At 45.2% G+C, this 57,671-nt stretch carries 43 protein-coding genes, 1 pseudogene and 1 other annotated feature (1 of these 45 running past the window's edge); of the genes and pseudogenes, 29 read left to right on the top strand and 15 right to left on the bottom strand.

Features of this window, described 5'->3' with window-relative positions:
• From AB4161_RS12115 to gltB (AB4161_RS12095), 5 genes are all read right to left on the bottom strand, one after another.
• Positions 1–325 carry the 5' portion of a DUF1499 domain-containing protein gene (locus AB4161_RS12115; RefSeq protein WP_017070085.1) on the bottom strand. It extends 104 nt beyond the left edge of the window, so 325 of the gene's 429 nt are visible here — the first part of the coding sequence; its start codon is at positions 323–325; its stop codon lies beyond the left edge, outside the window.
• Between the two features lie 179 nt (positions 326–504).
• Entirely contained in the window at positions 505–1,917 is a 1,413-nt protein-coding gene (locus AB4161_RS12110; protein WP_102398270.1) for an FAD-dependent oxidoreductase, read from the bottom strand.
• Between the two features lie 16 nt (positions 1,918–1,933).
• Positions 1,934–6,397 (bottom strand): glutamate synthase large subunit, encoded by a 4,464-nt coding sequence (gene gltB / locus AB4161_RS12105; RefSeq protein ID WP_372083387.1) that lies wholly within the window; start codon positions 6,395–6,397, stop codon positions 1,934–1,936.
• Between the two features lie 428 nt (positions 6,398–6,825).
• Positions 6,826–8,295 carry a glutamate synthase subunit beta gene (locus AB4161_RS12100; protein ID WP_136981995.1) on the bottom strand — a complete coding sequence of 490 codons (1,470 nt, stop codon included), beginning with the start codon at positions 8,293–8,295 and terminating at the stop codon, positions 6,826–6,828.
• Positions 8,295–12,842 (bottom strand): glutamate synthase large subunit, encoded by a 4,548-nt coding sequence (gene gltB / locus AB4161_RS12095; protein WP_372083386.1) that lies wholly within the window; start codon positions 12,840–12,842, stop codon positions 8,295–8,297. The genes AB4161_RS12100 and gltB (AB4161_RS12095) overlap by 1 nt, the downstream gene beginning before the upstream one ends.
• Positions 12,843–13,371: 529 nt before the next feature.
• Here gltB (AB4161_RS12095) and AB4161_RS12090 point away from each other — a divergent pair.
• From AB4161_RS12090 to AB4161_RS12075, 4 genes are all read left to right on the top strand, one after another.
• The gene (locus AB4161_RS12090; protein ID WP_017059306.1) at positions 13,372–14,325 is read left to right on the top strand and encodes a TIGR01212 family radical SAM protein; all 954 of its coding nucleotides are present in this window, start codon (positions 13,372–13,374) and stop codon (positions 14,323–14,325) included.
• A gap of 91 nt (positions 14,326–14,416) precedes the next feature.
• Entirely contained in the window at positions 14,417–16,168 is a 1,752-nt protein-coding gene (locus AB4161_RS12085; RefSeq protein WP_372083385.1) for a diguanylate cyclase domain-containing protein, read from the top strand.
• A gap of 174 nt (positions 16,169–16,342) precedes the next feature.
• A complete protein-coding gene (gene arcB / locus AB4161_RS12080) occupies positions 16,343–18,712 on the top strand; it encodes an aerobic respiration two-component sensor histidine kinase ArcB (protein WP_372083384.1) in 2,370 nt (789 codons plus the stop codon).
• 7 nt (positions 18,713–18,719) lie between these two features.
• Positions 18,720–19,163, top strand: coding sequence for a hypothetical protein (locus AB4161_RS12075; RefSeq protein WP_017059309.1), 444 nt, complete (start codon positions 18,720–18,722; stop codon positions 19,161–19,163).
• Positions 19,164–19,299: 136 nt separating this feature from the next.
• Here the strand turns inward: AB4161_RS12075 and arcA are convergent, their stop codons facing one another.
• Positions 19,300–20,016 carry a two-component system response regulator ArcA gene (gene arcA, locus AB4161_RS12070; protein WP_004741534.1) on the bottom strand — a complete coding sequence of 239 codons (717 nt, stop codon included), beginning with the start codon at positions 20,014–20,016 and terminating at the stop codon, positions 19,300–19,302.
• Between the two features lie 429 nt (positions 20,017–20,445).
• Positions 20,446–20,547, bottom strand: a pseudogene (locus AB4161_RS12065) (ribonuclease activity regulator protein RraA); the annotation flags it as partial.
• Positions 20,548–20,594: 47 nt separating this feature from the next.
• Here AB4161_RS12065 and AB4161_RS12060 point away from each other — a divergent pair.
• Positions 20,595–21,080, top strand: coding sequence for a putative 4-hydroxy-4-methyl-2-oxoglutarate aldolase (locus AB4161_RS12060; RefSeq protein WP_017059310.1), 486 nt, complete (start codon positions 20,595–20,597; stop codon positions 21,078–21,080).
• A gap of 110 nt (positions 21,081–21,190) precedes the next feature.
• Here AB4161_RS12060 and AB4161_RS12055 read toward each other — a convergent pair whose 3' ends face one another.
• Positions 21,191–21,649, bottom strand: a complete 459-nt coding sequence (locus AB4161_RS12055) for a ribonuclease regulator (RefSeq protein WP_372056411.1) — start codon at positions 21,647–21,649, stop codon at positions 21,191–21,193.
• Between the two features lie 317 nt (positions 21,650–21,966).
• Positions 21,967–22,085, top strand: a sequence feature (Thr leader region).
• Positions 22,086–22,114: 29 nt separating this feature from the next.
• On the opposite strand from AB4161_RS12055, the gene thrA reads away from it, so the two are divergent.
• The 3 genes from thrA to thrC are packed head-to-tail and all read left to right on the top strand — an operon-like array spanning position 22,115 to position 26,828.
• The gene (thrA, locus tag AB4161_RS12050) at positions 22,115–24,574 is read left to right on the top strand and encodes a bifunctional aspartate kinase/homoserine dehydrogenase I (RefSeq protein WP_372083383.1); all 2,460 of its coding nucleotides are present in this window, start codon (positions 22,115–22,117) and stop codon (positions 24,572–24,574) included.
• Between the two features lie 17 nt (positions 24,575–24,591).
• Positions 24,592–25,548, top strand: a complete 957-nt coding sequence (gene thrB / locus AB4161_RS12045) for a homoserine kinase (protein ID WP_372072706.1) — start codon at positions 24,592–24,594, stop codon at positions 25,546–25,548.
• Positions 25,545–26,828, top strand: a complete 1,284-nt coding sequence (gene thrC, locus AB4161_RS12040) for a threonine synthase (protein ID WP_017059314.1) — start codon at positions 25,545–25,547, stop codon at positions 26,826–26,828. The genes thrB and thrC overlap by 4 nt, the downstream gene beginning before the upstream one ends.
• Positions 26,829–26,905: 77 nt before the next feature.
• Here thrC and grcA read toward each other — a convergent pair whose 3' ends face one another.
• Positions 26,906–27,283, bottom strand: a complete 378-nt coding sequence (gene grcA / locus AB4161_RS12035; protein WP_017059315.1) for an autonomous glycyl radical cofactor GrcA — start codon at positions 27,281–27,283, stop codon at positions 26,906–26,908.
• Positions 27,284–27,609: 326 nt separating this feature from the next.
• Between grcA and nfo the strand changes: the two genes are divergently transcribed.
• From nfo to AB4161_RS12020, 3 genes are all read left to right on the top strand, one after another.
• The gene (nfo, locus tag AB4161_RS12030; RefSeq protein ID WP_102319761.1) at positions 27,610–28,518 is read left to right on the top strand and encodes a deoxyribonuclease IV; all 909 of its coding nucleotides are present in this window, start codon (positions 27,610–27,612) and stop codon (positions 28,516–28,518) included.
• A 397-nt stretch (positions 28,519–28,915) separates the two neighbouring features.
• Positions 28,916–29,596, top strand: a complete 681-nt coding sequence (gene ung, locus AB4161_RS12025; RefSeq protein ID WP_372083382.1) for a uracil-DNA glycosylase — start codon at positions 28,916–28,918, stop codon at positions 29,594–29,596.
• A gap of 86 nt (positions 29,597–29,682) precedes the next feature.
• A complete protein-coding gene (locus AB4161_RS12020) occupies positions 29,683–30,234 on the top strand; it encodes a hemerythrin domain-containing protein (RefSeq protein ID WP_017070073.1) in 552 nt (183 codons plus the stop codon).
• Between the two features lie 152 nt (positions 30,235–30,386).
• Here AB4161_RS12020 and AB4161_RS12015 read toward each other — a convergent pair whose 3' ends face one another.
• On the bottom strand, positions 30,387–30,575 hold the full coding sequence (locus AB4161_RS12015; RefSeq protein WP_017059319.1) for a DUF3545 family protein: 189 nt from the start codon (positions 30,573–30,575) through the stop codon (positions 30,387–30,389).
• 709 nt (positions 30,576–31,284) lie between these two features.
• Between AB4161_RS12015 and AB4161_RS12010 the strand changes: the two genes are divergently transcribed.
• Positions 31,285–32,712 carry a sodium:alanine symporter family protein gene (locus AB4161_RS12010; protein ID WP_032545312.1) on the top strand — a complete coding sequence of 476 codons (1,428 nt, stop codon included), beginning with the start codon at positions 31,285–31,287 and terminating at the stop codon, positions 32,710–32,712.
• 208 nt (positions 32,713–32,920) lie between these two features.
• Positions 32,921–33,697, top strand: a complete 777-nt coding sequence (yaaA, locus tag AB4161_RS12005) for a peroxide stress protein YaaA (protein ID WP_017059322.1) — start codon at positions 32,921–32,923, stop codon at positions 33,695–33,697.
• A 115-nt stretch (positions 33,698–33,812) separates the two neighbouring features.
• Here the strand turns inward: yaaA and srmB are convergent, their stop codons facing one another.
• Together srmB and AB4161_RS11995 are read right to left on the bottom strand one after the other, a co-directional pair.
• The gene (gene srmB, locus AB4161_RS12000) at positions 33,813–35,078 is read right to left on the bottom strand and encodes an ATP-dependent RNA helicase SrmB (RefSeq protein WP_372083381.1); all 1,266 of its coding nucleotides are present in this window, start codon (positions 35,076–35,078) and stop codon (positions 33,813–33,815) included.
• 107 nt (positions 35,079–35,185) lie between these two features.
• Positions 35,186–35,914, bottom strand: a complete 729-nt coding sequence (locus AB4161_RS11995) for a tRNA1(Val) (adenine(37)-N6)-methyltransferase (RefSeq protein WP_017059324.1) — start codon at positions 35,912–35,914, stop codon at positions 35,186–35,188.
• 314 nt (positions 35,915–36,228) lie between these two features.
• Between AB4161_RS11995 and brnQ the strand changes: the two genes are divergently transcribed.
• A complete protein-coding gene (brnQ, locus tag AB4161_RS11990; RefSeq protein WP_017059325.1) occupies positions 36,229–37,542 on the top strand; it encodes a branched-chain amino acid transport system II carrier protein in 1,314 nt (437 codons plus the stop codon).
• A gap of 146 nt (positions 37,543–37,688) precedes the next feature.
• Here brnQ and fldB read toward each other — a convergent pair whose 3' ends face one another.
• The gene (gene fldB, locus AB4161_RS11985) at positions 37,689–38,210 is read right to left on the bottom strand and encodes a flavodoxin FldB (RefSeq protein WP_017062875.1); all 522 of its coding nucleotides are present in this window, start codon (positions 38,208–38,210) and stop codon (positions 37,689–37,691) included.
• Between the two features lie 150 nt (positions 38,211–38,360).
• On the opposite strand from fldB, the gene xerD reads away from it, so the two are divergent.
• From xerD to AB4161_RS11945, 8 genes are all read left to right on the top strand, one after another.
• The gene (gene xerD, locus AB4161_RS11980; protein ID WP_017059327.1) at positions 38,361–39,275 is read left to right on the top strand and encodes a site-specific tyrosine recombinase XerD; all 915 of its coding nucleotides are present in this window, start codon (positions 38,361–38,363) and stop codon (positions 39,273–39,275) included.
• A 26-nt stretch (positions 39,276–39,301) separates the two neighbouring features.
• On the top strand, positions 39,302–40,081 hold the full coding sequence (locus AB4161_RS11975) for a thioredoxin fold domain-containing protein (protein WP_017062874.1): 780 nt from the start codon (positions 39,302–39,304) through the stop codon (positions 40,079–40,081).
• Positions 40,082–40,161: 80 nt separating this feature from the next.
• On the top strand, positions 40,162–41,898 hold the full coding sequence (gene recJ / locus AB4161_RS11970) for a single-stranded-DNA-specific exonuclease RecJ (RefSeq protein WP_372083380.1): 1,737 nt from the start codon (positions 40,162–40,164) through the stop codon (positions 41,896–41,898).
• Positions 41,899–42,133: 235 nt separating this feature from the next.
• Positions 42,134–43,232, top strand: a protein-coding gene (gene prfB / locus AB4161_RS11965; protein ID WP_100208942.1) for a peptide chain release factor 2 whose coding sequence is annotated in 2 segments (ribosomal slippage) — positions 42,134–42,208 and positions 42,210–43,232 — 1,098 coding nt in all. Because the reading frame shifts where the segments join, the coding sequence is not laid out codon by codon here.
• A 98-nt stretch (positions 43,233–43,330) separates the two neighbouring features.
• Complete coding sequence (gene lysS, locus AB4161_RS11960; RefSeq protein WP_017059330.1) at positions 43,331–44,863, top strand: lysine--tRNA ligase; 1,533 nt, start codon at positions 43,331–43,333, stop codon at positions 44,861–44,863.
• Between the two features lie 271 nt (positions 44,864–45,134).
• A complete protein-coding gene (gene vpsR, locus AB4161_RS11955) occupies positions 45,135–46,469 on the top strand; it encodes a cyclic-di-GMP-binding transcriptional regulator VpsR (protein ID WP_017062873.1) in 1,335 nt (444 codons plus the stop codon).
• A 567-nt stretch (positions 46,470–47,036) separates the two neighbouring features.
• Positions 47,037–47,288, top strand: a complete 252-nt coding sequence (locus AB4161_RS11950) for a hypothetical protein (RefSeq protein WP_017059332.1) — start codon at positions 47,037–47,039, stop codon at positions 47,286–47,288.
• Positions 47,289–47,492: 204 nt separating this feature from the next.
• Positions 47,493–47,804: a DUF6482 family protein gene (locus tag AB4161_RS11945; protein ID WP_004735016.1), complete on the top strand. Its 312-nt coding sequence runs from the start codon at positions 47,493–47,495 to the stop codon at positions 47,802–47,804.
• Between the two features lie 88 nt (positions 47,805–47,892).
• Here AB4161_RS11945 and mutH read toward each other — a convergent pair whose 3' ends face one another.
• Positions 47,893–48,558: a DNA mismatch repair endonuclease MutH gene (mutH, locus tag AB4161_RS11940; RefSeq protein ID WP_048606845.1), complete on the bottom strand. Its 666-nt coding sequence runs from the start codon at positions 48,556–48,558 to the stop codon at positions 47,893–47,895.
• Positions 48,559–49,174: 616 nt separating this feature from the next.
• Between mutH and rppH the strand changes: the two genes are divergently transcribed.
• Genes rppH through AB4161_RS11915 form a run of 5 tightly spaced genes read left to right on the top strand, consistent with a single transcriptional unit; the run spans position 49,175 to position 54,485 of the window.
• A complete protein-coding gene (gene rppH, locus AB4161_RS11935) occupies positions 49,175–49,693 on the top strand; it encodes an RNA pyrophosphohydrolase (RefSeq protein ID WP_017059335.1) in 519 nt (172 codons plus the stop codon).
• A gap of 2 nt (positions 49,694–49,695) precedes the next feature.
• A complete protein-coding gene (gene ptsP, locus AB4161_RS11930) occupies positions 49,696–51,945 on the top strand; it encodes a phosphoenolpyruvate--protein phosphotransferase (protein WP_229647454.1) in 2,250 nt (749 codons plus the stop codon).
• An 8-nt stretch (positions 51,946–51,953) separates the two neighbouring features.
• The gene (locus AB4161_RS11925) at positions 51,954–52,745 is read left to right on the top strand and encodes a sulfite exporter TauE/SafE family protein (protein ID WP_017059337.1); all 792 of its coding nucleotides are present in this window, start codon (positions 51,954–51,956) and stop codon (positions 52,743–52,745) included.
• Between the two features lie 57 nt (positions 52,746–52,802).
• Positions 52,803–53,624 (top strand): prolipoprotein diacylglyceryl transferase, encoded by an 822-nt coding sequence (gene lgt, locus AB4161_RS11920; RefSeq protein WP_017059338.1) that lies wholly within the window; start codon positions 52,803–52,805, stop codon positions 53,622–53,624.
• Positions 53,625–53,633: 9 nt separating this feature from the next.
• A complete protein-coding gene (locus tag AB4161_RS11915) occupies positions 53,634–54,485 on the top strand; it encodes a thymidylate synthase (protein WP_372083379.1) in 852 nt (283 codons plus the stop codon).
• Positions 54,486–54,744: 259 nt separating this feature from the next.
• Here AB4161_RS11915 and AB4161_RS11910 read toward each other — a convergent pair whose 3' ends face one another.
• Complete coding sequence (locus AB4161_RS11910; RefSeq protein ID WP_017059340.1) at positions 54,745–55,890, bottom strand: Na/Pi symporter; 1,146 nt, start codon at positions 55,888–55,890, stop codon at positions 54,745–54,747.
• A gap of 389 nt (positions 55,891–56,279) precedes the next feature.
• Between AB4161_RS11910 and nhaR the strand changes: the two genes are divergently transcribed.
• Both nhaR and AB4161_RS11900 read left to right on the top strand, forming a co-directional pair.
• Complete coding sequence (nhaR, locus tag AB4161_RS11905; protein ID WP_017059341.1) at positions 56,280–57,170, top strand: transcriptional activator NhaR; 891 nt, start codon at positions 56,280–56,282, stop codon at positions 57,168–57,170.
• Positions 57,171–57,270: 100 nt separating this feature from the next.
• Positions 57,271–57,564: a metalloregulator ArsR/SmtB family transcription factor gene (locus tag AB4161_RS11900; RefSeq protein ID WP_004735028.1), complete on the top strand. Its 294-nt coding sequence runs from the start codon at positions 57,271–57,273 to the stop codon at positions 57,562–57,564.
• The last annotated feature ends 107 nt before the right edge of the window (positions 57,565–57,671 follow it).

Raw genomic sequence — 57,671 nt, 5'->3', positions numbered from 1 at the left:
TCAGTTTGCCATCCGTGATCTTAAGCTCTAAGTCATCGACAAAACGCATGATGCGAGAGGTACATTCAACACGCAGATAATCTTCTGTTTTACTCGCGGTTTTCGATCCCGGTAAGGTTAGTGCAACCTGCTCAATCGCATCCAAGTTCGCTGAATCTGACAACTCAAACGCGGCCAATGCGTGCTGCTCACGGTCATCTTGAGTTGATACGCAGTTTGGTTTGTCTCCACAAGGTGATGAAGTTCTGTCTTTCATGTCCGTGATTCCTTGGCTGCAAGCGGTTAAAGTCAAAAGAGATAGAGAGAGGAGAGCGGCTTTTTTCATAGTGTTTCCTATGGCGTTGTTTTAATTTTAATTGTAGTTCTCGGTATTTGTTAATTTACGATTGTTTTACGTATTCTTTGTTATGCCGTTGGTAAAACGTATCGAACTTAAAAAAGGATCCATATGCGGATCCTCTTTTTATAGTAATGGATTGATTAATAGAGGAAACTTTAGATTAGTCACACTTCTAGGTAATCTAAGATCCCTTCTGCGGCTTTACGGCCCTCATCGATAGCGGTTACTACCAAGTCAGATCCTCGAACCGCATCGCCACCTGCAAAGATCTTGCTGTTGGTGGTTTGGTATTGAAACTCTTGTTTACCGGGAGCCTTGATACGACCCCACTGATCGAGTTCCACACCGAAGGGTTCTAGCCATTCCATCGCATGAGGTTGGAAACCAAATGCCATGATCACAGCATCGGCTTCAAGAACATGCTCACTACCTTCTACAGGTTCCGGGCGACGGCGACCTGCTTCATCAGGTTCACCCAAAGCGGTTTTCACGAATTTAACGCCAACCACATGACCAGCGCTGTTAAGCTCTAAGCCAATAGGTTGGAGGTTGAACTTGAACTTCACACCCTCTTCACGCGCATTCTTCACCTCACGGCGAGAGCCCGGCATATTCGCTTCATCTCGGCGATAAGCACAAACAACATTAGCTGCATGCTGACGAATCGAAGTTCGGACACAGTCCATCGCCGTATCACCACCACCGAGCACAACCACTTTTTTGCCTTTCATGTCGATGAATGGTGTTGGGTTATCCAGTTCCATGACCTTGTAGGTATTGGAAACAAGGAATGGCAGTGCATCATAAACGCCCGGTGCGTCTTCGTTATCTAACCCAGCACGCATGTTTTTATAGGTACCGACACCTAAGAAGACAGCATCGTAGTCATCGACCAGTTGTTGTAGTTGAACGTCTTTACCGACTTCGGTATTCATCTTAAATTCGACACCCATACCACTAAAGATACGGCGACGATTTTCCATGATGCCTTTCTCAAGCTTGAACGATGGAATACCAAACGTCAGTAGGCCACCGATCTCCGGATAGCGGTCAAATACAACGGCTTTTACGCCATTACGAACTAGGATGTCAGCCGCCGCTAGACCTGCTGGCCCCGCACCGATGATCGCGACCTTTTTATCAGTCCACTCAACGTGAGACATGTCAGGCTTCCAACCCATCTCAAAGGCTTTGTCGGTAATGTACTTTTCAATATTGCCAATGGTTACGGCACCGAAATCGTCATTGAGGGTACAAGAGCCCTCACACAAGCGGTCTTGAGGGCAAACTCGACCGCAAACCTCAGGCAGGCTGTTGGTTTGGTGAGACAGTTCAGCGGCTTCGATAATGCGCCCTTCATTGGCAAGCTTAAGCCACTGAGGGATGTAGTTGTGAACAGGACATTTCCATTCACAGTATGGGTTACCACAGTCTAAACAACGGTCTGCTTGCGCTTTCGCTTGCTGTTTAGTGAAAGGTTCGTAGATCTCTACAAACTCAATCTTACGTATCTTGATTGGTTTCTTCGCTGGGTCTACGCGATTCACATCAATAAATTGGTATACATTCTGGCTCATTATTGGCTCCTTCCAATTATTGCGCTTGAACACGAAGTTCAGCTGAGCTGCGGCTTTGGTGGCCGAGCAAGGTGTTCAGATCCGCCGTCTTTGGCTTCACTAGGTAGAACTTTGGAATCCATTCATCAAAGTTCGCCAGAATAGCTTCAGCGTGTACTGAGCCAGTCTCTTCTAAGTGCTCTGCAATTAAGCCACGCAGATGTTCTTGGTGGATAAATAAGTCAGACAGAGAAAGTGCCTCGACCGACTCGTTATTTACTCGACCTTGGAAGTCTTCGTTCTTATCCATGACATAAGCGAAGCCACCTGTCATACCCGCACCGAAGTTGACGCCAGTTGCGCCAAGAATGGCAACAATACCGCCGGTCATGTATTCACAGGCGTTGTCACCAGCGCCTTCAATCACAGCAACCGTACCTGAGTTACGTACGCCAAATCGTTCGCCAGCCGTACCAGCTGCAAACAGCTTGCCTCCAGTTGCGCCATACAGACAGGTGTTGCCTATGATGGTCGCTTCGTTACAAGTAAATGCGGTGCCTTGGTGAGGCTTGATAACCACTTTGCCGCCAGCCATGCCTTTGCCAACATAGTCATTGGCATCGCCTGTTAGGTAAAGCTCAACGCCGCCTGCGTTCCAAACCGCAAAAGATTGGCCTGCTGTACCGTCGAGATATAACTTGATTGGTGAACCTGCCATCCCTTGGTTGCCGTATCGCTTAGCAATTTCACCAGAGATACGAGCACCAATCGAGCGGTCTGTGTTGATCACGTTGTAGTAAAGGCTGGTGGATTGACGTTTCTCAATTGCATCGAGTGCATCATCCAGAATCTGCTGGTTGAGCTGAGCTTTATCAAATGGTGCGTTTGGCTCGGTCCAAAACAGTGGGTGACCTTCTGGAGATACCGGAGCTTCGAGTATTGAAGAGAGATCGAGCTTGTTCTGTTTCGCGGTGAGGCCTTGAACGGCTTCAAGTAAGTCAGTACGACCAATCAGGTCCGTGAGTTTTTCTACGCCGAGTTCTGCAAGGTATTGGCGAACTTCATCGGCTAGGCCTGTAAAGTAGTTCACCACCATGTCTGGCAGGCCTTTGAAGTATTCGCGGCGTAGTGTTTCATCTTGAGTCGCAACACCCGTCGCACAGTTGTTTAGGTGACAAATTCGTAAGAACTTACAACCCATTGCGACCATTGGCGCGGTACCAAAACCAAAGCTTTCTGCACCGAGAATCGCACCTTTAATCACATCAAGGCCAGTTTTTAAACCACCATCGACTTGCAGGCGGATCTTATGACGAAGCCCGTTAGCAACCAGTGCTTGTTGAGTTTCTGCTAAGCCAAGCTCCCAAGGGCAACCTGCGTATTTTACCGAGGTTAGAGGGCTTGCCGCGGTACCGCCATCGTAGCCAGAAATGGTGATCAGATCGGCATAGGCTTTCGCTACACCAGTTGCAATCGTGCCTACACCCGGTTCCGATACTAACTTTACTGAAACCAAGGCTTTAGGGTTCACTTGTTTAAGGTCGAAAATCAGCTGCGCTAGATCCTCGATAGAATAAATATCGTGATGTGGAGGAGGGGAGATCAGTGTCACCCCTTGAACTGAATATCTCAGCTTAGCGATTTCTGCGGTAACTTTATGGCCGGGCAGTTGACCACCTTCTCCAGGCTTCGCACCTTGCGCGACCTTGATCTGCAAAACATCCGCATTGGTTAAGTAATGTGGCGTCACACCAAAACGACCGGAAGCTATCTGCTTGATACGAGAGTTACGGTCAGTACCAAAGCGTCGAGGGTCTTCACCACCTTCACCAGAGTTTGAGTAACCACCCAAGCGGTTCATCGCCATTGCTAATGCTTCATGCGCTTCTGGGCTCAAAGCACCGATCGACATTGCCGCAGAGTCGAAGCGTTTAAACAGATCGCTGTTAGGCTCGACTTGCTCTAGTGGTAGAGGCTGATCGGCTTTTTTGAGGCTCATTAAGTCGCGTAACATCGCAGCTGGACGAGCATTTACTTGCTTAGCAAAAGAGAGATAATCCGATGTCTCACCTGTTTTTACTGCAGTTTGCAGAGTGCCAACCACATCAGGGTTATAGGCGTGATATTCGCCGCCGTGTACGTATTTGAGTAAACCACCGTGCTCGATTGGCTTACGCTTAGTCCAGGCTTTACGCGATAAGTTATAGATATCTTGTTGGAAATCGCTAAAGCTTGCGCCTTGGATTCGAGTGGTAACTCCGCGGAAACAGAGCTCAACAACATCGGAATGAAGGCCAACGGCTTCGAAAAGCTGTGAACAGCGATAAGAGGCAATGGTTGAAATTCCCATCTTCGACATGATCTTGTACAGACCTTTGTTGATGCCGTTTTGGTAATTTTGCATTGCGGCACGATAATCTTTATCTAAAGAGCCATCATCCAACATTTTACCTAACGCTTCATAAGCGAGGTATGGGTAAACCGCGGTTGCACCGAAGCCAAGCAGCACAGCAAATTGGTGTGGGTCGCGCGCAGTTGCTGTCTCAACAACGATGTTGGCATCACAACGCAGGTTGGTGTCAGCAAGCCTTGTTTGCACCGCACCAACCAACATGGCTGCAGGGATCGGTAGTTTTCCTTTCTCTAAACCTTTGTCCGACAGCACAACTAAAACCGCACCTTCGCTGACTTCTTGTTCGGCGCTATCACATACTGCTTTGATTGCTTGTTCTAGATCTTGGTTATTCGGGTCGTAGTGCATGCTGAGAATGACATGACGATAATGTTTTTGACTCAACTGCAGAAGCTGCTGCATGTCTGAGTAAAGCAGTACTGGTGAATCAAACGTGACACGATAGGCGTGACCGTCTGTTTCACAGAACACGTTCATCTCTTTACCAATACTGGTCGCCAAAGACATCACGTGTTTTTCACGCAATGGATCAATCGGTGGGTTGGTGACTTGTGCAAACTTTTGACGGAAGTAATCAGTGACCAAGCGTTCTTTTGAAGAGAGCACAGCCATTGGCGTGTCGTCGCCCATTGAGCCCACTGCTTCTTGCCCCATATCACCAAGCACACGCAGCACTTGGTCGGACTCTTCGTTGCTCATCGCAAACTGTTTTTGGTAGGTCTTGAGCGTATCATCGTCAAAGCTACGCTTACCCACTTGGTCATCTTGCAGCGCAGAAAATGGCGTTAACTTGTGAACGTTCTTTTCCATCCACTCTTTATATGGGTGGCGGCCTTTGAGGTCATTGTCGATCTCATTAGATTGCCATAGCTTGCCGCGGCGAGTATCTATTACCAACAGTTCGCCCGGGCCAACACGGCCTTTCTCTGCGACTTCATCCGGTGCATAGTTCCAGATACCGACTTCTGATGCGAGCGTGATTAGATTGTCTTTGGTAATCACATAACGCGCAGGACGCAGGCCGTTTCTATCTAGGTTACACGCAGCGTAACGACCATCTGAAAGTACGATACCAGCAGGACCATCCCACGGTTCCATGTGCTTTGAGTTGAAGTCGTAGAATGCACGTAGATCTGGGTCCATATCTGGGTGGTTTTGCCAAGCGGGCGGCACAAGCATGCGCATCGCTCGGAACACATCCATACCACCGGCAAGGAACAGGTCGAGCATGTTATCTAGGCTTGATGAATCTGAGCCTGTCTCATTCACAAAGGGTGCGGCGGTTTGTAAATCTGGCAGCAACGGCGAAGAGAATTTATAGGCACGAGCCTTAGCCCATTGTCGGTTACCTTCAATGGTATTGATCTCACCATTGTGCGCTAAATAGCGGAATGGTTGAGCCAGTGGCCAACGTGGCTGAGTATTGGTTGAGAAACGCTGGTGGAACAGACATATCGCCGATTCCATGCGTAAGTCTGCAAGATCGAGGTAAAATCGCGGAAGATCGGCCGGCATACACAGACCTTTGTAAACCATGACTTGTGTCGAAAGGCTACAAATATAGAAATCTTTGTCTTCGGTGATCTGTTTTTCAATTCTGCGACGAGCAATATAAAGGCGTCGTTCAATATCGCGTTCACGCCAACCCGCGGGGGCCGAGATAAACACTTGCTGAATATTGGGAACTGAATCTTTGGCAATCGGACCTAATACGTCGGTGTTGGTCGGTACTACGCGCCAACCTGCAACCGTTAAGGTCTCTTGAGCGAGCTCTTTATTGACGATGTCTTGCGCGGATTGCGCTTTGATTGGCTCTTGGCTGAAGAAAATCATGCCGACAGCGTATTGCTTGCCGAGCTTGAAGTTATTCTCTTCAGCAATAATTCTGAGATAAGAGTCAGGCTTCTGTAGTAATAAGCCACAGCCATCCCCGGTTTTACCATCCGCAGCGATACCACCACGGTGTGTCATGCGATCGAGGGCTGAAATAGCAGTTCTTACCAACTTATGACTAGGTTGGCCTTCCATTTGCGCTATTAAACCAAATCCACAGTTGTCTTTTTCAAGACTAGGATCATATAGAGCCATTGCAATTCTCCCTTTTGCTTCTCTGTCATCCAGACAGTAAATGACTAACTATTCATATACTTGTTGTTTTTTATAAACTGATAGTTTGCTTTAGCCAGTTAAAACGTTATTGGTTGTGTTAACAAAACCGATTGATTTTATTTTCATCAGCTTTACAACGTATAGCTAATTGTGTTTAAGGTCAAGTTCATGGTTAATTATCATGCATAAACGCGATTAGCCACTTAATAATCTAAAATAGTCGATGGATATCAATGAGATATATAAGGTTAATGTTAACGAGATTTAACATATACAACAGGATGATTTTGAAAACGACAAATGCCAGATAGAAAAAAGGCTAGCATCGAGTGCTAGCCAAATATAAAAGTTAGGAAGGGTATTGCTTTTCCTCTAGGCTAACGTAATTGACGTTAGCCCGAGAAATATTATGCGGAAAGCATGAGTGAATCAGCTTTCGCTTCTAAGTTTGAGTTACCCATTAAGAAGTCATCAATGGCAATTGCACATTCACGACCTTCATTAATACAACGTACAACTAGAGATTGACCAGTACGCATATCACCAGCAGCGAAAACGCCTTTCTGGTTCGTTGCAAAACCTTCAGAAGCGACGTTACCGCGCTCGTCCAGTTTAATGTCTAGTTGAGCAAGCACGCCGGTTGGCTCCGGGTGTAAGAAGCCCATTGCTAGGAATGCCATGTCACAAGGAATAACACGTTCAGAGTTCGCGACTTCATCAAAGCCTGGACGCTCACCTGGTTTCGCATCTTGCCAAACGATGTCAGCAATACGTAGACCCGTCACTTGACCTTGCTCGTTACCGATGAACTCTTTGGTTAAGATGTTCCAGTGACGTTCACAACCTTCTTCGTGAGAAGTGGTGGTTTTCATGATCATTGGGTATTGAGGCCAAGGCATGTTTGCAGGGCGCTTCTCTGGTGGGATCGGCATGATCTCAACCTGAGTAATGCTCGCTGCCTTATGACGGTTTGATGTACCCACACAGTCAGAGCCAGTATCACCACCACCGATAACCACAACGTGCTTATCTTTAGCGTGAATCTCTTCTGTTTTAAGATCTAGGTTGTTAGCACGGCGGTTGTTTTGACCAAGGAATTCCATGGCAAAGTGAACGCCTTTCAACTCACGACCAGGGATTGGCAAGTCGCGTGGAACCGTAGAACCACCCGTTAGCAATACCACATCAAACTCTTGGCGTAACTGTTGAGCATTAACATCAACACCGATGTGTTGGTTAACTTTAAACTCAACGCCAGCTTCAGCCATTAAGTTGATCTTACGATCAATCACGTCCATACCCAGTTTGAAATCTGGGATACCGAAACGCAGTAGGCCGCCAACTTTTTCGTCACGTTCAAATACCGTCACCGAATGACCTGCGCTGTTTAGCTGCTCGGCTGCGGCCAAGCCAGCAGGGCCAGAGCCAACAATCGCCACGGTTTTACCTGTGCGAGAGCGAGGTGTTTTCGGTTTTGCGTACCCTTCACGGTACGCAGTTTCGACGATCGTTTTCTCGATATTACAGATGGTGATTGGGTCTTGGTTAATACCTAGTACACAAGCACTCTCACACGGAGAAGGGCACACACGACCGGTAAACTCAGGGAAGTTATTGGTCGAGCTTAGGATGTTCCAAGCTTCTTCCCAGCTGTCACGGTAAACCGCGTCATTGAATTCTGGGATGATGTTACCAATCGGACAACCGCTGTGACAGAAAGGTACGCCACAGTCCATACAACGAGATGCTTGAGTATTGATCTTGTCACCAAACTCTTCGTTAAGTACGAACTCTTTGTTGTCTTCAATACGAACTGACGGGTCGAGCTTCTTTGGAAGCTCGCGACCGTGTTCTAAAAATCCAGTAGGCTTACCCATTATACTGCCTCCACTTCTTCCGTTTGTGCCTGTTGTGCTTCAGCTTTACGCTTCTCAAGAACTGCTTTGTAGTCGCGTGGCATAACTTTAATCAGTGATGCAATACTTGCTTCAAAGTTGTCTAGGAAAGACTGAGCAACTTCACTTCCTGTGAATTCAACGTGCTTGGTTAGCATATCTAGTAGAAGATCTTTATCTTCTTGTTCAATTGGATCTAGGTCTACAAGTTCTGGGTTAAGCTTGGTTTCGAAGTCACCAGCTTTGTCCCAAACATAAGCGACACCGCCACTCATACCCGCAGCAAAGTTACGACCTGTTGAGCCAAGGATAACGGCAACACCGCCAGTCATGTATTCACAACCGTGGTCACCAACGCCCTCAACAACAACCTTCGCACCTGAGTTACGAACACAGAAACGTTCACCAGCCATACCGCGAATGAAAGATTCACCTGAGGTTGCACCGTAGAAACATACGTTACCAACCACGATGTTATCTTCAGCAACGATAGAAGACTTCGCATCTGGGTACAGTACCAAAGTACCGCCAGACAGACCTTTACCCCAGTAATCGTTCGCGTCGCCTTCTACTTCGAACTTAACGCCTTTCGCAAGGAACGCACCGAAAGATTGGCCAGCACTACCGTGGAACTTAACGTTCATTGGCTGTGGTAAACCTTGGTCTTTGTAAACCTTCGAGATTTCGTTCGACAGCATGGTACCCGCAGAGCGGTCTGTGTTGATGATAGGGAAGGTCGCATTCACGGTTTCACCTTTCTCAAGCGCTGGAATTGCCGCTTGAATCAACTTGCGGTCTAGAACGTCTTCTAGGTTGTGGTTTTGTTGTGTCTGGTTGTAGATACCATCTTCTTCACGAGCCTGCTCAATGTGCAGTACAGGTGTTAGATCTAGGTTCTTGTACTTCCAGTGGCCGATGTCGTCACGAACTTTAAGTTTGTGCGATTGACCTACCATCTCATCGATAGAGCGGAAGCCAAGTTCAGCCATTACTTCACGCAGACCTTCAGCCATGTATTGGAAGAAAGTGACTACGTCTTCTACGCGGCCGTCGAAACGTTCACGCAGAGTCTTGTTCTGTGTAGCGATACCAACAGGACATGTATTCTTGTGACACTTACGCATCATGATACAGCCTTCAACCACTAGAGCTGCTGTTGCTACGCCCCATTCTTCAGCGCCAAGTAACGTTGCTACTGCAAGATCACGTGGTGTTTTCATCTGACCATCAGATTGAACAACGATACGGTTACGTAGGCCGTTTTTCAGTAGTGTTTGGTGCGTTTCCGCTAGACCTAGCTCCCAAGGCAGACCGGTATGACGGATAGAAGACATCGGAGATGCACCCGTACCACCATCAAAACCTGCGATAAGTACCACGTCAGCTTTCGCTTTCGCTACACCCGATGCAATCGTACCTACGCCAGCTTCTGATACTAGCTTCACGTTGACACGACCGTTACGGTTCGCGTTTTTCAGATCGTAGATCAGCTGAGCCAAATCTTCGATTGAGTAGATATCGTGGTGTGGCGGTGGCGAGATTAGACCTACGCCCGGAGTCGAGTGACGCGTTGCGCCGATCCAGTCATCAACCTTATCACCAGGTAGTTGACCACCTTCGCCCGGTTTCGCACCTTGAGCCATCTTGATTTGTAGCTCATCAGCGTTAGATAGGTAGTAAGACGTTACACCAAAGCGACCAGAAGCCACCTGTTTGATTGCTGAACGTTCCCAGTCGCCGTTTTCTTTACGTTCGAAACGTGCTGGATCTTCACCACCTTCACCTGAGTTTGATTTCGCGCCAATGCGGTTCATCGCAACAGCCAGTGTTGAGTGAGCCTCATGCGAGATTGAACCAAAGCTCATTGCGCCGGTTGCGAAACGCTTAAGAATGTTCTCGATTGGTTCTACTTCTGCTAGAGGAATAGAGCCTGCAGGGTTCTTGATGAAGTCCAGTTGGCTACGTAGCGTTGCTGCGTTGTCGCCTTGGTCATCAACTGCTTTTGCGTACTTCTTGAACTGACCGTAATCTTTGTTACGCGTCGATTCTTGAAGTAGAGAAATCGTTTCTGGGTTGAATAAGTGTTTCTCACCACGTTGTTTCCACTGGTAAACACCACCAACATCAAGGATCTGAGCTGGAATTTCACGAGCTGGGTAACCAACACGGTGACGAACCAATACTTCTCGCGCGATATCGTCGATCGTTAGACCTTGGATACGAGAAACAGTACCTGTGAAGTATTTTTCAACCACTGATTTGCTAACACCAAGTGCTTCAAAGATTTGTGCACCGTGGTAAGACTGCAGCGTAGAGATCCCCATCTTAGAGAAGATCTTAAGTAGACCGCCGTTAACACCTTTACGGTAGTTATCGAATAACTCACGTGGGTGTACGTTTGGATCTAGCTTCTTAGTACGTTGCAGTTCAACAATCGTTTCAATAACTAGGTATGGGTTAACTGCGTTTGCACCATAACCGATAAGCGTTGCAAAGTGGTGTGTCTCACGAGCGTCGCCCGTTTCAACAACGATGTCACACTTAGCACGTAGACCTTTACGGATTAGGTGGTGGTGAACCGCGCCAACCGCCAGCATTGCTGGAATAGCGGCATGGTTAGAGTTAACCGCACGGTCTGTCAGTAGGATGATAGAGTAGCCATCAATCACTGCGTCTTCTGCGTATTGGCAGATACGCTTAAGTGCGCGCTCTAACTTACCTTGGTCGCCATTTGCTTGGAATACGATATCCAGCGTCTTCGCCTGAAGGTGCTCGTTATCGATTGCACGCAGTTTTTCTAACTCAGAGTTAGACAGTACTGGAGACTCAAGTTCTACTTTTTGACAGTGCTCAGGTGTTTCAGCAAGTAAGTTCTGGTCTTTACCTAGGTAAGTGTTCAGAGACATAACCATGCGCTCACGAATCGGGTCGATCGGCGGGTTAGTTACTTGTGCAAACAACTGTTTGAAGTAGTTTGAAAGGTGCTGCGATTGGTGAGAAAGAATCGCTAGCGGCCAGTCAGCACCCATTGCAGAAAGTGGCTCGTAGCCTGTTTTCGCAAGAGGTAGAATGATTTCGTTTACTTCTTCAGAACTCACGCCAAACGATTGTTGTTTGTGTAGTAGTTTCTCTGGAGAAGGTTGGCTAAATTCGTTGCTCGCATCCGGTAGCTTTTTCAGGCTCAGAAGGTTCTCTTCAACCCACTTTTCGTAAGGTTGTGCTTTAGCAATGCTGTCTTTCACTTCTTCATCAGAAATGATGCGGCCTTGCTCAAGGTCAGCAACGAAGATACGACCTGGTTGTAGACGACCACGGTACTCAACGTTTTCAGGTGCAATCTCAACAACACCAGACTCAGACGCCATTACTAGGAAGTCGTCTTTAGTTACTGTGTAGCGAGAAGGACGCAGACCGTTACGGTCAAGTGTTGCACCTACTTGAACACCATCGGTGAAACATACTGATGCTGGGCCATCCCATGGTTCCATTACGTTCGCGTGGTACTGGTAGAACGCACGACGAGTTGGATCCATGTTTTTGTTTTCTTGCCATGCTTCCGGGATCATCATCATCAACGCGTGTGGCAGAGTACGACCTGAAAGAACAAGTAGTTCCAGTGCCATATCGAAGTTTGATGAATCCGAACTACCTTCCTGACAGATAGGAAGCAGCATGTCGATTTCAGCTTGTGTAAACAGATCCGATTCTAGGATTGCTTCACGTGCTTTCATCCAGTTCAGGTTGCCGCGAACCGTATTGATTTCGCCATTGTGCGCGATGTAACGGAAAGGCTGAGCTAGACGCCAACGTGGGAATGTATTGGTAGAGAAGCGAGAGTGTACTAGTGCTAGAGCTGTCACCATGGTTGGGTTTTGCAGATCTAGGAAGTACTGAGGAACTTGTTCAGTTGTTAGCTGACCTTTGTACACCAATGTCTTGTAAGACATAGAGTTGATGTAGAAGTCATCACCGATATTTGAAACGCTTTCTAGGCATACACGAACCGTGTAGTTACGTAGAACATACAGTTTACGCTCAAGCTCTTCTGGTGTGATACCAGGGCCGCCAGAAATAAATACGTGTTCAAATTGAGGTTCAGTGCTTAGTGGGTCAGCACCAATCATTGAATTGTCCGTTGGAAGTTCACGGTAACCGATAACTTCTAACTCAAGGCGTTGTGCATTGCGTTCTAGAATGTCACGACACTGTGCACGTTTGTGTTCATCTTTAGGGAAAAGTACAACACCAACACCATATTTTTCAAAAGATGGCAGCTTAATTCCAAGCTTTACGGCTTCTTCTAGTAAGAATTCGTGCGGCTTCTGTAGCAGGATACCTGCACCATCACCAGAACACGGATCGCAGCCTTGGCCGCCACGGTGTTCCATACGTGCAAGCATATCGAGTGCTTGAGTTACTACATCATGAGATTTGCGATTCTTTAGATGCGCAACAAAACCGATACCACAAGCGTCATGCTCCAATTCAGGAGTATACAGACCCTGTGAGTTCTGCTCTTGATCTACCATAGATACATCCTTCCAGTTAAATCTAGGCGCAACTTATTTGTATAAAGTCAGCCTTGTCCTTTTATATTTATGGGTCTAAACCTGCCTATGCTGGCGGTTTGAATCCTTTCCGTATCTCGCAGGAAAAGTATTGCGAGAAAAACAATCCTTAGTGATACCTGTTTATTTTTAACCACAAACTAGTGGTTTATATAGGTGGGAGTTAGATATCACCGACTTATTAGCAAGTTTTCGTTGTAAGTAAATACTCAAAAATAGCCAATATGTGTAAGTATCCTACAATTTTGTCTAGGCGAATTGCAATGAAAGTTGACCCATGTAGACCATTTTTTTCGTTTTATTTTGAATTTAATGCCTAACAAATGTGCAACATTAGGCAAATAGAGCCGATTTTTTGCATGTTTATTGATATTTGTTAGGTTGCTCGCAAAAAGCCTTGAGTAAACTAATTGGTCGAATTTTGCAGGGATGTAATTTTTTTTCAAAAAAGACTGATATTCATTCTTATTTACTTGAGTGCTTTGAAAATATGCAATTACACGAGTTGGTCAATACTATCGGCCAAGACCTTCAACGCCGTTATGGCGAGAAGGTTCACAAGCTGACGCTTCATGGTGGTTTCAGCTGCCCAAACCGAGACGGGACAATTGGCCGTGGAGGTTGCACGTTTTGTAACGTGGCTTCCTTTGCCGATGAACAAACTCAAATTCAAAGTATTGCTGACCAGCTAAAAGATCGTGCGGGTGAGATTGCTCGTGCCAAGAAGTACCTGGCTTACTTTCAGGCGTACACCAGCACTTATGCTGAGGTGCAAGTGCTCAAGAATATGTATGAAGAGGCGCTAAAAGCACCCGGTGCAGAGATCGTCGGCCTTTGTGTTGGTACGCGACCAGACTGTGTGCCTGATGCGGTGTTGGATCTGTTAGCGGGCTACGTTAAACAAGGCTATGAGATTTGGCTCGAGCTTGGCCTGCAAACCGCCAATGATAAAACCCTCAAGCGAATTAACCGCGGCCACGATTTTGCGGTGTATGAAACGATCACCCAACGCGCACGCGCTTTAGGTATCAAGGTGTGTACTCACCTGATTGTTGGTCTACCAAAAGAAACCAAAGCGGATAACCTTGAAACCTTAGACAAGGTATTAGCCGTTGGCACCGATGGTATTAAGCTGCACGGCCTTCATATAGTAGAGGGCAGTACCATGGCTAAGGCGTGGAAGGCAGGAAAGCTAGAAGCCCCAAGCCTTGAAGAGTACATCGATATCGCGAGTGAGATCATTCAACGCACGCCTGCGGACGTGGTTTATCACCGTGTTTCTTCAGCGGCGAGACGCCCAACCTTACTTTCTCCTTTATGGTGTGAGAACCGCTGGTTAGCGATGACTGAAATAGGTCGTTCGTTGGATAAAACCGGTGCTCAAGGCATCAAAACGGGCTCTGCATTCGAGTACACGTTGCCTGTTTTAAACGCGGCCAATTAATAGAAATGGGTGACTGTAGGTAACAGCAGATAAAACCAATAAATAGTGGTAACATTTCCCTAACAGATTTTATGGTATAGATTGAGAGTAAATGGAACTGGTAATGACTTGGTTGTGGGACAGGGCGTATGGCTACGGTATTTATATCGTTGTTGTATTGCTGATTGCTCTCATCTGCTGGCATCTCTATTCTCGTTATCAGTCGCATATCGAAACGCTTCTACTTGCTACCCCGTCGCCACTCTACTTTGTTGATGTTCGAAGTGGCGAAATACTCTATGCCAATCGCCAAGCCATGCAGTTGCTTGGTATCCGCCAAATCGGTGTTAATTTTCGCTTTCCTACTGTGGAAAGCGAGAACAGCTTTCGTCACTACTTAACCAACCACATCAACTATCGAGCCTTCGAGCAGGTCTCCCTGTGGGCGCTTTCTGAATTTGAGTCGTTCAAGATCAACTTGATCGGTCGTAAGATCCATTTTAGAAATAAGCAGGCTTGGATGATTCACGCCTCACCTTATAAAAACACTAACGAAGAACTGTCCCAAGAAGTTCGAGAACTGAATGTTGCTCGTACCGCTTTGGATTCTTTGTCTGAGCTGATCTACGTGAAAGATCAGAAAGGTCAGTTAGTGACGAGTAATCGCTCGTTTAAAAAGTTTTGGCATGGTCGTGCTGAAGAGGGCACCCTGAGTGTTTCTGGTGGAGTATTAAAAGGTCGTGTAAGTGAACGCTCTTGGACTACAGATCAAGATGGAAAAAGCTGCTTGCTTGAAACCTACCAAAGTGTGCTGCTTTCCCAAGATGGAGAAACCATCGGCACGCTCTCTATTAGTCATGATGTGACCGATTGGCATGACATGCAGCAGAAACTGCGTGGCGAGATGGAGAAGCGAAAAGATACCGAAGTGGCACTTGCGCAGCGTGACACCATCTTGCAAAACCTCCTGGAGGCCAGCCCAGACTCGATTGGTATCTTTAATGAAAACATGGTTTATCAAGCGTGTAATAAACCATTTGTGGCTGCGCTGGGTATCTCTGAAGTCAGTGACTTGATCGGTAAACGTTTACAAGATGTGGTGCCACATAGCATCTATACGCGAATATCAGAAACCGATCATCAAGTGCTTCATCAAAGTAAATCACTGCGTTATATCGACAAAGTGGTCTCAAGTGATGGAACATTTACTTGGTATGATGTAGTCAAATCACCGTTTAGAGATCCAGCATCGAGCACTAATGGTGTGTTGATCATGGCGCGTGATATTACAGAGCGTTATCTAGCAGAACAAAAGCTTGAAGAAGCCAACCTTGAACTTGAACGCCTCAGCTTTATGGATAGCCTGACTAAAGTGTCTAACCGACGTCGTTTCGATGAACAGCTCTCTACACTGTGGCATTATCATGTGCGTGAGAAGCTGCCACTGACGATCATGCTATGTGATATCGACTTCTTTAAAGGCTACAACGACTTTTACGGACACCAACAAGGCGATGATGCTTTGATTCAGGTTTCTCAGGCATTTAAGCAGGTGTTGAATCGTTCATCTGATTGTGTGGCTCGTTATGGTGGTGAAGAGTTCGGCTTTATTCTGCCAAATACAACGACCGAAGGTGCTCAGCTGGTGGCGCAGCGTATTCATGATGAAGTCCTAAAATTGGAACTTGCGCATGAGAAGTCGACAGTCTCTGAATTCATCACGGTGAGTATTGGTATTATCTCTTACATTCCTACACCTGATGATGAAATGGAATCGGCTGTTGCCTTGGCTGATAGTGCGTTGTATCAAGCGAAATCAGACGGTCGCAACCGTTCAATGGTGCATCCATACTCAATTCGCTAACGCTATAAAATTGGCAATTTGATTATCCCCGGCTATTTTTGCTTAGTTAGTATTTGTATTGGTTAATTAACCTTCGAAATTACCGCTGAACACTTGCTGCGTGTGATGTAGCTAGCTTACCTCCCATCTTCAAACAGGGTAGAATGTTGCTAGTCTTATCGCATGGAGCGCTAAATGAAACCCATGAAAAATCTTGCCCAGTATTACGTGGATCTACTCGTAAAACTGGGGATTGTCCGCTTTTCTATCTTACTCGCCCTAGCGCTTGTTGCCCTCGCTGTTGTTGTGCAAGTCGGTATCACCCTTGCACTCAAAGGCAATGTTGATGACATCGACATTGTCCGTTCAGTTTTCTTCGGTTTAGTGATCACGCCTTGGGCGGTTTATTTTCTGTCAGTGGTCGTGGACCAGTTGGAAGAGTCTCGTCAAAGGTTAGCGAAATTGGTCTCTAAACTTGGCGACATGCGTGAGCGAGACCAAGAACTCAACAATAAAATGCAGCTCAATATCGAGAAGCTTAATCAAGAAATTGAAGAGCGTGAAAAAGCGGAAGAAGCGCGCGCAGAAGCAATGCAAGATCTCGAAAACGAGGTGTTCCAGCGCGAGCGTACTCAGCTTGAACTCGCAGAACGTACTGCACTGTTACGCTCGTTTATCGATGCCTCGCCTGACCTTATTTACTACCGTAATGAAGATGGTGTGTTCTCTGGTTGTAACCGTGCGGTTGAAGAGCTCACTGGTAAAACAGAAAAAGAGCTAGTTGGTTTAACTCCTTGGGATGTTTACAGTAAAGAGGTCGCTCAGCAAGTTGTTGAAACCGATAAGAAAGTATTTGCTGACAACCAAGCACTGACTTATGACCAATGGCTTGAATACCCAGATGGCCGCAAGAGTTACTTCGAACTGCGTAAAGTGCCTTTCTACAGCAAAGATGGTCGTCACTTGGGCTTGGTTGGTTTTGGCCGCGATATTACTGAACGTAAAGAGCATCAAGAGTCGTTAGAAAAAGCCAGCCGCGATAAGACCACCTTTATCTCAACTATTAGCCACGAGTTAAGAACGCCGCTCAACGGCATCATTGGCTTGAGCCGCATGCTGCTTGATAGCCAACTGACCACCGAACAGCGCAAGCAGATGCAAACCATCAAGGTGAGCGCGGTGACACTGGGTAATATCTTCAACGATATTATTGATATGGATAAGTTCGACCGCCGTAAGCTTGAACTCTTCCCTACGCCTATTAACTTTGAAGATTTCGTTGTCGAGATCGAAAGTATCTCTGCGTTGATGGCTGAGCAGAAAGGGTTAAGGTTCGATCTAGAAAGATTGTCTGATCTTCCAGCTGCTGTTGAGGTGGATGGTACTCGTCTTAGACAGGTACTGTGGAACCTTGTTAGTAACGCGATGAAGTTCACCAAAGATGGTGGAGTGGTGATGACAGTCAGCGCCGACATTGATGGTGACTTTGCCAACATTACGATGGAAGTGGAAGATACTGGTATTGGTATCCCTGAAAGTGAAATCGAGAAGATCTTCGCGATGTACTATCAGGTGAAATCGGGCACGGACAACTTGCACGCTGTCGGCACGGGTATTGGTCTCGCTGTCTCTCAACAGCTAATTAATATGATGGATGGCCACATTGAAGTCATCAGTGAAGAGGGCTTTGGCAGTACCTTTACGGTTTCGATTCGAGTTCCAGTGAATCACGATACTCAGGCTCTGATCAAAACGCCAAGAAAACAGTCGAATCTTAAGATCTTTATGGTCGAAGACATTGAACTCAATATCACAGTGGCTCGCTCTCTACTTGAAAGCCTTGGCCATGAAGTGACAGTCGTGATGACGGGTAAAGAGGCGCAAATTGCTTTCAATCCTGAAGACTATGATTTGGTGTTGTTGGATATCCAACTGCCAGATATGACGGGTTTCGATATTGCTCAATACTACCGCGAGAAATACAGCCAGCTACCGCCTTTGGTGGCGTTAACTGCGAACGTATTAAACAACAAGCAAGAGTACTTCCAGAAAGGCATGGACGAAGCGATCAGTAAACCTTTGTCGGTTCGAGCTATCCAAGATGTCATCAGTGAACTTATCGAAGATGCACCAGAGGTAATTGAGAAGGTAGCGGGCACCGATAAGGTTGAGAGCATTGATAAAGTCGACGCGAGTAAGCCTTTTCTTTCAGAAATTGATACCACTTTGCTTGATATTGATATGCTAGAGTCTTATGTTGATATTGTTGGACCGAAACCGGTTTTGGATAGCATCGCGATGTTCGAAGATATGATGCCGGAGTATATGGAAATATTGAACTCCAACATGGTCGCGAAAGATAAAGCCAGTATCGTTTCTGAGGCACATAAGATTAAAGGTGCTGCAGGTTCTATTGGTCTGAAACGCATCCAACAAGTTGCCCAGAAAGCTCAATCTCCAGATTTGCCTGCGTGGTGGGAGAACATTTCAGGTTGGGTTGATGAGATAAATAACGAATACCAGAATGACATTGAAGTTTTAAATAGTTGGTTAAATCAAAGGTAGAAGAATAATGAAAAAATTAGCATTCGCCGCATGTGTAGTGGCATTAGCGGGTTGTTCTGCGCCACAAGTAGAATGGCAGCAAGATAATCAAGTCGAAGTATCTGCAGCAACAGTTACCATGAAAAGCAACCTTTGGCACAACAAGATGCCAACGATTGGCGAGACTCAAGATAAGACCCTGCATGGTTCTATCTACCTAGAGTCAGATTCACAACTGCCAGCAACGCTTGCGGTTGAGAGTGTTACGGTTAAACAGGGTGCAGACACCTTGTTGGTAACGGCTGACGATCTTGATTTAAGAACACACAGTGAAACTCAATGGGAAGTCGCGTTTGTATGGCAGCTAGAGATCGACAGCGACAAGCCTGTTGATGTAGCGGTTGAACTTAAAGATGGCGAAACCGTGAAGTGGTTAGTAGAGAAAGACGTTAAGGTGGATACGGTTTACTAAAACCTTATCCAATTAAGAACAATAAAAAAGGGAGAATGCGTTGGCATTCTCCCTTTTTAATAACTATTGATGACGCTTCTATTGTTAATAACACTTACTGGTGAGTAGTGCTAAATGGTAAGAAGCGCGAATCGAATTAGTCTTCTAGGTCACCACAAAAGCGGTAGCCTTCACCGTGAATCGTTGCGATGATTTCTGGCGTACCAGAAACAGATTCAAAGTGCTTACGAATACGACGGATTGTTACGTCTACAGTACGATCGTGTGGCTTAAGCTCACGGCCAGTCATCTTCTTAAGAAGGTCTGCACGTGTTTGGATCTTACCTGGGTTCTCACAGAAGTGAAGTAGAGCACGGAACTCTGAACGAGGTAGCTTGTAGCCTTCGCCATCTGGGCTAACCAGAGAACGACTGTTGATATCTAGTACCCAACCGTTGAACTCGTACTTCTCAACGCTACGCTTCTCTTCTTGAACAGAGCTTGTGCTCATAGAACGGTTCAGAAGGTTGCGTGCACGGATAGTCAGTTCACGAGGGTTGAAAGGCTTAGTGATGTAGTCATCAGCGCCGATCTCTAGGCCAAGGATCTTATCAACTTCATTATCGCGACCAGTTAAGAACATAAGCGCTACGTTTGCTTGCTCACGTAGTTCACGTGCAAGTAGTAGGCCATTCTTACCTGGAAGGTTGATGTCCATAATTACAAGGTTAACTTGGTTGTCAGATAGCACTTGGTGCATCTCTTCACCGTCGCTAGCCTCAAAAACAGCATATCCCTCTGCTTCAAAAATACTCTTTAGAGTGTTACGAGTTACTTGCTCATCTTCAACGATAAGAATCTGCGGGGTTTGCATTTGGCGGTACCTAAATTTGTGACGAAACTGTGCTAATAGAATAAATTCTAGGCAAAAACATAACATACAGGTAATGTATTTTTGATGATAACTTAAAGTTTTCAAAAAAACACTTACTTCCAGCTATCTGCCTTCCTTGAAGTATTGCCCAATAACGTAGATCCAGTACGCCTTTCAATCATTCTTTTAGTGATTGGAGTGGATTCTATAATGTTAACAGCATGCTAACAACGCGAGAATGTTAATTCCATTCACTTTGTTGATTTACATCAATTGCCGTATCGCAACAAACTTTAATAGTATGGCTACAACTTAACCAATGTTATGGTGACTATTTAGCACCAAAACAAGAATGATTATTCGAGATGCTTCGCACATCTTGCCTGCTAAAGACCGGATTATGAACCAAGGAAGCTGAAAGCTGTCTTAAGAGTCTAGTAGATAAATATGCTCAATCAACCTTTATTGAGTAATAAATTGAGCATAGAACAATGAAAACAAAGGATTAATTTTAATAACATATAAAAGCATAGAGGCTAGCCTGACATAACTGGTAACGCCTTACTCACGGAGGATATATGCACGATATAACACCCGACTTGTGTGATGAGTTTGAAAGCGAAGTCACCCTACTGAACATGCCATTGCAGAACTTCGGCCAACGTGGTGCGTTCTTTGGAAAAATTGTAACAGTTCGTTGTTATCACGATAATTCCAAGGTTCGCGAGGTTTTAGAGACCGACGGCTGTGGCAAAGTGCTTGTCGTTGACGGTAATGGCTCATGCCAGAAGGCGCTGCTTGGCGATCAACTCGCTATTCTCGCAATAGAAAATGGTTGGGAAGGCGTGATTGTGAACGGTGCGGTGCGTGATGTTGGCATGATGTCGCAAATGGACCTTGGCGTTCAAGCGTTAGGTGCATCGCCATTCAAAACAGAGAAACGCGGTGTCGGCCAAGTGAATGTGACGCTCTCTATACATAATCAACTGATTCAGCCTGGTGACTATATTTATGCCGATTGGAATGGTGTGTTAATTTCATCTGAGTTGTTAATTGAATCGTAACTGACTCAAATTGAATGCCGTTGATAGATTAGAACGGGGAATGGTTTGTGATGTGCTGAAAGTTTGTAGCTCAATCCGATCTAGTTAGTAAATAAAGAACAAGCCAAAGATTAAAAGCGAAACCCTAATCCCACTTCAACACCTTGCTGCCACTCTTCATAATCAAGAGTGGCATGCAAATCTAGGTTATCTGTTAGTTGCACTCGGCTGGAAACCTCTGCGGCGACTGATTTCTCATTGTCTTCGGTTTCGTCTTTATAGGTGTGCAGAGAACTGTTGAAAGAAACTCTTTCTGAGAACTGATAACTGACACCACTTAAAAATCCGCTTTCATACTTAAGTGAATCGCTGTTGATTCGTGTACCTACATAAAGGTCAACATCAGCAAACAAGCTATAAGAGTAGCCACTGTCTATCTTCCAAGTATCGAAGCTTTCACTCGACGCGTTTTGTGTGGAGATAAAGAATTTATGAGAAGAACTATCGATTTGGCTGGGTAGTATAGGCAAGCGGTTCGCTGAACAAACAACAGGCGTAGCAAACGCTAAAAGAATAAGTAATCTCTTCATTTCCCACTCCTGATGTCATTATTATTGTTCTTCGAACGTTATCGTTCAATTAAAGCACAGAACTTGTACGTTCGCTGCACAATCGATATAGCATTTCGTTATGACTATATATGCAATTGATCACTCTTGCCTGTTCAATGAGTAAATCCAGTATCTTAAGTGAAGGTTTATACAGGGTGTTTTATCCCTTAAATGACGGTTTGCTCTGAAAAACGGTGCGAATGTAAAAAAAACGCAACTTTTCATTGACGTCCAGTGGTAAAAATTGATACACGTAGAGTAAAGCACAAGCAGAGAATTTGATATGCAGCACGTAAGCCACCTAGTAATGACCACAACCATTATTATTACCGACATTAACATTGTTGGGGCAGGCTGCTAAGTAACGGATTTTAAAAAAAAGGCCTGTATCCAACAAGATACAGGCCTTTTTTTGTACCATTTTTATGACTTATGGAGAAAGGGATGCGCGTTTTAAAGTTTGGAGGTTCATCATTAGCTGATGCAGATCGTTTTTTACGAGCGGCTGATATCATCGCTAATAATGCCCAGCAAGAAGAGCTAGCCGTTGTACTATCGGCTCCAGGAAAAACAACCAATAAGTTGGTCGCTGTTATTGAAGCTGCACTGAAAAATGGTGAAGCTGACGCACAGATTACAGAGATCGAATCTTCATTTAACACACTGTTTGCAGAGATCAAAGCGGTCGTGCCTTCTATCGATGGTGCCGCGTTTCAAGAGCAGGTGGATACCTCTCTTGCTCAGCTAAAGCAGTTCGTGAATGGCATCAACCTACTTGGTATGTGCCCGAACCACGTTAATGCTCGCATCATCAGTAAAGGTGAGCGAATCTCAATCCAGTTGATGAAAGCGGTACTTGAAGCGAAAGGCCAACCAGCAAGCCTGATTGACCCAGTTCAATACCTATACGCTAAAGGTGATCACCTTGAAGCTATGGTCGATGTGGACGTTTCAACTCAGAACTTCCGTCAGTCGCCACTGCCTAAAGGTCACGTAAATATCATGCCGGGCTTTACGGCTGGTAACGATAAAGGTGAGCTAGTCACACTCGGCCGTAACGGCTCTGATTATTCAGCTGCAGTGCTAGCAGCGTGTCTACGTGCTGATTGCTGTGAGATCTGGACAGATGTAGACGGCGTTTACAACTGTGACCCGCGTTTAGTGGATGATGCTCGTCTTCTTAAATCGCTAAGCTATCAAGAAGCGATGGAGCTTTCTTACTTCGGCGCTTCGGTTCTACATCCGAAGACTATCGCTCCTATCGCGCAATTCCATATTCCTTGCCTAATCAAAAACAGCTTCAACCCACAGGGTGCAGGTACTTTGATCGGCCAAGACACTGGCGAAGATAACCTAGCAATCAAAGGCATCACTACGCTAAGTGACCTAACGATGGTTAACGTATCAGGCCCAGGTATGAAGGGCATGGTTGGTATGGCGAGTCGTGTATTCGGCGCGATGTCTTCTGCCGGCGTTTCTATCGTCCTTATTACTCAATCTTCTTCAGAGTACAGCATCAGCTTCTGTATTGAATCTGCTGATAAAGTGAAAGCGAAGCAAGTGCTATCAGATGCGTTTGAACTTGAGCTGAAAGATGGCCTATTAGAGCCTGTTGAGTTCATGGACGATGTCGCGATTGTTACGCTAGTGGGTGACGGTATGCGCACTTCACGTGGCGTGGCGTCTCAATTCTTCTCTTCTTTAGCGGAAGTGAACGTCAACATCGTTGCTATCGCGCAAGGTTCTTCTGAACGTGCTATCTCTGCGGTTATCCCTGAAGACAAAATCTCTGAAGCGATCAAGGCGTGTCACGAGAACCTATTTAACTCTAAGCACTTCCTTGACGTATTCGTTGTTGGTGTTGGTGGTGTTGGTGGGGAGCTTGTTGACCAGATCCAACGTCAACAAGGCAAACTGGCAGAAAAAGGCATCGTGATTCGCGTATGTGGTTTAGCAAACAGCAAAGGCTTGTTGCTAGATAGCGATGGTCTACCGCTAGAGCAGTGGCGTGATCGCATGTCGAGCGCGACAGAAGAGTTTAGCTTAGCGCGCTTAAATGCACTTGTTCAACGTAACCACATTATCAATCCAGTCTTGGTTGACTGTACGTCTAGCGAAGGCATTGCGGCGCAATACGCTGATTTCCTAGCGGCTGGTTTCCACGTGGTAACACCAAACAAAAAAGCCAACACGGCAAGCATGGCTTACTACCATCAGCTTCGTGAAGTGGCACGTAACTCTCGTCGTAAGTTGATGTACGAGACAACAGTAGGCGCAGGTCTACCCGTAATCGAAAACTTACAGAACCTAATCTCTGCAGGTGATGAGCTTGAGAAGTTCAACGGCATTCTTTCTGGTTCACTGTCTTACATTTTCGGTAAGCTTGATGAGGGTATGACACTCAGCCAAGCAACCAACATTGCTAAAGATAACGGCTTCACTGAGCCGGATCCTCGTGATGATCTGTCTGGTATGGACGTTGCGCGTAAGCTGCTTATTCTTGCTCGTGAAGCGGGCATGGCACTTGAGCTTGAAGATGTTGAGGTTGACCAAGCATTGCCACCGGGTTTTGATGATTCAGGCACGGTTGAAGAGTTTATGGCTCGCTTGCCAGAAGCGGATGCTTACTTCCAAGAACAGTCAGCGATCGCAGCAGAAGAAGGCAAAGTACTTCGTTATGTTGGTGAAATCGCCGATGGTAAGTGTAAAGTTCGTATCGCAGCTGTTGATGGCGACGACCCAATGTTCAAGATTAAAGATGGCGAGAACGCATTAGCATTCTACAGCCGTTACTACCAACCGATCCCTCTAGTATTGCGTGGTTACGGTGCGGGTACTGAAGTTACAGCAGCAGGCGTATTCTCTGATGTGATGCGTACTCTTGGTTGGAAATTAGGAGTTTAGGAATGAGTTCAAGTGATATGGATGTTGTTGTTTATGCACCTGCATCAATCGGCAATGTCAGTGTAGGGTTTGATGTGCTGGGGGCCGCTGTGTCTCCAGTGGATGGCACGCTGCTCGGTGACCGAGTTATGGTTAAAGCAGGTGATGAATCATTCTCACTAAAAACAGCAGGCAGTTTTGTTTCTAAGCTGCCAACTGAAACCAAAGAAAACATTGTCTACGACTGCTGGGTTGTGTTCTCGAGAGAGCTTGATAAAAAAGGCGTTACGCTAAAGCCTTTAGAAATGACACTAGAAAAGAACATGCCTATCGGTTCAGGTTTGGGTTCTAGTGCATGTTCAATCGTCGCGGCACTGGATGCGCTAAACCGTTTTCACGGTCAGCCCCTGAATGAAACTGAACTGCTTGCTCTGATGGGTGAAATGGAAGGCAAGATTTCAGGTGGTATCCACTACGATAACGTTGCGCCATGTTACCTTGGTGGTGTGCAGCTCATGCTTGAAGAGCTAGGCATCATCAGCCAAGAAGTACCGTGTTTTGACGACTGGTACTGGGTAATGGCTTATCCGGGTATTAAGGTTTCAACGGCTGAAGCGAGAGAGATCCTACCATCTCAATATCGTCGTCAGGATATTATTGCTCATGGTCGTCACTTAGCGGGCTTTATCCACGCGTGTCATTCAGGTCAACCTGAACTGGCGGCGAAGATGATCAAAGACGTGATCGCTGAACCATATCGTGAGAAACTGCTTCCAGGGTTTGCTGATGCTCGTAAATACGCGCTGTCAGCTGGGGCACTGGCTACTGGTATTTCTGGTAGTGGTCCAACTCTATTTAGCATTTGCAAAGAACAAGATGTCGCCGAGCGTGTTGCACGCTGGTTAGAACAAAATTACGTACAAAATGAAGAAGGATTCGTTCACGTTTGTCGCCTAGATAAGCAGGGTTCGATCGTTACAGGAAGTGAGTTATGAAACTGTACAACATCAAAGAAAATGATGAACAAGTCTCTTTTGGCCAAGCCGTTCGTCAAGGCTTAGGCCGTAATCAAGGTCTATTTTTCCCATCTGAACTGCCAAAGTTTGATGATATCGATGCGCTGCTAGCAGAGGACTTTGTCCCTCGTAGCTCAAAGATTCTGTCAGCATTGATTGGTGATGAATTACCAAAAGAACAGATCGACCAAATGGTGGATGCAGCGTTCCAATTCCCTGCACCAATCAACCAAGTAAAAGACGGCGTTTACGCGCTTGAGCTTTTCCACGGTCCAACACTGGCGTTTAAAGATTTCGGTGGCCGCTTTATGGCTCAATCTTTAGCAGCTGTTTCTGATGGTGGTCAAATCACTATCTTAACGGCAACATCAGGTGATACTGGTGCGGCGGTTGCGCATGCTTTCTACGGCATGGAAGACATCAATGTTGTGATTCTTTACCCGAAAGGCAAGATCAGCCCACTGCAAGAGAAGCTGTTCTGTACGCTTGGCAAGAACATCCACACTGTGGCGATTGATGGTGACTTTGATGCGTGTCAGGCTCTAGTTAAAGACTCATTTGATGACGCTGAACTGCGTAAAGAGATCGGTCTTAATTCGGCAAACTCGATCAACATCAGCCGTTTAATGGCTCAGATCTGTTACTACTTTGAGGCGGCTTCTCAGCTGACTAAAGAGCAACGTGAAAACCTCGTTATCTCTGTACCAAGTGGTAACTTTGGTAACCTAACGGCTGGTCTATTGGCTAAAGCGCTAGGTCTACCTGTTAAGCGTTTTATCGCAGCAACTAACGAAAATGACACTGTTCCTCGTTACCTAGAAACAGGTCAATGGGATCCAAAACCGACTGTTGCGACAACATCGAACGCGATGGACGTAAGCCAACCAAACAACTGGCCTCGTATCGAAGAGCTTTGCCAACTGAAAGGTTGGGGCTTAGATACACTAGGCAAAGGTAAAGTATCTGACGAGCAGAGCGCTGAGTCAGTTCGCGACCTAAAAGCACAAGGTTACCTATGTGAACCACATGGTGCGATTGCTTACCGTCTACTGGAAGAGCAACTGCAAGAGAACGAAACTGGCTTGTTCCTGTGTACAGCACACCCAGCGAAATTCAAAGAAGTGGTTGATGACATCCTAGGTTCTGATATCGAACTGCCTGGCCCGCTAGCAAAACACGCGGCGATGGAATTGTTGTCTGAAGATCTTGATAACGATTTTGAAGCGCTAAAAGCTGTGCTTCGTCGAGTTCAACCGTAACGTCCATTTGTTTTTCGAACAAATAAAAACGGCGCTCAATGAGCGCCGTTTTTGTATTCTAATTTAAGCTCTAAAAATTATAGAGACTCAGTGAACGTACGTGCGATAACGTCACGTTGCTGTTCAGTTGTTAGAGAGTTGAAACGTACAGCGTAACCCGATACACGGATAGTTAGCTGTGGGTAGTTCTCTGGGTGAGCAACTGCGTCTTCTAGCGTTTCACGCTTAAGAACGTTAACGTTTAGGTGTTGACCACCTTCGATGCGTGGTGCTGCTTCGATTGCAACTTCACGGCTTTCGTACTCGCCTAGGTCTGCAGCTGAGATAACTTGGTCAGCTTCGAAACCTGCAGTAGCAACAACACAACGAGCTTCATTCTTCTCGCTATCTAGTAGCCAGATTGAGTTTAGTAGGTCATCGTTTGCTGCTTTAGTAATTTGAATACCTTGGATCATAACTATCTCCTAGTCCACTGAATGTGGTTTGATTATGGTGTTAACTTTCGATTTTTATTGAGCTGGGTAATATATACCTAATATTAGTAAGGTTAACATTGATTCAAGTCAAAAAACAACCAAAAACCATATTTTCACAAAGGTGATTATATTGAGGTAAATCAATAAAACCTTTGAAAACAAAGTAATTACAAAATATTTTAAAGTATAAAAAATATTTAACAGTCATATTTGTTGTAAGTTTACTACATTTGTTGTGTTTTTATTGAACTACAACCGATACGACCCTTTATTTATTAAGCATTCTGAAAGTGTAAAGTGATTTAATGACAAACAATAATTCATCCTCAAAACCGGAAACAAATATTAAGTTTATTGGCGCTCATGTCTCGGCTGCTGGTGGAGTTGATCAGGCGCCTATGCGTGCACGTGAAATAGGTGCCAATGCGTTTGCACTGTTTACCAAGAACCAGAGACAGTGGGCGGCAAAACCACTAGAAGCGAAAACCATTAGTGCCTTTAAAGCCAATTGCAAAATGTTGGGCTACGGTGCTGAGCACATTCTTCCTCATGACTCCTACCTGATTAACCTAGGAGCGCCAGAAGAAGAGAAGCTAGAGAAATCACGCGCGGCTTTTATTGATGAAATGGAGCGTTGTAATCAACTTGGACTAACGCTTTTGAATTTTCATCCTGGGAGTCATTTAAAGAAAATCTCAGAAAGCGAATGTTTGGCGAAGATCGCTGAATCGATCAACCTAGCTCATCAAGCGGTACCTGACGTAATCGCAGTGATCGAGAATACGTCTGGGCAGGGCACTAATCTGGGTTGGAAGTTTGAACATCTAGCCGAGATTATCGAGCAGGTAGAAGATAAGTCACGTGTGGGTGTGTGCTTAGACACCTGCCATACGTTTACTGCTGGCTATGACTTACGTACAAAAGAGGCGTGTGAGCATACTTTTGCTGAGTTCGACCGCATCGTGGGTATGCACTATCTAAGAGCAATGCACATCAATGATTCAAAAGCTGAGTTCGCGAGCCGAGTCGATCGACACCATTCTTTAGGAAAAGGCGAAATTGGCTGGGATTGTTTTGAGTATATTGCCTCTGATTCTCGCTTTAATGGTATCCCTCTTATCTTGGAAACCATTGATTCGACGATCTGGAAAGAGGAAATTCAACAACTTAGAATGTTTCATCGCTCAGCAACGCTAGCGAGCGAACAAGCGTAATAATAGAGGGGGAAATTTATTTCCGTCTATTTCTAAAAATTGGCACCTTTCTTTCATAGTATTAAAGTGAATATGTAGTTCACGATGTCTTAGAGGAGGTGCCTTTATGTATTCAATCACCCAAACTTCAACTATTGCTGTCGCACGCCGTTTACCTACACCAAACCGTCACGTGCATAACCACGGCCACCATCGTACACAGCAGAAAAGTGGTTAATCGAGATTAGCACAACTTGAACTGATTATTATGATTCATCAACAAGTGAACCCTACACATCATGTTTATTGATAGCTGTATGAGGTATAACTAGAGCCTTATTTAGGACAGTTAGCCGATACAGCTATTTTTTTGTCTGGCGAAAGCCGCTAGAAACCTTGATGATTGGGAAGTAAAACGATGACCGGACCAAAGACTTGGGAATCCATTATTAATGATGAACGTGATAAAGAGTACTTTCAGAGTGTCCTCGCGTTTGTTGAACAGCAACGTAATAGTGGTAAAACCGTCTACCCGCCACAAGAACAGGTGTTCAGTGCCTTTGATATGACGCCTTTCGAATCCGTGCGAGTGGTTATCTTAGGGCAAGATCCTTATCACGGTGCTAACCAAGCTCACGGCTTAGCATTCTCAGTGCTTCCTGGTGTGAAAATCCCACCTTCTCTACGCAATATGTACAAAGAGCTTGCACAAGATATAGAGGGCTTTGAGATTCCTAGTCATGGTTATCTCGATTCTTGGGCATCGCAAGGGGTGTTGATGTTGAACACAGTCCTTACAGTCGAAGAGGCAAAAGCACACTCACATGCTAAGTGTGGCTGGGAAACCTTTACCGATGCCATTATTGCTGAGCTCAATCAGCGCTCTGAACCGATCATCTTTTTGTTGTGGGGCGCACACGCCCAGAAGAAAGGTCAAGCGATTGATGACGACAAGCATCATGTGTTGGTTGCACCTCACCCATCGCCATTATCGGCACGCCGTGGATTCTTCGGTTGTCAGCATTTCTCTACAACCAACAAGCTGCTTTCTTCTATGGATCAACAACCTATTGACTGGCGTTTACCAACAGAAGTGTAGGTTGGTGGTTTTCTGAGCAGGGTCAAATCATAAATCAGCATATTCGTATACACTTATAAATAGTAGGTGTAATGGAGTGCAATACTATGATGATTGAAAGGATAAGACGAGAGCATGGCTATATGGCTCGTTTACTCGCGATACTCAACAGTAAGTTAGAGTTTCTGAAACAGGAGCGAGAAATAAACTATAGCCTGATCGCAGAGGTGGTTCATTACCTTATGAACCATTCAGACAAAGTGCATCACCCTAAAGAAGACGTCATTTATCGCTACTATCTTAAGCAATATGGCAGCGAGCAAGCGATTGAAGACTTGGAGTTAGAGCATCAATTGCTTTCTGAGAAAACGGCGGACTTTTTAGGTTTGGTCGATATGATCCTTCAAGATGCGGTGGTTCCTCAGCAAGTCTTTATTGAGCAGCTTGAAGCGTTTGTTAAGGCTCAGCGAAAGCACATGGAATATGAAGAGAAGCATGTGCTACCCATGATTGTTGAGGCGTTCACGGTGAAAGATTGGCAAGAAGTGGAGTCTCAATGGCTTCAACCGGAAGATGACCCTGTTTTTGGAGAGACCATCGCCGATCAATATCGCCAACTCGCGGCTCGGGTTCGACAAAATGAACAAGAGTGTGTTTAGCCCGTTGTAATGTTGAGGTGCACCTATTTTTAGGTGTCCTCTATATTAGAGGGTTGGTTTCTAAATGGCGCTTTGAGCGGATTAACTACCTCAAAAAATAAAAAAGGCACCTATATAGGTGCCTTTTGCTATCTGATTTCTTATCGTGCTGATTAAAGTTTTATATCGTCAAGGCTAAAATCAAGACCTAGGTTCATCTCTCTCAGCTCTTTCTCAAGCTGCCTACGATCGTTGATGGCTTCGATTTCACGCCACTTACGCTTGAGTGGTTTCGAGCGTGATTTTTGAGTTACACGAGGCATTTCTAGTTCTGATACTTCATCGAATTGAAAGCTATCCATAAGCCATATCTCCTTCCGTGGGACTAGTTCTTACGAACCAATAAATATCATATTTAGGTTCACAATAACTTTGATTTGTTTCTCATTTGTTTCAAATCCATGAAGCTTTTGTTCTATTTTTTTATGCATGCTCACACATTGTGAGAATTATTATGTATAAAAAACAGGCAAACAAACCTAAGTAAACGATTAAATTGGGGGTTATTGAATGTTAATTCATTGTGCGAATGGAATAGCGTTTTGACTACAATGCATTGAAGTGCACATGGTACCGTGCGGTATAGGGATCTCATTGGCCTAGAAAAAAACGAAGATCTTCACTATACCTTGTAAAACCTAGGCTGACGTCATTTTTATAGGATGGTGTTCTTGTTGGGGTAGTGCCGTGGCTGTTGTTGATATTATGTCCCGATAATGTGACTTTTATTGGGCTGCATTGTTGAAAGTTGTGTTAACAAAAAGTGTGTTATTAGTGAAATGTCATTTTAATATAAGTGCATTTGCATATTGATTTTTAGGCCGTCTCGCTGCATTATCCGCCCGTCAAAAAATACACTGATACGTAAAATGGATGCATGAAGCGACATTTACAGTCTCAATCGCCGCAAGAATATAACAAGAGTGCCGACACAACATTGACAGAGGCATAGGCGATTAAGAGGAAGGCTAGGAAGCATGATCGGTGCTTAAACTCAATTACGAGGTTCACGTGACAGACTTAATCAATTTGATGAACGATCTCCTTTGGGGATCTATCTTAGTTTACTTACTGGTTGGTGTGGGTATCTACTTCACTGTACGACTAGGCTTCATTCAATTCCGCCATTTCGGCCACATGTTCTCTGTTCTTAGAAACAGCCGTAAAGCAGACAGTGCTGGTATCTCTTCTTTCCAAGCTCTTTGTACTAGTCTCGCTGCTCGTGTAGGTACGGGTAACATGGCAGGTGTTGCTGTAGCACTAACCGCTGGTGGCCCTGGTGCTATCTTCTGGATGTGGCTAATCGCAATGCTAGGTATGGCAACATCGTTTGCAGAAAGCACACTGGCACAGCTATACAAAACGCGTGATAACGACGGTAACTACCGCGGCGGCCCTGCATACTACATGGAGAAAGGCCTAGGCATGCGTTGGATGGGGGTTCTATTCTCTATCTTCCTCATCATTGCATTTGGTCTTGTATTCAACGCGGTTCAAGCGAACGCTATTGCAAGCGCAATGAACACGGCATTCGACCTTGAGCGTAGCTACGTTGGTGTTGGTATCGTAATCATCTCTGCGTTCGTTATCTTCGGTGGTATCCGTAAGATTGCACGCACAGCAGAAATCATCGTTCCAATCATGGCATTGGCTTACCTAGCGATCGCTATGTACGTGATGTTCGCGAACATCGAGAAAGTGCCTGAAGTACTGGCTCTTATCTTCAAGAGTGCATTCGGTCTGCAAGAAGCAGCAGCGGGTGGCCTAGGTTACGCAATCGCACAAGCGATGATTAACGGCATCAAACGTGGTTTGTTCTCGAACGAAGCGGGTATGGGTTCTGCGCCAAACGCAGCAGCTTCTGCTACGCCTTACCCACCGCACCCAGCATCACAAGGTTACGTGCAAATGCTAGGCGTGTTCATGGATACCATTGTTATCTGTTCAGCAACAGTCGCAATCATCCTGATGTCTGGTGAGTATGTACCACACGGTGAAGTAACGGGTATCGAACTAACGCAACGTGCACTAACAGCACAAGTGGGCGAATGGGGCGGCATTTTTGTAGCGGTAGCGATTTTCTTCTTCGCTTTCACTTCAATCATTGCAAACTACTCGTACGCTGAAACGAACCTTATCTTCCTTGAGCACAACAACAAGAAGGGCCTAGTGCTGTTCCGTATCGTTGTTCTGGGTATGGTTATGTTCGGTTCTCTAGCGACGTTACCAACGGTATGGGCACTGGCTGACGTATCGATGGGCCTAATGGCGATTGTTAACTTGGTGGCGATTATCCTGCTATCAGGTATCGTGATTAAGCTAGCGAAAGACTACAACCGCCAACTAGACGCGGGTAAAGTACCAACATTCGATTCGAATGACTTCCCAGAGCTTAAGTCTCAGCTGGAAGACGGTATTTGGGACAACAACAAGAAGTAATCTTGTTGGAGCGATAAACGGCTCATCCTAAAGTGATTAGAAAGGCTAAGGTTTCGACCTTAGCCTTTTTGTTTGCCTGTCATTTGTCTCATTCTGTCTATCGAAGCTCATTCTCCCTATCGAAGTAATAGGAACAGCCATAAAGACAAGTTGATGTTTTTTCTATACTCTAGCAGCATCCAGTTAGATAACCGATTAGGGTAAAGTTATGTTAGTTGTCGTTTCTCCAGCCAAAACACTTGATTACGAATCACCATTAGCGACGGAACGCTTTAGTCAGCCTGAGTTTGTTGAACACTCTGCTGAGCTGATTGAAGAGTGCCGCAAACTGACGCCAGTCGATATTTCTGCACTGATGAAAGTCAGCGATAAAATCGCAGGGTTGAACGTAGCGCGCTTTGAGCAGTGGAGCGAGACCTTTACCCAAGACAACGCACGCCAAGCAATCCTAGCCTTTAAAGGCGATGTATACACTGGCCTAGACGCTGAAACGCTATCGGATGAAGATTTTGACTACGCACAAGACCACCTGCGCATGCTTTCTGGGTTATATGGCTTGCTTAAGCCGTTGGATTTGATGCAGCCATACCGCCTAGAGATGGGTACACGCTTAGCCAATGCTCGTGGTACTAACTTGTACCAGTTCTGGGGCAACATCATCACAGACAAGCTCAATGAAGCGTTGAATGCTCAAGGCGACAATGTGTTGATCAATCTAGCGTCGAACGAATACTTTAAAGCCGTGAAGCCGAAGAACTTGGATGGCCAAGTGATTACCCCTGTATTCAAAGACTGCAAGAACGGTCAGTACAAGGTGATCAGTTTCTACGCGAAGAAAGCGCGTGGCATGATGGCTCGCTACATCATCGAGAACAAGATCGACTCGGTTGAGGCGCTGACCCAGTTTGATACGGCGGGCTACTACTTCGTTGAAGAAGAGTCGAACGCGAAAGAGCTTGTCTTTAAGCGCGAAGAGCAAAACTAGTAGTCCTTGGCTAACGAGTAGCTCTCGGTTTTAGCCTGATAACAGACCAGATAGAGAAAAGCCCCATGCAGCGAACTGCATGGGGCTTTTTTATTGAATCGTTGAAGCTGGTAGATTACTTCTTCTTTGCTGCTTTCTTTTTCTTCGCGATTTTTTTCTTCTTCGCGATTTTTTGTTTCTCTACCGCTTTCTTATCTTCTTTCTTCGGCTTCTTCTTCTTAGTCACGGCCGCTTTCTTATGCGTAGGGCGCATGCCTTCAATAAAGCGTTCTTTGATTGGTTCGTCTGTGTAACGAGCCACACGCTCAATCATTAGTTGATCGTGCGCTTCAATGATAGAAACCGCGTTACCTTTTTTACCAGCACGAGCCGTACGGCCAATACGGTGTAGGTATACGTCAGCAGTACGTGGCATGTCGTAGTTGATTACGTGGCTTACGTCTGGAAGGTCGATACCACGAGCAGCAACGTCAGTCGCTAGTAGTACGTTTACAGAGCCGTCACGGAAACGAGCAATCGCGTTGTTACGACGATCTTGAGGCATTTCACCTTGGATCCACGCACATGGGATTTGCGCGCTTTCAAGTTGAGCTCGTAGATCACCTAGACGATCACGCGTCTTCAAGAATACGATGCTGCGCTCAGCTTGCTCTGTGATGACGTGCTTTAGGATGCTTAGCTTGTGCTCTGCCGTGTCTGCACGGTGGTACCACTGAGTGATCTTCTTACGCTCACGAAGTGATGATTTCGCATCGATCTCCGCTGGGTTTTTAAGTAGATCTTCAGTGAAGCCTTCAATGCCTTTACCTTCTAGTGTTGCTGAGAACAGTAAAGTTTGTTTACGCCAGCGACACTCTGCAGACAGACGGTCAACAACAGGACCAAAGCCCATGTCTAGCATGCGGTCGGCTTCATCTAGAACCAGCCATTCAATCGCACGACAGTCAAAACGCTCGCCTTCAATGTATTCCATCAAACGGCCAGGTGTTGCTACTACGATATCTTGAGTTGTACTTAAGATATCTGCGTGCTCTTGGTACATAACACCGCCCGTGATCGTGAAGATATTTAGGCTGGTGTATTTAGCAAGCTCACGTGCTTGTTCGGTGATCTGCATTGCTAGCTCACGCGTTGGCGTCAGGATAAGCATACGTGCAGGGCCAGATTTCTTACGTGGGAAATCCAGTAGGTATTGCAGTGCTGGCAATACAAATGATGCTGTTTTACCAGTACCTGTTGGCGCAGAAGCCAAAACGTCTCTTCCATCTAACGCTTGTGGGATTGCTTCAGCTTGTATCTGTGTTGGACGTTCGTAGCCCATTTCGTCAATTGCTTTAAGCAGCTCTTGGTTTAGATCGAGTTCTGCAAAGGTTCTGATCACTGTTGTTTCTCCACAAGCAATAAATGTTTCTGCCTCAAAAAGCAGACGATAAAAAAGAGTAGTCGGACATTATAGAAGCATTAGTGATTAGGATCACATGGTATTTGCTACATCTTGAGATAAAAATCTTTAGTGAGCGCAATAAATGCTTCGCTATAACCACCTTGATGGTGAATTGTAAGCGATTCGCGCTGCAAATCTTGCTCGCAAGCAGGATCTTTAGATAACTCGAATAAAATTCGGCTAGCTGGCTTTTTATCTGTTGTTTTTACATCAAGGCGTTTTGCTAGATACCAACCACATTGCTCGGCAAGCTTGATAAAACCTTCCCCCTCAGGCGTCGGTAGGATGAAACTGGCAGTCGCGGCGTCGGTTGTTATCTCGAAACAACGCTGGGCAAGCGCTAAATGATCCAAGCTGTCGGTGTGCCTGGCGGTGGCTCTTTGGCTTTGCTGCGCCTGTTCTCCAGAGTTGAAGTAGGGCGGGTTACAGATGATCGCATCAAACCTTTGTGGAAAGTCGGCTGTTAACACGCTGCCGTGATCAAGGGAGATACGATTTTGCCAAGGCGACTGCTCAATATTGACAGTGGCAGCATCAATAGCGTGTTGATCAATATCTATCGCAGAGATTGAAGCATCTTCAAAACGCTGCGCAGCCATCAAAGCCAGCAGACCTGTCCCGGTTCCAATATCGAGTACACATGATCTTTGTGGCAGGCTTACCCACGCGCCAAGTAATACGCCATCGGTACTGACTGGCATACCGCTTTTCCCGCCGTAAATTGAGAATTGCTTAAAATTGAAGCTTTTAGTTTGCACTGTTTTGTCTTTCATTAATGTTCTGAGTATCGAGATATTTTAAGTGATTAGCTCTAATGTTAACCGCTTGTATGAATCAATGTTCTGCTTGGAAAAATATTGTTGTGCATTATGGTTAGTTTATAATTGTGGCTATTTTTCTATAGCTAGTGGAATCCACTGCTTTTTGTTCTCATATGCAAATTTATATGGTGTTTTTGTGTGGTGACTTGCAGCTAGCCAGTTGTTTCGTCATTATGCGCGACTATTTTATAGATTGATTGGCAGCTTTGAGCTGTAACATTCATGTAAGCACAACATAAATTCATAAATATAATTAAGGATTATCTGTGAAACAGAGTCTAAAACTAACAGATATAATGGCATTGGGCTTTATGCTTTTTGCGTTTTTCTTGGGTGCGGGTAACATCATCTTCCCACCTCTAGCTGGCCAATTAGCCGGTGATCACTTCCTTCCAGCGATGTCTGGTTTTCTGCTGACTGCCGTTGGTCTGCCGTTAATCACTATCGTCGCGGTCGCAGTGGCTGGTGGCTCTTGGGGTCACTTAACTAAAGATCTTCCTAAGAAAGCAGCAACCATCATGGCTGTACTGATCTTTATCATTATCGGTCCTGCATTTGCTGCACCGCGTACTGGCCTTGTTGCCTATGAGATGGCGGTGAAACCGTTCTTCATCGATGCCTCTCAAGCTCACCTAACTCTCTTTTCGATTGCATTTTTTGCAGTAGCGATGTTCTTCTCATGGTCGCAAGGTAAGCTTATTGACGTCATTGGTAAGGTGCTAACACCTGCACTGTTCGTTGGTTTGGTTGTGCTGGCGATTGCTGTATTCGTTAACCCTCAAGGCGATATTCTTGCGGCTCACGGTGAGTACATCACTCAACCACTAACCAAAGGTTTCCTTGAAGGCTACAACACCATGGATACTTTTGCTTCTTTGATGTTTGGTATGCTGATTGTTGATGCGATTCGTAGCAAGGGCATTACTGACCGTGCAGCGACGACTAAGTACCTAATTAGCGCGGGTTGTATTGCCGCAGCGGGTCTGGCGTTTGTTTACATCTCTCTATTTTTCCTAGGCGCAACAAGTGCAACAGTCGCAGCTGGTGCAGACAATGGCGGTGCTATTTTAAGCCTATACGTTCAATCGTTGTTTGGTCCTTCTGGTCAGCTAGTGCTTTCTGTGATCGTACTATTAGCATGTCTAACTACGGCGATTGGCCTTGTGTCAGCATGTTCTGATTACTTCAGCTCGCTAACGCCTCTGTCTTACAAGACTTGGGTAATCATCAATGGTGTAGCTTGTGCAACCGTTGCGAACGTTGGTCTTTCTCAACTGATTTCTCTGTCTGTTCCAGTACTGTTTGCACTGTACCCAGTCGCTATCGCGTTGGTTGCTCTGACATTCTTACGTAGCCGTTTCCCTAATCCAAAAGCGGCTTACCGCGTAGTGGTATTAGTGTCACTGCTGTTTGCTCTTATTGATGGCGCTAAAGTAGCGGGTGTAGACGTGTCTGCACTTAAGATGCTGCCACTGTTTGAGATCGGTATGGGTTGGTTGCTTCCAACAACGGCTGCAATCATCTGTATGTTCTTTGTTGGCAAGTCAACAGAACAAGAGATGGCTGAAGAGACTGTTTAATCTTCCGTTGAGATTAGATTGTCCTTCGAGATGAAATAGAAAAGGCCTCATTACTTCGCAGTAATGAGGCCTTTTTGTATTCTGTGGTCTTTTTATATCCAGCTAGTTACTTGGTTAGCTACTTAGCCGGGAGTACTTCTGTTTGGTTATAGCTTTTCGCTGTACTCAACCAGTACTTGCTCAACCCAGCTTGCGATACGGTCGTCGCTTAGCTCGTATTGTGAATCTTCATCAAGCGCCAAACCAACGAATTGAGATTTGTCTTCGGTCAACGCTTTAGACGCTTCGAACTCGTAGCTGTCATCGTTTGGCCAGAAGCCAACAAACTCTGCACCCGCGGTTTTCAGTTCATCATGCAATAGACCCATCGCATCTAGGAACCATTCGCCGTAGCCTTCTTGGTCACCCAAACCAAACAGAGCCACAACCTTGCCTTTCATAGGCGTGGTTGCGATGTCTTCCCACAGTTCATTCCAATCTTCTTGGATTTCACCGAAGTCCCAAGTCGAGATGCCCAGCAATAAAAGGTCGTAGTCCGCCATCAATGAAAGAGGGCTTTCTTTCACGTTATGGATATCAACTAGGTCTTCACCAATAATGCCGCGAATTTTCTCTGCTGCCATTTCTGTGTAGCAGGTGGTTGAGCCGTAAAATAATCCAATTTTCATAGCAAACGTTCGATTTTAATTTCAGATGGCGAATTCTAACCATAAATCGACTTCGATTGCAGCGATTATCCGCTCAAGTCGTAATTTTTATGGCATTCATATTTGCTCTGGCATACTCTCAAAACAGTTTCCAATATTGTGAGTAACACTATGCAGTCGCCTCAAGGGCAGAGCGCAGACCACGGTCTCGTTGAGCAGTTTTTAGATGCTATGTGGATGGAGCGAGGATTATCGGAGAATACGCTTGTCTCGTACCGTACCGATTTGTCCAAGTTATTAGCGTGGATGGAAAAGAACAATTACCGCCTCGACTTCATTAGCCTTTCAGGTTTACAGGATTATCAAGGCTGGTTAGCCGACGCCGATTTTAAGCAGACCTCTCGTGCCCGTATGTTGTCGGCGATTCGTCGCTTGTTCCAATATTTGCACCGCGAGAAAATCAGAGGCGATGATCCAAGTGCCTTGTTGATCAGCCCGAAGCTGCCGCAACGCTTGCCGAAAGATTTGAGTGAAGAGCAGGTTGATGCTTTGCTCGATGCGCCAGATCCGAACGATCCGATTGAGCTTCGCGATAAGGCGATGCTTGAGTTACTCTATGCAACCGGTTTGCGTGTGACAGAACTGGTTAGCTTGACGATGGAAAACATCAGCCTAAGACAGGGCGTGGTGCGTGTTATTGGTAAGGGTGGCAAAGAGCGCTTAGTACCAATGGGCGAAAATGCGGTGGATTGGATAGAGACTTTTATTGAACAAGGTCGTCCACATCTACTTGGCGAAAACAGTTCTGATGTGGTTTTTCCGAGTAAACGCGCCAAGCAAATGACCCGTCAGACGTTCTGGTATCGTATTAAGCACTACTCGGTCGTCGCTGGGATCGATACAGAGCTGTTGTCACCACACGTATTGAGACACGCTTTTGCGACGCATTTACTGAACTATGGCGCAGATCTCAGGGTCGTACAGATGTTACTTGGGCATAGTGACTTATCGACAACCCAAATTTATACTCACGTGGCGACTGAAAGGCTGAAGCAAATTCACGCGCAGCATCACCCACGTGCTTAAATCCATTTATTTTTAAGGTGAACTTAATGAGCGTATTACGCCGTCTTCCTCTACTAGCGCTTCCTCTTATGATTACTGCATGTAATGCATCAGAAGCGAAAGTAGAAACAACATCAACAGCCGTAGAAGCTGCTCCAGCTCAAGCTATTGATACAGCTGCGTTAACTAAGCGTTTTGAAAAAATCGGTATTAAGGTCGATAAGATTGTTCCTTCGGATATCGATGGTTTGTTAGAAGTTCAAACCAACAGCGGCATTATATTTTCTTCTCCAGAGGGCGATCACTTTCTAGCCGGTACACTTTACTCTTTAGATGAAAACGGTAAGTTCAGTGATGTTTTGGCTGAGCGTCAAGCTCCGCTGAATGCTGAAAAAGTCGCGGCGATGTCGGATACGGTTATTGAATACAAAGCCGATAACGAAAAGTATGTTGTGACGGTATTTACTGACATTACGTGTGGCTACTGTGTTCGTCTGCACAGCCAAATGCAGGGCTACAACGATCTGGGTATTACCGTTCGTTACATGGCTTACCCACGCCAAGGTGCGACAGGGCAAGTTGCCGATCAAATGGCAGCAATCTGGGCTTCAGATGATCCAAAAACAGCGATGCATGACGCTAAAGTAAATCGTCAAATGCCAGCGTCTGGTAAAGATCTAGCAGAGCAAAAGCAGATCATTGCTAAACAGTACCAATTAGGTCGTGAGCTTGGCATCAATGGCACACCGGCTATCGTGCTAGCAAGTGGTGAGTTGGTGAGTGGTTACTTACCGCCAGCACAACTTCTTCAACGTTTAGAGCAATAATCTCGTTTTCTGTATTGCCAATTTATCCCCCATGTTTTTGATTTAAGGAGTGGCCTGATTGATATCGGGCCCATTTTTATATGATAGAGATCCAACGCCGTCCTGAGGTCGACATTTCAGTCTTACCTGCTCACTTACCTGACTTGTTAAAGCGCATTTATGTGAGTCGTGGAATCGACAGTGCCGACCAACTAGAGACAGCAGCGAAAGGCTTGCACTCTTATCAAAAACTGGGCGGCATTGATGCTGCGGTTGAGCTGTTGTTCAAAGCTATTCAGCAGCAAAAACGCATCATCATTGTTGGTGACTTTGATGCCGATGGCGCGACCAGCTCGGCGCTGTCTGTTTTAGCGTTACGTATGCTCGGCAGCTCTAACGTCGACTATCTGGTACCAAACCGTTTTGAAGATGGTTATGGCTTGAGCCCTGAGGTTGTTGAACAGGCAATCGAGCTTGGTGCTGAAGTGATCATGACGGTCGACAACGGTGTATCTTCAATTGAAGGTGTTCGCTTTGCTAAAGAGAAAGGGCTAGAGGTTCTGGTTACCGATCATCACTTGCCGGGCAATGAACTGCCAATGGTCGATGCTATGGTTAACCCAAACCTTGAAAGTTGTGCTTTTCCTTCGAAAGCCCTAGCGGGGGTTGGTGTCGCTTTTTACCTGATGATGGCATTGTGTGTTCACATGCGTAAATTGGGTTGGTTTGCAGAGCGCGGCATGACAGAACCTAAGTTGATGGAACTGATTGACCTTGTGGCGCTGGGTACGGTTGCCGACGTGGTTCCACTCGATGAAAACAACCGAATTTTAGTTCATCAAGGTTTGCAACGTATTCGTGCGGGTAAAGCTCGTCCGGGCATTCAAGCCTTGATCGAAATTGCTAAGCGAGACGCTAAGCGTTTGGTGGCGTCTGACTTTGGCTTTGCTCTTGGTCCTCGTATCAATGCAGCTGGTCGATTAGACGACATGTCTTTTGGTGTTGAGCTGCTAATGAGTAACAACGTCCATGCGGCTCGTCGAATGGCGAGTGAGTTAGATGGCTTGAACCAAACACGTAAAGAGATCGAAGAGGGTATGAAGCAAGAAGCGATGGCTTTTTGTGAGCGCCTTGAATTTGGTAAAGACGACCTACCTTCTGGCTTGGCACTATTCCAACGTGATTGGCACCAAGGTGTGATTGGTATTTTGGCTTCGCGTATCAAAGACAAATACCACCGCCCAGTGATTGCGTTTGCAGATGGCGGCGAAGGCAGTATCAAAGGTTCATGTCGTTCAATTCCGGGTCTGCACATGCGTGATGCATTGGACCGAATTGATACTCAAAACCCTGGCTTGATTCTTAAATTTGGTGGCCACGCAATGGCGGCTGGTTTAACCATCATGGAAAAGGACTTTGAACGCTTCAGCAAGCTGTTCAATGATGTGGTGAAGAATGAACTTGGAGAAACAGCACTGAAGGGCATTATCTTGTCTGATGGTGAGCTGTTACCAGAAGAGTTCTCGATGCACACCGCTGAAACGCTGCGTTCAGGTGGCCCGTGGGGACAAGCTTTCCCTGAGCCAATCTTCGATGGTGAGTTTAAAGTGCTGCACCAAAAGCTGGTGGGTGAAAAGCACCTTAAGCTGATGCTTGAGCCGCTCTACAAAGGCCACCCAACCAATGTGATGATTGACGGTATTGCCTTTAACGTCGACCTACGTCGCTGGCCTGATGCATCAGTAAAAACCGTTCATCTTGCATTTAAGCTCGATATCAACGAATTTCGCGGCAACCAATCGTTGCAGCTGATGATTGATCATATCGAAGCCAAATAGTGATTTTGGGCTCAATAATGCTCATCATATAGTGCCAAATTCAACAAGCTCTGTTCAAAAACAGGGCTTGTTTTCCTTCCTGCCCTTACAAAATTTACGTGTTTTTTATGCCTGTCAATTTTATATCCCATTAAGTTGTTGAATCTTGGTTCAGCACTCTAAAAAATTCTGTATCTCCGTCACACTTTTGAGTACAATTCTTCGGTTAAATTCTACTCATAAATGATGAGCTAAAATGTTTGAAATCAATCCTATAAAAAACCGTCTGCAGGATGTGTCTGAGCGCACAAATATCCTGAGGGGGTATCTTTGACTATGACGCTAAGAAAGAGCGTCTAGAAGAAGTAAACGCAGAATTAGAACAACCGGATGTATGGAACGAACCTGAGCGTGCTCAAGCGCTAGGTAAAGAACGTTCTGCATTGGAAGCGGTAGTAGAAACGATCGACCAACTTGACCAAGGTGTTGAGGATGTTGATGGCCTATTAGAGCTTGCGGTTGAAGAAGAAGATCAAGAAACGTTCGATGAAATTGAACCAGAACTGGCCGAGCTTGAAGCTAAGCTAGAGAAGCTGGAATTCCGTCGTATGTTCTCTGGTGATCACGATGCATCAGATTGCTACATCGATTTACAGTCAGGTTCGGGCGGTACAGAAGCTCAAGACTGGACTTCAATGATGTTGCGCATGTACTTACGTTGGGCAGATTCGAAAGGCTTCAAGACTGAAGTTATCGAAGTGTCGGATGGCGATGTTGCTGGCCTTAAAGGCGCAACGGTACGTATTTCTGGTGAGTATGCTTACGGTTGGTTACGCACAGAGACTGGTGTTCACCGTCTAGTTCGTAAGTCACCATTTGATTCAAGTGGTCGTCGTCATACTTCATTTGCATCTGCGTTTATCTATCCTGAGATTGATGACAACATTACGATCGACATTAATCCTTCTGACCTACGTATTGACGTATACCGTGCCTCTGGCGCTGGTGGTCAGCACGTAAACACCACGGAATCAGCGGTACGTATTACTCACGTTCCGACTAACACTGTGGTTCAGTGTCAGAATGACCGTTCGCAGCATAAGAACAAAGATCAAGCGATGAAGCAGCTACGTGCTAAGCTTTTTGAACTTGAGATTCAAAAACAAAATGCTGAAAAACAAGCGAGCGAAGAGACGAAATCAGACATCGGTTGGGGCAGTCAAATCCGCTCTTACGTGCTGGATGATTCTCGTATCAAAGATTTACGCACCGGCATCGAAAACCGTAATACTCAAGCGGTTCTTGACGGTGACTTAGACAAGTTTATTGAAGCTAGCCTGAAATCAGGTCTGTAAGCTTTATCAACTATTAAGCTTTACCAATAATATTGGTAAAAATGCCTATATTTGCAAAAATATAGCGGTCCAAATTTTAAAAGCAGGGTACATCTCTAATGACTGATGCTGTTCAAAACGAAAACGCACAAGAAGCTTCTTCACCTGAAGAGAACAAACTAATCGCTGAGCGCCGCAGCAAGCTGGATCACATCCGCCAAAACTGCAAAGCTAACGGTCACCCAAATGACTTCCGTCGTGAGCACCTAGCTGGCGATCTTCAAGCGGAATTCGGTGAGAAGACTAAGGAAGAGCTAGAAGAGCTTAACCACATCGTTGCGATCGCTGGTCGTGTAATGGCGAAGCGTGGTCCATTCCTTGCGATTCAAGAAACTTCTGGTCGTATCCAAGCATACGCAGCGAAAGACGTACAAAAAGTACTGAAAGAGAAGTACCAAGGCCTAGATATCGGTGACATCATCGGTGTTAAAGGTGCGCTTCACAAATCAGGTAAAGGCGACCTTTACGTGAACATGGAAGAGTTTGAACTGCTGACTAAAGCACTTCGTCCTCTACCAGAGAAGTTCCACGGTCTAACTGACCAAGAGATGCGTTACCGTCAGCGTTACGTTGACCTAATCGTGAACGAAGACTCTCGCAATGCATTCATCGTGCGTTCTAAGCTTGTATCTTCAATCCGTAACTTCATGAGCGCTAAAGGCTACCTAGAAGTTGAAACGCCAATGATGCACGTGATCCCGGGTGGTGCAACTGCACGTCCATTCATCACTCACCACAATGCACTAGACATCGATATGTACCTACGTGTTGCACCAGAGCTTTACCTTAAGCGTCTAGTGGTTGGTGGTTTTGACCGTGTATTCGAGATCAACCGTAATTTCCGTAACGAAGGTCTATCTCCACGTCACAACCCAGAATTCACAATGATGGAATTCTACCAAGCGTACTCTGACTACAAAGACCTTATGGATCTGACTGAAGAGATGCTAAGCACGGCAGCAATGGACGTTCTTGGTTCTACTTCTATGCCTTACGGTGACGAAACGGTTGAGTTCGGTGGCACTTACGCTCGAATGAGCATGTTCGATGCAATCAAGCACTACAACCCTGAGCACGCTGAGATTCAAGCGCTAACAGAAGCAGACCTACAAGACCGTGAGAAGATGGTTGCTATCGCAAAATCTGTACACGTAGACGTAGAAACGTTCTGGACATGTGGTCAGCTTCTAGAAGAGATCTTTGGTGAAACGGCTGAGCCTCAGCTAATTCAACCAACGTTCATCACTGGCTACCCTGCGGACATCTCTCCTCTAGCTCGTCGTAGCGATGACAACCCGTTCTTCACAGACCGTTTTGAGTTCTTCATCGGTGGCCGTGAAGTTGCGAATGGTTTCTCTGAGCTTAACGATGCACAAGACCAAGACGAGCGTTTTAAAGCGCAAGTTAACGCGAAAGACGCGGGTGATGACGAAGCGATGTACTACGATGCAGACTACATTACTGCACTAGAGCACGGCCTACCGCCAACAGCGGGTCAAGGTATCGGTATCGACCGTCTAGCAATGCTATTTACAAACACGCACACAATCCGTGACGTGATCTTGTTCCCGGCAATGCGTCCACAGGCGTAATTCTCGCTTATAGGGCGTAACAGCCTATGTAATTAAAAAGCCACTGAAGAGTGGCTTTTTCTGTTTTGGGGCTTCAAAACCTAGTCTGTACCGCACTCTTGATTCGAAAAATCGTTATTTCTGACATAGTCTTACTATTGAGACATAAAATCTAAGATAGTCTCACTACTATACGTCTCTGCGCTGAATACGCTCTCGCGGCATTTTGTCGAACGATGAAGCAGTGACTCGTATTAGTCTGATTTAAATAAAAATAGAATAAGGAAGAAGGATGGGAACTCAATTTAAGATGGATTCCTTACCAGGTTCTCTTATCGTCGTTGGTGGTGCGTACGAACCCTGGTTATCAGTGTTAGAACAAGTGGGTTGGCAGTGTACCCAGTGTGCAGATTTACGAAAAGCCGATGCCTTGATTGCTGATATTGGCCCATGTATTGGTATTGTCGATCTTAGTCATGATGAGTTCAGTCTCAACGGTATTGCTAACCTTGTGAGCAATAACAAGCAGGTGAGATGGCTCGCCTTTATCCGTGAATCTCAATTAAGCTCTGATACGATCTGCCAGTTTATCGTCAACTTCTGTATCGACTTTTTCACGGCACCAATCCCAGATGCTCAATTGCTGAGTACCATTGGTCACCAACTGGGTATGCTTAAGCTTGAGCAGAAGGTATGGCCAAACTACGGCATCAATAACAACATGGGACTGCTAGGCGATTCTGTGGCCGTGAAGCGCTTGAGAGACCAAGTAAAGCGTATTGGGCCGACTGATGTCAGTATCTTGATTTATGGCGAGAGTGGGGCTGGTAAAGAGACGATTGCACGCTCGATTCATCAAAATTCGTCGCGAGCACAGAAACCATTTTTAACGGTTAACTGTCGTGCCTTGTCTGAAATGAGAATAGAGGCCGAGGTGTTTGGCATATCAGCACAGTCAGCGACTGCGCCTTGTATGTTGGAAGAAGCCGATGGCGGAACCATCTTGCTTAATGATGTTTTAGCGATGCCACGCAATCAACAACTGAACCTGTTGCGCTTTCTACAAGAAGGTAAGATTGAAACTGCGAATGGACCTAAATCTGTCGATGTGCGTATTCTGGCCGCGAACTCCTCTGATATCGAGAAGGCGTTGATCGAGGGCGACTTCAATGAAGAGCTTTATCACTATATCAATGTTCTGCGTATTCATGTTCCAAGCTTAAAAGAGCGTGTGAGCGATATTTCAGTACTGGCGAATCATTTTCTGCGTGAGTACTCGAAAGAGTTTAATGCTCAAGCGAAGAGCTTCTCAGACGATGCTATCCGTTCGATGAATCGATACCATTGGCCTGGAAATGTGCGTGAGCTGATGAATCAGATTAAGCGTGTTGTGTTGATGTCTGATGCTGTGATCATTGAGGATCACCAACTGGATTTACCAAAACAGAATGATGAACGCCGAAGCTTGAAGAGTATTCGAGAGCGCTCAGAGCGCGATGCGTTACTGATTGTATTGGAATCTTACGGTGGTCAGGTTTCATTGGCGGCTAAGGAGCTCGGTGTATCACGAGCGACGATGTACCGCTTGCTGAATAAACACAGCCTAATCTCTGAAGGTGTTGTTTAGACTCTTCTCTACATGACTTTATTCAGTCACCGTAAATTAAAGGCCACGTATCTACGTGGCTTTTTTGTTTCTGAAGGGTAGTCCGTTGTTTTCTAGCTAGACCCTAAGAGAGATATGCTGTGATTTTATATAATCATAGTGAATATGTTATATGTAAATGAATATGCAACTAATATTTAAGGCGAATGCATTGTTTTAAAAATGTTAATCAATTAGCGGTTGAATAATATACTCACTTGGTTAGACTTTAACCGTTAAAGCAACGATTTAACAAAGACTTGTCTGCTTTTACTTCCCCATTTTTTTTGGATTTTTTAGTTAGCTTGGAGGCGCAAATGAAACATTTCGATTTTATACAGCATATTTGCGCGTCGTTTGATCCGTGTACTGACATGGTGACTGATATGTCACTCACATCAGCCATAGCCGATCGAAACACCCAAGATAAACCTAACTAATAGATCCGTATCCTTATTTGGCTGCGGAAAAATAGCAGCTAAGTGAGAAGCCCTCATACTATCTAACACGCTATTTTTCCTCAGTTGACTCAACAACTGGAGAGTTATTATGCGTCACTCAGTATATTTAAAATTAGCAACAGTCCTTATCCGTGCCGATCTTCGTCGTGAAGAGCGCGAATGGCAACGAAAAGTTCGTCGTAGTTCATATGAGCTGCCATGGAACAATACTCACTTATTAAGAGATATTGGTCTTGAAGCTGACGGTCGACCGATTGGTTTTTCTGAACCAGAAGTCGTCACGATTGAACGTCGAGTACGTCACCTTCGTCGTGTCTTAAGTGCGCGAATACCGACGTAATCTGCGGGGTTGATAGCACCTTTCAACCCCTAAGATAATTAACAGTGATAGTTATGGCGTCGAAAGTGCAAACTTTTGAACTAGAACTGGCCAAAAAAGAGAAGCGCTTGCTTCTCTTTTTTGCTTTTTTAATCGAGAAAAATCAACGTGCCCTAGTAAAGAAATAGAGTTCTACTAAGCTATAGAGAGCAAGGGAGGCCGGTTATGCAAAAGCATCAGTTAGACATGTGGTTACATGGAGAGCACAAAGACTCTTATCAAACACCCAAAGTGTACGTTATTGGCTGTTCTGATATTTCAGAATATCTATTGGCGGTGGAGTACAAACATAAGCTAGAACCGGTAAAGCAAGACGGCGAGCCGCTTCACTTTGGATCCTTGGATCAAGTGAAAGAGGAGTTACTCCGGCTCGGCTTTGAAAAGGCGTATCTTCGCTTACACAACGCCTATGATGAGTTTGGTAATGAGCCAAGCCAAAGCTACTGTGATATTGAACTGGCGCTCAAACCTCATTAAGAGGCGTTGGTAGCGAGATATTGATTCTAATTCCAGACTGTTTTTTAACGCACTGATAGTTTTGGCTATCGAGGCTCGATTAAACGATCTATGCGTAATGTGTTGTCAGTAATTTATGGGTGAATTGAGTTCGCAGATAGAAACCACGTGGTTTAGTTTTGATAGGTTTTCCGCTTGCACCGTAAGCTTCCGTTAACACACGACTGTTAGCAGCCTTCGGACGTAAATGCAGTGCTTCACCGTGTCTTGCTGTTATCTGTTCAACATTGCCTAAAACGATCAACTCCATCAGTTCTTCCCAATCTCGCTTCAAGAGTTCGTCTTCAGCTTGGCTAGGTGTCCATAATAATGGGGATCCTACATGCCTCTCTGCTAGCGGGATCTCTCTTTCTCCCTCGACAGGGATCCACAACACCTTAGACAGCTTGTTTCGAACGTGGCTGGTTTCCCAAGTTATGCCTTGCACACCCATCAAAGGAGCAACACACACAAAGGTGGTTTCGAGTGGCTTGCCAGAGTAGCCAATCGGAATGCTTTTTAGCTCGATACCGAGCTTGGCAAAATCTTGTTCTGGCTTACTGCCTGCAGGTGCACCCAAGTGCCATTCCAATAGCTGCCCAACCCAGCCTTTATCACGCTTAAGGTCGTTTGGCATCACCATCTCAGCTTCGTCAGCGAGCTCTTTAAAGGTCATTCCGGCGATGGCATACGCGCGCTCTAACAGCTCTTGTTGTGTTTGTGGTTCTGGTTTCATAATAAAAGGCATGATCAAAAAAATGATTTTATCAGAAGTTATCACCAAATGACGACTGGTTAAGAAATGATCTCCTTGCGAGAGAAGGGATCAAACTCAGGGTTATCCACAGGACATAAAGGTAATTAATTGAAATATTAATTTAGTGGATAAATAAACAGGGGTTTATGGTGGATAAAATGCTTGCCAAATGGGGTTCAAAATGAATCTTTCACTTAGTAGTGTGGATAAACATCGGAGTGGTTGATCTTTAACCATGTCAGGTTTCTGAAAGATCTTTTACATTTCTAATGTTTTTTAAAACTAGAATGCTATTTTAATTTACTGATTTATATAATAATAAAATTATTTTGACTGATTTGTTGTTTTTGGTGTTGATGAATCTATGGATTAAAAAAAACGATTGCGGGTAATTCTTCACATAGTTATTCACAGAAAAGGTGAATAAATGTGGTCTATGTCTCACTATTGTGTGGGTAACTAGAATTTGAGCAAAACTTATCCATATTCCTAGTTATTATTCATAAATATAGCGCTTATCACGTCACTAAGTTTGCTCCGATTGGGGATATGTGGAAAAATCAGAGTAATTAAAAATTTAGATAGAGGTTGGCCAGTGATAGATGGCGATGGTTACCGATTAAATGTTGGTATTGTAATCTGTAACAACCATGGTCAGGTCTTCTGGGCTAAACGATACGGGCAACATTCATGGCAATTCCCTCAAGGGGGAATAGATGAAGGTGAGACTCCGGAACAGGCAATGTACCGCGAGTTGTATGAAGAGGTTGGCCTTACTAAAAAGGATGTAAAGATCGTCGCGACAAGTCGTCATTGGTTACGCTACAAGCTACCCAAACGACTGGTTCGGTGGGATTCTAAACCTGTCTGTATTGGACAAAAACAGAAGTGGTTCCTTTTGCGCTTAGATTGCGATGAATCGCATATCAATATGCAGCGTGGAAGTACACCTGAGTTTGATGGTTGGCGTTGGGTGAGTTACTGGTACCCAGTTCGACAAGTTGTTTCTTTCAAGCGAGATGTTTACCGTCGAGCGATGAAAGAGTTCGCATCTTTAGCAATGCCGTTTAAAGAGCGAAAAATAAAAGGAAAGCGCAAATTGCGTAGAGGTTAAGCATGCTCAGTCAACTAAGGGAAATAGTTGAACACGTATCAAGAGTTGAAGATGTGTCGACGGCTCTTGATATTTTGGTTAAAGAGACATGCAGTGCGATGCAGACGGAATGTTGCACCGTGTATTTGGCAAATAATGATATGCAGCGCCTTGAGTTGATGGCAACTCAAGGCCTGATCTTCAAAGGCAATAGCATTCACATTGGTTTTGACGAAGGTCTGGTTGGCCTTGTTAAAAGAAGTGCTGAACCTATCAACCTTGCACAAGCGTCTGCTCACCCTGCTTATAAGTTTTTTCCAGAGCTTGGAGAAAACGTCTATCACTCTTTTCTCGGTACTCCGATTATCCACCGCAAGCAAGTGCTCGGTGTATTGGTCATTCAACAGAAGACCCCACGTTTATTTAGTGAGATGGAAGAATCCTTCCTTGTCACGCTCTCTGCACAACTTGCCGTTATTGTGGCGCACGCCCAAACTCAAGGCCATTGGCTGTTAGAGCAACAGAAGCTACCGGCTACTAAAGGTATTGCAGCTTCATCGGGCGTGGCGATTGGTGACTTATGGTGGGACAACACTCAGCCTGAACTCACCGATGTTTATCCTGCTTCGACGCTCAATATAGAGAGAGAGCATGAGTTGTTGGCGGTAGCGGTTGAAAACGCCCTCAATGACTTTAAGCGCATGCGAAAGCGCTTAGATAGCGAAATCAATAAAGATGCGTTGGCGATCTTTGACCTGTTTACTCACTTACTCAACGATCCTATGCTGCGTAAGGATCTAAAAAGCCAAATCCAGAAAGGCGATAAAGCCGATTGGGCACTAAGACAGGTTGTAGAGAGTTATTCTAATCGCTTTGCTCGTATGTCGGACGTGTATCTTCGTGAGAGAGCACAAGACATCCGAGAGCTCGGACAAAGGCTGCTCTATTTCCTCCACAACTCTGAACATGAACTTCGCACGTTAGATAAGCCGATTATCCTAGTGGTTCGTGAGTTAACCGCTTCGGTATTAGCGTCTATTCCCAAAGAAAAGCTCTTAGCGGTGATTTCCTTGGAAGGGGCGGCGAACTCGCACGCAGCGATTTTATCTCGAGCGCTTGGCATACCTTCCGTCATGGGGGTAAACCTCAACCTAGCTCAAGCTAATGGCAAGCGAGCGATTGTTGATGGGTATAGCGGTGAGATCTTTATTGAGCCGACTAAAAGCCTGCTCAAAGAGTATCGAGGGCTGATTCTAGAAGAGAGTGAGCTCTCCTCTATGGTCAATCGCGAGCTGTACCTACCGGCAAAAACGCAAGACAACAAGCAAGTCGAGATTCTGCTTAATGCGGGTTTAAGTGCAGACACTAACATCGCTATCAACCAAGGCGTTGATGGCGTAGGGCTGTATCGAACTGAAATTTCTTTCTTGTTGCAGCAAAGATTCCCGTCAGAGGATGAACAATTCAAGCAGTATCGTTCTGTACTGGCAAGCTACCCAGAGAAACAAGTGGTGATGCGTACACTCGATATCGGTGGTGATAAGGCCTTACCGTATTTTCCTATCGAAGAGGACAATCCATTCCTTGGTTGGCGTGGTATTCGGTTTACGCTCGATCATCCTGACATCTTTATTATTCAGTTACGTGCCATGCTACGTGCGAGCTGTGAAAGCCATAACTTGAGTATTTTGCTGCCGATGATCTCTGGTGCACAGGAGTTGGATGACGCGCTACAGTTGATTGAACAGGCGTATGATGAAGTGCATGAGCTTGATAACCGAGTGCGTATGCCTCGCGTTGGTATCATGATTGAAGTGCCATCCATGCTGTACATACTGCCGCTGATTGCGCATAAGGTCGACTTTGTTTCAGTCGGTACCAACGACTTAACCCAATATTTATTAGCGGTTGATCGGAACAATTCACGAGTATCCGATGTCTATGAATCAATGCACCCTGCGGTGATCATGGTATTAAAACAAATTCATGATACTTGTAAGCAATATCAATTACCTGTTTGTATTTGTGGCGAGTTAGCCGGTGACCCGATGGGCGCGCTGCTATTGATTGGATTGGGGTATGAGACGTTAAGTATGAATACCTCGAATGTCGCAAGAACCAAATATTTGATTCGTCAATCGAACTTGGCTGAATTACAGGATTTGGCAAATAAGGCACTTTCAAAACCGTATGGTAGTGACATCTATAGTATGATGCTGAACTATTTCGAAGAGCGTGAATTTACAGGCTTCATTCGAGCAGGTAAAAAATAGGATTTAACGTGTCATATGAACTGATAGGCTTGTTAGCGGGCCTTGGTGCTATTGTTGGTGTTTTAGCAGGCTTGCTAGGCATTGGTGGTGGTTTGCTGGTTGTTCCTGCCTTACTGTTTTTGCTTCCTAAAGCGGGTATCCCCCAAGAGTTTGCGATGCAAATGGCATTGGCTACTTCGCTATCAACCATCATCGTTACGTCGGGATCGTCTGCGATTAACCATCTAAAGTTGGGTAACGTAGAGATGTTTGTCGTTAAATGGTTGATGCCAGGTGTGGTGATAGGTGGCTTCCTCGGCTCTTTCGTGGCCGATGTAATTCCAGCTCAATACTTACCAAAAGTCTTTGGTGTGATTGTTTTGGTGTTGGCGTTGCAAATGCTATTGTCGATTCGCTCCAAGAGCCAAAAATCGATGCCGGGTTCAGCTAAAACCGTGTTGTGTGGCGGCGGGATTGGTTTGGTATCAAGCTTAGCGGGCATTGGCGGTGGGTCTTTATCGGTACCTTTCCTTAACCATCACGGTGTGGAAATGCGTAAAGCCGTCGGCTCATCTTCGGTATGCGGTTGTGTTATCGCGATTTCGGGAATGCTAGGTTTCATTTGGCATGGATCTTCTGTCGATGATCTTCCTGCGTATAGCTTGGGTTATGTTTATCTACCGGCTTTGATCGCGATATCTTGTACCTCAGTTTTGACCACTCGAGTGGGTGCGAAACTGGCCACTCAATTGCCAACCCCTGTGCTGAAGAAATTCTTTGCGGTATTTTTAATGTTTATAGCAGCCACAATGCTGCTGTAGTGTCTTTTCTGTTAGTCATTGAGCTAACCGTTAATCAATTTAGATAGAGAGCCAAGTATGTCTCAGGGTTTTATCGAATTCCCAAATATCGATCCTGTTCTTATTGAACTAGGACCAATCTCAGTTCGTTGGTACGGCCTAATGTACCTTGTCGGTTTTATGTTTGCTCTTTGGTTAGCAAATCGCCGAGCTGATCAACCGGGTAGTGGTTGGACTCGAGAGCAAGTATCAGACTTACTGTTTGCTGGCTTTCTAGGTGTGGTGTTGGGTGGTCGTATTGGCTACGTACTTTTCTACAACTTTGACCTTTTCCTAGCAGACCCACTGTACCTATTTAAGGTATGGACTGGCGGTATGTCTTTCCACGGTGGCTTGCTGGGTGTTATCACCGCAATGTTCTGGTATGCGAAAAAGAATGGTCGCACCTTCTTTGGCGTGGCAGACATGATTGCACCACTCGTCCCATTTGGTTTAGGTATGGGCCGTCTAGGTAACTTCATGAACAGCGAGCTTTGGGGACGTGTGACTGATGTGCCATGGGCGATTGTGTTCCCTAACGGTGGTCCACTTCCTCGTCACCCATCTCAACTTTACGAGATGGCGCTTGAAGGTATCGTGCTGTTCTTCATCTTGAACTGGTTTATCAAAAAGCCGCGTCCTCTTGGTTCTGTATCAGGGTTATTCCTAGCTGGATATGGTACATTCCGCTTCTTAGTAGAATACGTACGTGAACCTGATGCTCACCTAGGTTTGTTCGGTGGGTTTATCTCTATGGGACAAATTTTGTCACTGCCAATGGTTATCATCGGTGTGCTGATGATGGTGTGGGCATACAAGCGTGGTCACTACAAAGACGAATTACCACAACAAACGAAGTAAGGAATTGGTGTGAAACAGTATTTAGATCTCTGTCAGCGTATCGTTGATGACGGTACTTGGATTGAAAATGAACGCACGGGCAAGCGTTGCCTAACCGTGATCAATGCTGACCTTGAATATGATGTTGGTAATAACCAATTCCCACTGGTAACAACGCGTAAGAGTTTTTGGAAAGCCGCAGTTGCTGAGCTGCTTGGCTATATCCGTGGTTACGACAATGCTGAAGATTTTCGTAAGCTAGGGACTAAAACTTGGGATGCGAATTCTAACCTGAATGAAGCATGGCTGAATAACCCTTACCGCAAGGGTGAAGATGACATGGGCCGTGTTTATGGCGTTCAAGGACGTGCATGGGCAAAACCTGACGGCGGTCATATCGACCAACTGAAGAAGATTGTTGATGATCTAACTAACGGTATTGATGACCGCGGCGAGATCTTAAACTTCTACAACCCTGGTGAGTTCCACATGGGATGTTTGCGTCCGTGTATGTACAGCCATCACTTCTCACTACTTGGTGATACTCTGTACCTAAACAGCACTCAGCGCTCTTGCGATGTACCCCTAGGCCTGAACTTCAACATGGTTCAAGTGTATGTCTTCCTAGTTATCATGGCGCAAATCACGGGTAAGAAAGCTGGCGTGGCTTACCATAAGCTAGTAAATGCTCATATTTACGAAGATCAACTTGCACCTATGCGTGATATCCAGTTAAAGCGTGAGCCGTTAGCTGGCCCAACATTCCATATCAATCCTCAGATTAAGTCTCTAGAAGATTTGGAAACATGGGTAACGATGGATGACTTCTGGGTTGAAGGTTACGAATGCCACGAAGCGATTAAGTACCCATTCTCGGTTTAATCTCACTCGCTTTGTTTGATTGAAAGGCTGCCTCTGTGCAGCCTTTTTTGTATCTAAGTTACAGTGACGAGTAATCGAGATTCGAAGAGCAGAGAAATCATATGCTGTGTGATGCTTTATGTTACTCGTATACTCTCAACGCGCATTGGCTCTTTCTCTTCGATACTCGCTTACACGAATCCCGTATCTGCTCTTAAAAAGAAAAAGCCCGCAACCTAGGAGGTAGCGGACTTTGCTATAAGCGATGTTTATTTTGCTATTAAGCGGTAAGAGCTAACACGCTACCAGGCAGTACAAGGAATACCGCAACAAGGTAACCAGCCACTACAGCTTTGTTCTTCACAGCCATGTCTGAAATCATGTCTGCCGCTTTAACTGGAAGTTCACGTAGGAACGGGATACCGAAGATGAATACCGTTGACATGATGTTGAACACCAAGTGTACTAGAGCAATTTGTAGTGCGAATACTGCGAACTCACCAGACACTGCTGTAGCTGCAAGTAGAGCCGTAATACATGTACCGATGTTTGCACCCAGAGTGAATGGGTAAACGTCACGTACTTTAAGAACACCTGAACCTACTAGTGGAACCATCAAGCTTGTTGTCGTAGAAGAAGACTGAACAAGGATAGTCACGATAGAGCCAGAAGCGATACCGTGGATTGGACCACGACCGATTGCGTTCTTTAGAATCTCACGAGCACGACCAACCATTAGGCTCTTCATCAGCTTACCCATTACAGTAATAGCTACGAAGATAGTTGCGATACCTAGAGCGATAAGCATGATGCCGCCAACAGTGTCGCCAAACGTTGATAGTGGTTCTTTAATCGCACTTACAACAGGCTTAGTGATTGGCTTGATGAAGTTAAGACCACCCATGCTCATATCACCTGTTGCTAGCATCGGTGATACTAACCAGTGAGAAATTTTCTCTAGAATTCCAAACGCCATCTCTAGTGGTAGGAAGATAGCAACGGCTAATAGGTTAAAGAAGTCGTGGATTGTCGCACTTGCGAATGCACGTTTGAACTCTTCTTTACAACGAACGTGACCAAGGCTAACTAGCGTATTGGTTACCGTAGTACCAATGTTAGCACCCATGATCATAGGAATTGCTAGCTCAACAGGTAAACCACCTGCCACAAGGCCAACGATAATTGAAGTAACTGTACTTGATGATTGAATAAGCGCTGTTGCTACTAAACCAATCATTAAGCCTGCAACTGGGTGTGAAGCAAATTCGAAAAGAACCTTTGCTTGCTCGCCTGTTGCCCATTTGAAGCCTGTACCAACCATTGAAACTGAAAGTAATAGTAGGTAAAGCATGAATGCCAAGTTAGCCCAGCGTAGCCAACGAGTAGTGCTCGAGATAGGCGCTGCTGCAGTAGTAGCTTGGTTCATAATGTTTTCTCCATTGGACCGTTTAAGTCTGTGTTTGGTCTGTTTGTTTAATCTGAGCGTGATGTTAGAGGGGAAATATTTCAGTAATATTACATTTTGGTTTAGGTGCGACTTTTTTGTGATGATTTACTCTTTAAATATTCCAATTGCTAATGTGGTTGTTTTAAGTTGTTGTTTTGAATTGTTTTTTAATGGAAATTCTATAGGTGATATAGATCTTAAAAGTTAGAAAAAAATTGAAAATAATCGATGAAATATTACATTATGAAATCAGACACTTCGAAAAAATAAGTGGTAAATCTATGTTTGGTTAGGTTTTTCCGAGTTTGTTGAGTGGCGGTGTCATATTTGATATAAAAGGGTATCTACTCTTTTATTACGGCACATCTATGTCGCATCTCAACTACAACCATCTGTATTACTTCTGGATGGTTTGCAAGCAAGGCTCTGTTACTAAAGCTGCAGAAGCCCTATTCCTAACACCACAAACGGTAACGGGGCAGATAAAAGCCTTAGAAGAACGCATGGATGGCAAGTTGACCAAGCGTAATGGCCGAAGTGTTGAGCCTACAGAGCTTGGGCAACTGGTCTTTAAATATGCCGATCGTATGTTTGGCCTGAGTTACGAGATGCTGGACATCGTGAATTACAGCCAGCACTCCAATATTCTGTTTGATGTTGGCGTCGCGGATGCGCTCTCTAAAAGACTCGTCAGTAAGATACTGATGTCGACCATCCCTCCAGATAACAGCATTCACTTGCGCTGTTTTGAATCGACCCATGAAATGCTACTTGAGCAACTCTCTCAACATAAGCTCGATATGATTTTGTCTGACTGTCCGGTGGACTCTAGTCAAAGCCCGGGCCTGTTCAGTAAAAAGCTGGGTGAGAGTGGAATGAGCTTTTTTAGTTCAGGTCAGGTTGAAGGGGTTAATTTCCCTGCTGTATTGGAGCAAAGAAAGCTTTTGATCCCTGGCAGCCGAACCTCAATGGGTCGTAAAGTGCTGCAATGGTTTGATAGACAAGGGCTTAAGCCAGATATTTTAGGTGAGTTTGATGATGCCGCATTGATGAAGGCTTTTGCTCGTTACCATCATGACGTAATATTTTTAGCACCGACGATTTATATGTCTGAAGTGGAAGACGACACATCACTGCAACTATTAGGCGGTATTGAAGAGTTAAAAGAGGAGTACTACGTCATATTTGCTGAGAGGATGATCCAACATCCAGCAGTAAAAAACGTATGTGACGCAGATTTTAGCAAATTGTTCGAGTGAGATAGTTTGTTAATGAATTGATATCGATTATCATAACTCCGCAATATGCCGGAAATACTGATAGCCCGTAGTTGGCGTAAAGGTTGTAGGGAGCCAAACTATGAACTTAAAAGAGATGGAGAAGAACTCAGCACAAGCTGTGATTCTACTCAAAGCCATGGCTAACGAGCGTCGCTTACAGATTTTGTGCCTATTACATGGCACTGAACTGTCGGTTGGGGAGTTGTGTGGCAAGTTGGAACTGAGTCAGTCTGCTTTATCTCAACATCTTGCTTGGTTGAGAAGAGATGGTTTGGTCGAAACTCGCAAAGAAGCTCAAACTGTGTATTACACATTGAGTAGTGAAGAAGTAAAAGCGATGATTAACCTACTGCATGGTATTTACTGCAAGTAGCTTATTGCTGGTGGGAGGGGGATTTCTTATCAGCGATAGAATGACACAAGGAAGTGTTAGCATTTCACATTGAACGTTAGTGTTTACCTATCTATCTATCTATCTAT

It is taken from the genome of Vibrio sp. 10N.286.51.E5 (assembly GCF_041469125.1).
Classification (GTDB): Bacteria; Pseudomonadota; Gammaproteobacteria; order Enterobacterales; family Vibrionaceae; genus Vibrio; species Vibrio crassostreae_C.
Note: the sequence above shows the minus strand (reverse complement) of the source record. Positions and strands in the feature narration are given on the sequence as shown.

Bases quoted from the DNA above. Each gene is read 5' to 3' on its own strand.
- AB4161_RS12110 (WP_102398270.1), bottom strand. From the start codon at position 1,917: ATGAGCCAGAATGTATACCAATTTATTGATGTGAATCGCGTAGACCCA.
- gltB (WP_372083387.1), bottom strand. From the start codon at position 6,397: ATGGCTCTATATGATCCTAGTCTTGAAAAAGACAACTGTGGATTTGGT.
- AB4161_RS12100 (WP_136981995.1), bottom strand. From the start codon at position 8,295: ATGGGTAAGCCTACTGGATTTTTAGAACACGGTCGCGAGCTTCCAAAG.
- gltB (WP_372083386.1), bottom strand. From the start codon at position 12,842: ATGGTAGATCAAGAGCAGAACTCACAGGGTCTGTATACTCCTGAATTG.
- AB4161_RS12090 (WP_017059306.1), top strand. From the start codon at position 13,372: ATGCAATTACACGAGTTGGTCAATACTATCGGCCAAGACCTTCAACGC.
- AB4161_RS12085 (WP_372083385.1), top strand. From the start codon at position 14,417: ATGGAACTGGTAATGACTTGGTTGTGGGACAGGGCGTATGGCTACGGT.
- arcB (WP_372083384.1), top strand. From the start codon at position 16,343: ATGAAACCCATGAAAAATCTTGCCCAGTATTACGTGGATCTACTCGTA.
- AB4161_RS12075 (WP_017059309.1), top strand. From the start codon at position 18,720: ATGAAAAAATTAGCATTCGCCGCATGTGTAGTGGCATTAGCGGGTTGT.
- arcA (WP_004741534.1), bottom strand. From the start codon at position 20,016: ATGCAAACCCCGCAGATTCTTATCGTTGAAGATGAGCAAGTAACTCGT.
- AB4161_RS12060 (WP_017059310.1), top strand. From the start codon at position 20,595: ATGCACGATATAACACCCGACTTGTGTGATGAGTTTGAAAGCGAAGTC.
- AB4161_RS12055 (WP_372056411.1), bottom strand. From the start codon at position 21,649: ATGAAGAGATTACTTATTCTTTTAGCGTTTGCTACGCCTGTTGTTTGT.
- thrA (WP_372083383.1), top strand. From the start codon at position 22,115: ATGCGCGTTTTAAAGTTTGGAGGTTCATCATTAGCTGATGCAGATCGT.
- thrB (WP_372072706.1), top strand. From the start codon at position 24,592: ATGGATGTTGTTGTTTATGCACCTGCATCAATCGGCAATGTCAGTGTA.
- thrC (WP_017059314.1), top strand. From the start codon at position 25,545: ATGAAACTGTACAACATCAAAGAAAATGATGAACAAGTCTCTTTTGGC.
- grcA (WP_017059315.1), bottom strand. From the start codon at position 27,283: ATGATCCAAGGTATTCAAATTACTAAAGCAGCAAACGATGACCTACTA.
- nfo (WP_102319761.1), top strand. From the start codon at position 27,610: ATGACAAACAATAATTCATCCTCAAAACCGGAAACAAATATTAAGTTT.
- ung (WP_372083382.1), top strand. From the start codon at position 28,916: ATGACCGGACCAAAGACTTGGGAATCCATTATTAATGATGAACGTGAT.
- AB4161_RS12020 (WP_017070073.1), top strand. From the start codon at position 29,683: ATGATGATTGAAAGGATAAGACGAGAGCATGGCTATATGGCTCGTTTA.
- AB4161_RS12015 (WP_017059319.1), bottom strand. From the start codon at position 30,575: ATGGATAGCTTTCAATTCGATGAAGTATCAGAACTAGAAATGCCTCGT.
- yaaA (WP_017059322.1), top strand. From the start codon at position 32,921: ATGTTAGTTGTCGTTTCTCCAGCCAAAACACTTGATTACGAATCACCA.
- AB4161_RS11995 (WP_017059324.1), bottom strand. From the start codon at position 35,914: ATGAAAGACAAAACAGTGCAAACTAAAAGCTTCAATTTTAAGCAATTC.
- fldB (WP_017062875.1), bottom strand. From the start codon at position 38,210: ATGAAAATTGGATTATTTTACGGCTCAACCACCTGCTACACAGAAATG.
- xerD (WP_017059327.1), top strand. From the start codon at position 38,361: ATGCAGTCGCCTCAAGGGCAGAGCGCAGACCACGGTCTCGTTGAGCAG.
- AB4161_RS11975 (WP_017062874.1), top strand. From the start codon at position 39,302: ATGAGCGTATTACGCCGTCTTCCTCTACTAGCGCTTCCTCTTATGATT.
- recJ (WP_372083380.1), top strand. From the start codon at position 40,162: ATGATAGAGATCCAACGCCGTCCTGAGGTCGACATTTCAGTCTTACCT.
- lysS (WP_017059330.1), top strand. From the start codon at position 43,331: ATGACTGATGCTGTTCAAAACGAAAACGCACAAGAAGCTTCTTCACCT.
- vpsR (WP_017062873.1), top strand. From the start codon at position 45,135: ATGGGAACTCAATTTAAGATGGATTCCTTACCAGGTTCTCTTATCGTC.
- AB4161_RS11950 (WP_017059332.1), top strand. From the start codon at position 47,037: ATGCGTCACTCAGTATATTTAAAATTAGCAACAGTCCTTATCCGTGCC.
- AB4161_RS11945 (WP_004735016.1), top strand. From the start codon at position 47,493: ATGCAAAAGCATCAGTTAGACATGTGGTTACATGGAGAGCACAAAGAC.
- mutH (WP_048606845.1), bottom strand. From the start codon at position 48,558: ATGAAACCAGAACCACAAACACAACAAGAGCTGTTAGAGCGCGCGTAT.
- ptsP (WP_229647454.1), top strand. From the start codon at position 49,696: ATGCTCAGTCAACTAAGGGAAATAGTTGAACACGTATCAAGAGTTGAA.
- lgt (WP_017059338.1), top strand. From the start codon at position 52,803: ATGTCTCAGGGTTTTATCGAATTCCCAAATATCGATCCTGTTCTTATT.
- AB4161_RS11910 (WP_017059340.1), bottom strand. From the start codon at position 55,890: ATGAACCAAGCTACTACTGCAGCAGCGCCTATCTCGAGCACTACTCGT.
- nhaR (WP_017059341.1), top strand. From the start codon at position 56,280: ATGTCGCATCTCAACTACAACCATCTGTATTACTTCTGGATGGTTTGC.
- AB4161_RS11900 (WP_004735028.1), top strand. From the start codon at position 57,271: ATGAACTTAAAAGAGATGGAGAAGAACTCAGCACAAGCTGTGATTCTA.